The organism is Paenibacillus sp. FSL K6-2862, from assembly GCF_038005125.1.
Classification (GTDB): Bacteria; Bacillota; Bacilli; order Paenibacillales; family Paenibacillaceae; genus Paenibacillus; species Paenibacillus illinoisensis_A.
Window position 1 is genome coordinate 57672 of record NZ_JBBOSN010000002.1, and the last position, 57671, is coordinate 115342.

58 protein-coding genes and 1 pseudogene (2 of these 59 cut by a window edge) are annotated in these 57671 nt (G+C 38.6%); 15 read left to right on the plus strand and 44 right to left on the minus strand.

The window, feature by feature from the left end; translation table 11 throughout:
• The 5 genes from MHB82_RS30145 to MHB82_RS30165 all read right to left on the minus strand — a co-directional run.
• Positions 1-398, minus strand: the 5' portion of a protein-coding gene (locus tag MHB82_RS30145) for a hypothetical protein (protein WP_341176780.1). It extends 322 nt beyond the left edge of the window; only the first 398 of its 720 coding nucleotides appear in the window; its start codon is at positions 396-398; its stop codon lies off the left edge, out of view.
• A 379-nt stretch (positions 399-777) separates the two neighbouring features.
• Positions 778-1023 (minus strand): hypothetical protein, encoded by a 246-nt coding sequence (locus MHB82_RS30150; RefSeq protein ID WP_341176781.1) that lies wholly within the window; start codon positions 1021-1023, stop codon positions 778-780.
• 68 nt (positions 1024-1091) lie between these two features.
• Complete coding sequence (locus tag MHB82_RS30155; protein WP_341176782.1) at positions 1092-1640, minus strand: DJ-1/PfpI family protein; 549 nt, start codon at positions 1638-1640, stop codon at positions 1092-1094.
• Positions 1641-1742: 102 nt separating this feature from the next.
• Positions 1743-2687: a hypothetical protein gene (locus tag MHB82_RS30160; protein ID WP_341176783.1), complete on the minus strand. Its 945-nt coding sequence runs from the start codon at positions 2685-2687 to the stop codon at positions 1743-1745.
• 24 nt (positions 2688-2711) lie between these two features.
• A complete protein-coding gene (locus MHB82_RS30165; protein ID WP_341176784.1) occupies positions 2712-3710 on the minus strand; it encodes a stalk domain-containing protein in 999 nt (332 codons plus the stop codon).
• 198 nt (positions 3711-3908) lie between these two features.
• On the opposite strand from MHB82_RS30165, the gene MHB82_RS30170 reads away from it, so the two are divergent.
• Both MHB82_RS30170 and MHB82_RS30175 read left to right on the plus strand, forming a co-directional pair.
• On the plus strand, positions 3909-4496 hold the full coding sequence (locus tag MHB82_RS30170; protein ID WP_341176785.1) for a hypothetical protein: 588 nt from the start codon (positions 3909-3911) through the stop codon (positions 4494-4496).
• A 1200-nt stretch (positions 4497-5696) separates the two neighbouring features.
• Positions 5697-6440: a phosphodiester glycosidase family protein gene (locus MHB82_RS30175; protein ID WP_341176786.1), complete on the plus strand. Its 744-nt coding sequence runs from the start codon at positions 5697-5699 to the stop codon at positions 6438-6440.
• Between the two features lie 91 nt (positions 6441-6531).
• Here the strand turns inward: MHB82_RS30175 and MHB82_RS30180 are convergent, their stop codons facing one another.
• The 3 genes from MHB82_RS30180 to MHB82_RS30190 form a co-directional block, all read right to left on the minus strand.
• A complete protein-coding gene (locus MHB82_RS30180; protein ID WP_341176787.1) occupies positions 6532-7002 on the minus strand; it encodes a hypothetical protein in 471 nt (156 codons plus the stop codon).
• 897 nt (positions 7003-7899) lie between these two features.
• Positions 7900-8601, minus strand: coding sequence for a phosphodiester glycosidase family protein (locus tag MHB82_RS30185; RefSeq protein WP_341176788.1), 702 nt, complete (start codon positions 8599-8601; stop codon positions 7900-7902).
• Positions 8602-8802: 201 nt separating this feature from the next.
• On the minus strand, positions 8803-9045 hold the full coding sequence (locus tag MHB82_RS30190; RefSeq protein WP_341176789.1) for a hypothetical protein: 243 nt from the start codon (positions 9043-9045) through the stop codon (positions 8803-8805).
• Positions 9046-9489: 444 nt separating this feature from the next.
• On the opposite strand from MHB82_RS30190, the gene MHB82_RS30195 reads away from it, so the two are divergent.
• Together MHB82_RS30195 and MHB82_RS30200 are read left to right on the plus strand one after the other, a co-directional pair.
• Positions 9490-9657, plus strand: coding sequence for a YvrJ family protein (locus MHB82_RS30195; protein ID WP_341176790.1), 168 nt, complete (start codon positions 9490-9492; stop codon positions 9655-9657).
• A gap of 625 nt (positions 9658-10282) precedes the next feature.
• Positions 10283-10468 (plus strand): hypothetical protein, encoded by a 186-nt coding sequence (locus tag MHB82_RS30200; RefSeq protein WP_341176791.1) that lies wholly within the window; start codon positions 10283-10285, stop codon positions 10466-10468.
• 1602 nt (positions 10469-12070) lie between these two features.
• Here MHB82_RS30200 and MHB82_RS30205 read toward each other — a convergent pair.
• From MHB82_RS30205 to MHB82_RS30230, 6 genes are all read right to left on the minus strand, one after another.
• Positions 12071-13147 carry a DUF3298 and DUF4163 domain-containing protein gene (locus MHB82_RS30205; RefSeq protein WP_341176792.1) on the minus strand — a complete coding sequence of 359 codons (1077 nt, stop codon included), beginning with the start codon at positions 13145-13147 and terminating at the stop codon, positions 12071-12073.
• 73 nt (positions 13148-13220) lie between these two features.
• Complete coding sequence (locus MHB82_RS30210) at positions 13221-13859, minus strand: copper amine oxidase N-terminal domain-containing protein (protein WP_445671280.1); 639 nt, start codon at positions 13857-13859, stop codon at positions 13221-13223.
• A 634-nt stretch (positions 13860-14493) separates the two neighbouring features.
• On the minus strand, positions 14494-14739 hold the full coding sequence (locus MHB82_RS30215; RefSeq protein WP_341176794.1) for a hypothetical protein: 246 nt from the start codon (positions 14737-14739) through the stop codon (positions 14494-14496).
• 133 nt (positions 14740-14872) lie between these two features.
• Positions 14873-15223 (minus strand): hypothetical protein, encoded by a 351-nt coding sequence (locus tag MHB82_RS30220; protein WP_341176795.1) that lies wholly within the window; start codon positions 15221-15223, stop codon positions 14873-14875.
• Between the two features lie 82 nt (positions 15224-15305).
• Positions 15306-15539 carry a hypothetical protein gene (locus MHB82_RS30225; protein ID WP_341176796.1) on the minus strand — a complete coding sequence of 78 codons (234 nt, stop codon included), beginning with the start codon at positions 15537-15539 and terminating at the stop codon, positions 15306-15308.
• 119 nt (positions 15540-15658) lie between these two features.
• Positions 15659-16024: a DUF4258 domain-containing protein gene (locus MHB82_RS30230; RefSeq protein ID WP_341177129.1), complete on the minus strand. Its 366-nt coding sequence runs from the start codon at positions 16022-16024 to the stop codon at positions 15659-15661.
• Between the two features lie 527 nt (positions 16025-16551).
• On the opposite strand from MHB82_RS30230, the gene MHB82_RS30235 reads away from it, so the two are divergent.
• Positions 16552-17124: a hypothetical protein gene (locus MHB82_RS30235; protein WP_341176797.1), complete on the plus strand. Its 573-nt coding sequence runs from the start codon at positions 16552-16554 to the stop codon at positions 17122-17124.
• Positions 17125-17409: 285 nt separating this feature from the next.
• On the opposite strand, the gene MHB82_RS32125 is transcribed toward MHB82_RS30235, so the two are convergent.
• On the minus strand, positions 17410-17517 hold the full coding sequence (locus MHB82_RS32125) for a DUF2992 family protein (protein ID WP_445671289.1): 108 nt from the start codon (positions 17515-17517) through the stop codon (positions 17410-17412).
• 213 nt (positions 17518-17730) lie between these two features.
• Between MHB82_RS32125 and MHB82_RS30240 the strand changes: the two genes are divergently transcribed.
• From MHB82_RS30240 to MHB82_RS30250, 3 genes and pseudogenes are all read left to right on the plus strand, one after another.
• On the plus strand, positions 17731-18357 hold the full coding sequence (locus tag MHB82_RS30240) for a hypothetical protein (protein ID WP_341176798.1): 627 nt from the start codon (positions 17731-17733) through the stop codon (positions 18355-18357).
• Positions 18358-18510: 153 nt separating this feature from the next.
• Positions 18511-18726: pseudogene (locus MHB82_RS30245) on the plus strand (YncE family protein); the annotation flags it as partial.
• 9 nt (positions 18727-18735) lie between these two features.
• Complete coding sequence (locus MHB82_RS30250) at positions 18736-19380, plus strand: YncE family protein (protein WP_341176799.1); 645 nt, start codon at positions 18736-18738, stop codon at positions 19378-19380.
• Between the two features lie 106 nt (positions 19381-19486).
• Here the strand turns inward: MHB82_RS30250 and MHB82_RS32130 are convergent, their stop codons facing one another.
• From MHB82_RS32130 to MHB82_RS30370, 27 genes are all read right to left on the minus strand, one after another.
• Complete coding sequence (locus MHB82_RS32130) at positions 19487-19657, minus strand: zinc ribbon domain-containing protein (protein WP_445671290.1); 171 nt, start codon at positions 19655-19657, stop codon at positions 19487-19489.
• A gap of 84 nt (positions 19658-19741) precedes the next feature.
• On the minus strand, positions 19742-20068 hold the full coding sequence (locus MHB82_RS32135; RefSeq protein WP_445671291.1) for an RNA-guided endonuclease InsQ/TnpB family protein: 327 nt from the start codon (positions 20066-20068) through the stop codon (positions 19742-19744).
• 133 nt (positions 20069-20201) lie between these two features.
• Positions 20202-20639: a hypothetical protein gene (locus MHB82_RS30255; RefSeq protein WP_341176800.1), complete on the minus strand. Its 438-nt coding sequence runs from the start codon at positions 20637-20639 to the stop codon at positions 20202-20204.
• Positions 20640-21489: 850 nt separating this feature from the next.
• Complete coding sequence (locus MHB82_RS30260; RefSeq protein ID WP_341176801.1) at positions 21490-21654, minus strand: hypothetical protein; 165 nt, start codon at positions 21652-21654, stop codon at positions 21490-21492.
• A 14-nt stretch (positions 21655-21668) separates the two neighbouring features.
• Positions 21669-21986 (minus strand): hypothetical protein, encoded by a 318-nt coding sequence (locus MHB82_RS30265; protein ID WP_341176802.1) that lies wholly within the window; start codon positions 21984-21986, stop codon positions 21669-21671.
• A gap of 348 nt (positions 21987-22334) precedes the next feature.
• Complete coding sequence (locus MHB82_RS30270; protein ID WP_341176803.1) at positions 22335-22829, minus strand: HXXEE domain-containing protein; 495 nt, start codon at positions 22827-22829, stop codon at positions 22335-22337.
• A 105-nt stretch (positions 22830-22934) separates the two neighbouring features.
• Positions 22935-23600 carry an alpha/beta fold hydrolase gene (locus MHB82_RS30275; protein WP_341176804.1) on the minus strand — a complete coding sequence of 222 codons (666 nt, stop codon included), beginning with the start codon at positions 23598-23600 and terminating at the stop codon, positions 22935-22937.
• A gap of 9 nt (positions 23601-23609) precedes the next feature.
• The gene (locus tag MHB82_RS30280; protein WP_341176805.1) at positions 23610-23810 is read right to left on the minus strand and encodes a hypothetical protein; all 201 of its coding nucleotides are present in this window, start codon (positions 23808-23810) and stop codon (positions 23610-23612) included.
• A gap of 260 nt (positions 23811-24070) precedes the next feature.
• Complete coding sequence (locus tag MHB82_RS30285) at positions 24071-24832, minus strand: AAA family ATPase (protein WP_341176806.1); 762 nt, start codon at positions 24830-24832, stop codon at positions 24071-24073.
• Between the two features lie 146 nt (positions 24833-24978).
• Positions 24979-25698 carry a DUF1361 domain-containing protein gene (locus MHB82_RS32140; protein ID WP_445671281.1) on the minus strand — a complete coding sequence of 240 codons (720 nt, stop codon included), beginning with the start codon at positions 25696-25698 and terminating at the stop codon, positions 24979-24981.
• A gap of 515 nt (positions 25699-26213) precedes the next feature.
• Positions 26214-26576, minus strand: coding sequence for a hypothetical protein (locus MHB82_RS30290; RefSeq protein WP_341176807.1), 363 nt, complete (start codon positions 26574-26576; stop codon positions 26214-26216).
• A 180-nt stretch (positions 26577-26756) separates the two neighbouring features.
• Positions 26757-27188 (minus strand): SMI1/KNR4 family protein, encoded by a 432-nt coding sequence (locus MHB82_RS30295; RefSeq protein ID WP_341176808.1) that lies wholly within the window; start codon positions 27186-27188, stop codon positions 26757-26759.
• 36 nt (positions 27189-27224) lie between these two features.
• Positions 27225-27782, minus strand: a complete 558-nt coding sequence (locus tag MHB82_RS30300; protein WP_341176809.1) for a hypothetical protein — start codon at positions 27780-27782, stop codon at positions 27225-27227.
• 244 nt (positions 27783-28026) lie between these two features.
• Positions 28027-29331 carry an alpha/beta hydrolase family protein gene (locus MHB82_RS30305; protein ID WP_341176810.1) on the minus strand — a complete coding sequence of 435 codons (1305 nt, stop codon included), beginning with the start codon at positions 29329-29331 and terminating at the stop codon, positions 28027-28029.
• A gap of 174 nt (positions 29332-29505) precedes the next feature.
• Entirely contained in the window at positions 29506-29934 is a 429-nt protein-coding gene (locus MHB82_RS30310; protein WP_341176811.1) for a DUF3021 family protein, read from the minus strand.
• 12 nt (positions 29935-29946) lie between these two features.
• Entirely contained in the window at positions 29947-30408 is a 462-nt protein-coding gene (locus MHB82_RS30315; protein WP_341177130.1) for a LytTR family DNA-binding domain-containing protein, read from the minus strand.
• A 1251-nt stretch (positions 30409-31659) separates the two neighbouring features.
• Positions 31660-32415, minus strand: a complete 756-nt coding sequence (locus MHB82_RS30320; protein ID WP_341176812.1) for a hypothetical protein — start codon at positions 32413-32415, stop codon at positions 31660-31662.
• A gap of 124 nt (positions 32416-32539) precedes the next feature.
• A complete protein-coding gene (locus MHB82_RS30325; protein WP_341176813.1) occupies positions 32540-33073 on the minus strand; it encodes a hypothetical protein in 534 nt (177 codons plus the stop codon).
• 592 nt (positions 33074-33665) lie between these two features.
• Positions 33666-34523, minus strand: coding sequence for an ATP-dependent DNA ligase (locus MHB82_RS30330; RefSeq protein ID WP_341176814.1), 858 nt, complete (start codon positions 34521-34523; stop codon positions 33666-33668).
• Positions 34524-34752: 229 nt separating this feature from the next.
• Positions 34753-36519 (minus strand): glucosaminidase domain-containing protein, encoded by a 1767-nt coding sequence (locus MHB82_RS30335; RefSeq protein WP_341176815.1) that lies wholly within the window; start codon positions 36517-36519, stop codon positions 34753-34755.
• A 17-nt stretch (positions 36520-36536) separates the two neighbouring features.
• Positions 36537-39230, minus strand: coding sequence for a CD3337/EF1877 family mobilome membrane protein (locus tag MHB82_RS30340; RefSeq protein WP_341176816.1), 2694 nt, complete (start codon positions 39228-39230; stop codon positions 36537-36539).
• Entirely contained in the window at positions 39208-41850 is a 2643-nt protein-coding gene (locus MHB82_RS30345; protein ID WP_341176817.1) for an ATP-binding protein, read from the minus strand. The genes MHB82_RS30340 and MHB82_RS30345 overlap by 23 nt, the downstream gene beginning before the upstream one ends.
• Positions 41851-41883: 33 nt before the next feature.
• On the minus strand, positions 41884-42288 hold the full coding sequence (locus MHB82_RS30350) for a TcpE family conjugal transfer membrane protein (RefSeq protein WP_341176818.1): 405 nt from the start codon (positions 42286-42288) through the stop codon (positions 41884-41886).
• Positions 42289-42291: 3 nt separating this feature from the next.
• On the minus strand, positions 42292-42603 hold the full coding sequence (locus MHB82_RS30355) for a hypothetical protein (protein ID WP_341176819.1): 312 nt from the start codon (positions 42601-42603) through the stop codon (positions 42292-42294).
• A 21-nt stretch (positions 42604-42624) separates the two neighbouring features.
• Complete coding sequence (locus MHB82_RS30360; RefSeq protein ID WP_341176820.1) at positions 42625-43656, minus strand: conjugal transfer protein; 1032 nt, start codon at positions 43654-43656, stop codon at positions 42625-42627.
• A gap of 107 nt (positions 43657-43763) precedes the next feature.
• Positions 43764-44168 (minus strand): hypothetical protein, encoded by a 405-nt coding sequence (locus MHB82_RS30365; protein ID WP_341176821.1) that lies wholly within the window; start codon positions 44166-44168, stop codon positions 43764-43766.
• Between the two features lie 156 nt (positions 44169-44324).
• The gene (locus tag MHB82_RS30370) at positions 44325-45251 is read right to left on the minus strand and encodes a replication-relaxation family protein (protein ID WP_341176822.1); all 927 of its coding nucleotides are present in this window, start codon (positions 45249-45251) and stop codon (positions 44325-44327) included.
• Positions 45252-45827: 576 nt separating this feature from the next.
• Between MHB82_RS30370 and MHB82_RS30375 the strand changes: the two genes are divergently transcribed.
• From MHB82_RS30375 to MHB82_RS30390, 4 genes are all read left to right on the plus strand, one after another.
• The gene (locus MHB82_RS30375; protein WP_341176823.1) at positions 45828-47156 is read left to right on the plus strand and encodes a ParM/StbA family protein; all 1329 of its coding nucleotides are present in this window, start codon (positions 45828-45830) and stop codon (positions 47154-47156) included.
• 40 nt (positions 47157-47196) lie between these two features.
• On the plus strand, positions 47197-47817 hold the full coding sequence (locus tag MHB82_RS30380) for a hypothetical protein (RefSeq protein WP_341176824.1): 621 nt from the start codon (positions 47197-47199) through the stop codon (positions 47815-47817).
• Between the two features lie 1822 nt (positions 47818-49639).
• The gene (locus tag MHB82_RS30385; protein ID WP_341176825.1) at positions 49640-50629 is read left to right on the plus strand and encodes a hypothetical protein; all 990 of its coding nucleotides are present in this window, start codon (positions 49640-49642) and stop codon (positions 50627-50629) included.
• A gap of 114 nt (positions 50630-50743) precedes the next feature.
• Complete coding sequence (locus tag MHB82_RS30390) at positions 50744-53272, plus strand: type IV secretory system conjugative DNA transfer family protein (RefSeq protein ID WP_341176826.1); 2529 nt, start codon at positions 50744-50746, stop codon at positions 53270-53272.
• A 24-nt stretch (positions 53273-53296) separates the two neighbouring features.
• Here the strand turns inward: MHB82_RS30390 and MHB82_RS30395 are convergent, their stop codons facing one another.
• Positions 53297-53602: a hypothetical protein gene (locus MHB82_RS30395; protein ID WP_183524505.1), complete on the minus strand. Its 306-nt coding sequence runs from the start codon at positions 53600-53602 to the stop codon at positions 53297-53299.
• A 352-nt stretch (positions 53603-53954) separates the two neighbouring features.
• On the minus strand, positions 53955-54596 hold the full coding sequence (locus MHB82_RS30400; protein ID WP_341176827.1) for a helix-turn-helix domain-containing protein: 642 nt from the start codon (positions 54594-54596) through the stop codon (positions 53955-53957).
• Between the two features lie 812 nt (positions 54597-55408).
• Between MHB82_RS30400 and MHB82_RS30405 the strand changes: the two genes are divergently transcribed.
• The 3 genes in view from MHB82_RS30405 to MHB82_RS30415 are tightly spaced (at most 13 nt apart) and all read left to right on the plus strand, a layout consistent with a single transcriptional unit that may run on beyond the window.
• Positions 55409-56254, plus strand: a complete 846-nt coding sequence (locus MHB82_RS30405) for a 30S ribosomal protein S1 (RefSeq protein ID WP_341176828.1) — start codon at positions 55409-55411, stop codon at positions 56252-56254.
• Between the two features lie 11 nt (positions 56255-56265).
• Positions 56266-57174 (plus strand): replication-relaxation family protein, encoded by a 909-nt coding sequence (locus tag MHB82_RS30410; RefSeq protein WP_341176829.1) that lies wholly within the window; start codon positions 56266-56268, stop codon positions 57172-57174.
• A 13-nt stretch (positions 57175-57187) separates the two neighbouring features.
• Positions 57188-57671, plus strand: the 5' portion of a protein-coding gene (locus tag MHB82_RS30415) for a hypothetical protein (protein ID WP_341176830.1). The gene runs 860 nt beyond the window's last position; 484 of the gene's 1344 nt are visible here — the first part of the coding sequence; its start codon is at positions 57188-57190; its stop codon lies off the right edge, out of view.

The window sequence follows — 57671 nt, forward strand, 5'->3', positions numbered from 1 at the left end:
TTTTTTGCTATTTCCAATGCTCTTTCAAAAGGAACGGAATCCCAACCCTTTGCAAGTATGATAGAATAAATGCCTCTTCTCATTAAGTCCAGAGTGGCCTCTTTTTTCTCTTCATCATTTTTGGAGAAAAATGTATCTACATGGAATTGAACTTGTACTCTACAAACACCTGAAAAGTCTTTCACTCCAGGATCGGTTATGACATCAACTACTTCGATCAGCACTTTCCATGAATCAGAGGTCTTATATTGCTCAAATGACCGCTCAACTAATGAAGCGACACAACGGATTTCATCTCTGAATTGAATTCTTTTTTGTTTCCAATTTGCTTCGTAATCCTCTGGTGTTCCACTATTTATATACGGAATGTCCAAATCGAACTCTTTTAAAATGGACATTTTTCACCCCCATACTTCAATATAATATACCGTTTTCAGACAGTTTGGTTCCCTGCCTATTTAAAACAATATGACCGTTAGCTCTTTCGCTTACTTGAGTATCTAGGAACCCTTCCTAATGAATTATGTATTATTTGTAAAACCTCTAATCTGCAGTACAGACACCTTAACCTAACATACAATAGTCCCTTTAGATACGAGCAATTTTTTCCTTCCGTTAGCTGAACAAATGTGTGTAAATTTCGAAGAATAGATCTCACTTTATTAGACCAGTCCAAAAAATGCCTGAATACATATCTTCTAAAAACAAAATCCCACCGCAAAGAATCTTTGGCGGTGGGTCTTGAATGCCCGTATGCCGTTTAGAAGTTGGCAATGTTTACAAAACGGCTGTGATTGTGATCTCACCGTTCTTGAACAGCTCTAAAAATGGTTTCCCGTCTATTCTACTCTCATGTACCATTTGCTCATATTGCTCAAATACACGACCTTGAGTTCTATTTTCGCATACGAGGATAAATCCACTTTTACTTGAAAGGAAAGTATAAGGTTTATTCTTGAAGACAAATTCTATTTCTCTATGTTCCTCCATAAACTCAATGATTTGTTCGTAAGTTTCATTCATATGATCACCTTGTATCCTCTGCTATTCAACTATCTATCTCGATGCCATCCCGGTTAGTATGGACATCATCAAAATTCGGTTGTTTCTGTTCTGAAGAAATGGAACTTCTCTTTGAAAAGCTTAAAATACTGTATCGTCTCTTCTAGGTCCTCTTTATCCCTATAGATGTCCATTACTTTTCCTAACTCAATTGCAAAATCGACGTACTTATTTGCTTTTGCTGTGATCAGGTTTCCTTCTATGGTCACTCCTGCTGGGTTAGTAAGTAGTTGCTTTTTTTGTTCAGCAGATAACCTCTCCATATCTAGAAGCTGACTAGCTGAACAAATCGTGGCTATATATGCATTTCTTTGATCTAGCCTGTTAATTAAAGTGTTAAGGGCCGAGTGAGACTGGATGTCCTGAATATCTCCACCTGGGATTAGTAGAAGCTGAATGTCATCAGCTCTTAATTCAGGGATACTTACGGAAGGTATCAGTTTAAATCCTTCATATGAAGTTACGGGATCCGTAGATAACCCAACAGTAACCATGTCTCCTTTCGTTTTTAGTAAATACGTTGCAAGCATAATCTCAAAACTAACAAATCCATCATAGATGAGGACATGCAACTTCATAATACACTCCTATCGATTTGAATTAATTAAACCTTGAATGTTGAGTTCAGTCGAGCAAAAGGCAAGAACGGGATTGCGATCAGCAATCCCGTTAACAAGTTCTCAATGTTTTACACTTAGCTGTGTAAGAACATATCTATACTCCTTACCTGTCTTTACTTTCTTCACCGTAGCATCGACACGGCTTACAATCATGTCATTAGAATCTTCCGGATCATATAAATGTCCATTCACTCTGTATTGGTTGCTTCCCATATCGTAAAGTTCATCTACCTGAACATATAAGACTCTTTCTCCATCAGCACCATCAAAGACGTACCCTTTTCCATTGTATTTCAGATTGAGTACGGAGCGATGATTTTTAAATGTGATATTGAAATACTTTAATATGGAGGTTTCCACAGATGATCTAGATATATAGAGCTTTCCATTCATCGAACTTATTCTGGAGTTAAAGTTGTTGATGTAGTTATGCCATACCCCGAAGCGAATGAGATCGGAACTACTTACTTTCTTCGCATCAAATTTGTAAAGTTGTAGTTCAGTGAAGTTGCTAAGAAACACCCCTAACTTCTTGGACTCCGTCGATGAAAGATCTACCTTCTTGTTTAGCTTAAATGTTCCCTTAGGGAAAGAGTAATCCGACGTTTCTTTTCCGGACCAAGTCACTGTCACGCTTTCCTTTTTCACGCTTATCGTCATTTTTCCATTGTTATATTCGTCCTTATATGTAAAGCTCGCGGTTCCTTGTGAATTGAACGTAGCCTTTCCGGTGATGAAACTGCTCCGGTATCTCCCCTTCGCATTCAAAAAACTGTTTCTGCTGTCGTTGGTGGGTAGATAGTAATCGTTGGATACCTCTATTTCGACTTGATTTCCTTTGTCCTTCATCCTCAACAACATTTGATTCATCCCGTAAGAGCCAATATCATACTGGTCGCTCCATGTACCTGTATAACGGCTAGCAGCATAGGATGCTTGGCTCATAGCAAGATTTGCAATGAAAAAGATGAGGACTAAACTAAGCATAATAGATTTCTTTAACATGGTAACTCTCCTTTAAATTCTACATTATCCAACGGATCCATCTATTTTAAAGCTTGTTTTCATTAACCGTTTCCACTCTTCTAAAACCTCTTTCTCCTTCCCATAGATGTCTTCGTGGGCAACAATTTCGATTACACCCACCTGATCTTCTTTAAAAAATACGATATAAGATAATATGGCCCCTTGATCTTTCTCAACAATCGTATAAAGCTTGTTTACTACGCCTGGTTGATCTTCTTTAATATTGCCAGACATTAAATTTGCTCGGTGCAAATACTCTTCATACGATTCTTCAAGGACAAGTCCTTCTTGATTTGAATAGGACGATAGCATGTAATCAGAATAAGAAGAGATTTGCAAAAGATTACTTTGATAAAAGATGGTTGAGATGGTTCCATCTTCGTTTTGGATAACGAGTGGATCTCCCCAAGACAAATCATAGTTCACTGTATATCCAATGGTTTGATCGTAATAACTTCCGTAGTGATCCGAAATTTTAGTGGTGTAATTGTCTTCATACCAGCGCTGACCGTTTCCGCCAACGTAAATGACATAGCGTTTATTGGGTTGATCCCATTTACTGACGAGATCAAATCCGTTGGTTAATGTACGAATAGGGATCCAAACCACACCGTCATAGACGAAAGGTTCTTTCTCTACATATTTCATAACCCCATTTAGAAAGATCTTTTTACTTCCAACATACGTGGTCAGTACCTTGTTATCCAAGGATATCGTAATTTTTTGATCATCGTTTTTGTACCTGACGGATCCCCCAAGCTCCCTCACCATATTTCTAGCTGGAACATAAATCGTACCGTTCTCTAAAACGGGCGAAAGCCCCCACATCGCGTCAAGTACGGTTAGCTGACCATTAACCAATATCTGTTGGTTTCCCGCCTGAATAATAATTTGTTTACCTAGGTTTGATTTGTTTTCTAAGGCGTCCATAGGTAGTGCGATCTGAGCGCAGAGTAAGCTAAAAACCAAACACGATAAAACTAGCTTCTTTTTAATATGCAATAGAATCCCCCTTCAAAATTTATATTACTTTGGCATATTTTTCATAAGCCTATTTGATTATAGGTAAGATGGACATGATAATCAATTGTTTTAAACTAGAGCAATACTGTAATTAATGATTCAATATCTAGAAACTAATTTGTTTTTTTAAAATTACTTATGTTAATATTATCCTAAAATGGAGGGGGTATTTACACGTTGAAGAAATTATCTTGGATGCTAGCATTAACATTGATATCAGCTACTTTAGTGACAGGATGTAGTGAATCAGCTACTCCAAATGAGTCTGAGGCACAGACTCCTGTTGAAAATTCCGATATACAAATGCCTAATGAAAGCCCAACTTCTCAAGCAACAGAAGAAGCCATTAAAGCAGCTGAAGTTTACAAGTTGAAAGAATATACAATTAGCGAGGTTCCGGAATCACCTTTGAATATTGATACTGTTACCGAGCGAAATCAAGAGTTGGAATCTTTTTTTGCAGAAAACTTCACAGAAAAACCTGTTAATGCAACTAATGTTGTAATGCCTTTACGCGCAGCTGAAACTCACCAAGCTTCATTGAAGCCAGAAAACATAAAATTTACAGTTTATCAGGAAATTGAGGATTATGTAGATCTTGATTACACACTGGATCTTAAAATAGAAAAGCAAAGCGGGGATAGTGAGAGTGTTCCATTAGAAGGAAGACTATCTTTAGTAAACAAAAATGATAAGTGGCTTATTCAAGCTGACACTTTTGATACTGAAGCTTACGAGATACTTATGCCACAAAATAAAAAGTAATGAACAATTAGTATAGTAAATTTAAAGGTCCATATTAGCAATGCTTGGGCCTATTTGATTTTTATTTCTTAAGAAGGCATAGTAATGATTTATTCATCCGAATCATTAAGTACTCCAATCGCTCTCTTCTTTTAAGCTACTGTTATATAAACGCCTTCACCAAATACGTCGATCCAGTATTGATGACGTGGGAGTAAAGGTACCAGTTTTCTTATGATGATAAATGCATGCTTCGAACCAGTGAAATTCACTCAAAGTTAGCTTGTGATCTACATATTGGGTTATAACCATCTCACTTGTTCCCGTATCACACATTGTTCGAACCGGTTTAGGCGGCAAGGCTTTTTGCCCGCTTGTGTTATCTTTCCTTTCAACAAAGTCATTGAATTTTACACGAAACAGAAATTTCATCGACTTGCGAATGAAGGCAGCAACGTTTGCTACCGAAATTTGTGAATTTATTTCTGTTGGGATGCCTACCCGTTTCTTTGTCCAGCCGGTAAAAAGCTAATCTCTACACCCGACCCGTTATTCTCTAGACGATATATCACCACACCATTTCTTTGCAGACAAAATTATCAAATTCTTATTCAGAATTCAGACAGCTTTGAGTAAAGTTATGGAGAGCCCATGTTAACAGTCTCTTTAAGCCAAAATGAGTTGACAGTTACCCTTTCTGCAGTTTAATTACGTATACTTTCACAAAAGTTCTATTAACCATTTTCGTTTGTCTGTTCAGAGATAATCCACGTGCCATCGGTTTTCTCAAATACAAATAAGGCTAGCCCTAACTCTTGTTTTGTATCATATTTTATGGTAGTTTCATCACTTCCAATGTTCTCCGACATGAAGTTGATTGATTCTAGTTGGATACTTTCGACTTTCTACAGAAGTTAAAGGTTTATATGATTTAAACGTCTTCTGCATACCTCTTAGTTCTCCTATCGTATGTAGTTTTTTTACTAATGACGTAAATGAGTATAACAGTTATTCTCTGTTGCTATATAGACTTTAAGCAATCAAAGATAGGTTCCATTTCTGTAAGTTCAGATGGGACATTTTAAACCGGATTCAACTTTTTTTAATGATTGTTTTTACTCGATGGTTGTTAAATTACTTTGTCATTTACCTATATATGTGAGAGAGAAAATAGCGGCCGCTAAATTCTAATCTTAAACTACTTAATATGGGGGAATTAGAATGACAGTAGCTCAACATATTTCATACAGTCACAATGGTGAGACCGTCCACACGATTAAAGCAGATTTGGCAGCAATTTCTGTGGTTGACGTTGGTGCAAAGTCCGTTAAAGATCAAGCATATTTCGGTGTAAATGGGACCTTTTTCTCGGGTGCAACTTTAGTCGGAATTGCTATGCAAAATGGTAGCGCAGTTCGATCAGGAGGTACACGCACCGGTCAGGCTTGTGGCACGCTAACGAAGCGAGGTACTATGTTTTGTTACAACGGTGGATCTTCAATCACGACTGGTGTAGTGGATTATGCCAGCGAAGCAAGTTTAAGTAATGTAAAATGGGCCATTGGTGGGTATAGTTTGTTTCCGAATGTCTCCTATGCCAACTCTGATGCGTTCTACACAGCAATTCATGGTAAAGATGCTGCAGGTGACTGCAATAAGACCAAAGCAGGAAGCCAAAATGCATTTCGCTTTGGTCCAACGACAAAGAACCAAAGGACTGCAATCGGTTGGGACGGATCAAAAATTTGGCTGGCTGTCTTTGCCAATGAAAATGCTTGGGGAGTTAGACAGTTTATGATCAATCGTGGTTGTAATCTAGCCATCATGTTGGATGGTGGTGGATCTTCTCAAATGAAATACGCTAATGTTCGAAACGGAAACCCTGTTCCAGCCAACTTTGATCCTCGAGGCGAAAATAGACCGATTTATACAATGGTCAGAGTCGCTGCAACGGATTGGGTTTAAAACAACTAAAAAGCGATGTTGCTCAAGCACATCGCTTTTTTTTCATGTGTACATAAATCTAAATCAAATATCATATTAACTCAGTAGTGTATTAATCAATATCATAGATTTTCCACTCTCCGTTAATTTTGTGAAAGACGTACATTGTTGAACCTGGAGAATCACCTTCTGTTGTTACTGTAGCACTGATGGTTCCTTGAGTCTCGGTAACCCCATCAATACTGTCAATTTTCAAATCTGCAATCTTTTTAGAATTCATCTGATTTATAGGTGTGTTTGGTTCGTCGCTAATAAGAGCCATATATGCTGTTTCATCACCTTCATTTCTGTACTTTGTAGATAGATTTAATAATTTGACTAATTCTTGTTCCTCGCCTTCATATTTCGATTCATCAACAAATATCTGTTGATCCTCTTTGGCTTGATCTTCTTCTGTTTGATTGGACTCTTGCCCTGTAGATGGAGCTGGATCTGGCGCCTTGGCCTCATCAGATCCACAAGCTGATATAAGTAACACACTTAAAACGATACTACTCGCTAATAATGCCCTTTTTATATTCATTACTACATCCTCCTAACCTAAGTAACATTCATTACAATAGACGCAAATAAATCCAATAAGTTACATTTATTCCGTGAAGGCCTTGAAAGTGAAATGCTTCTTGTCTGACCTTTTACCCCAGTGCAGCTCTATTTAGTGTGTAAGGCTTGTATACATAATCAAACAGCAGAGTATATTCTGATTAGTTAATACGATAGGAAACCGTTATTTAGATTCAACTCAATATTATGTCTCATTAGACTAAAGATTACGTAGACTATTAAAGATAAGCATCATTTTATGAGATTTTTATGCTCTAAGTGTACTATCTGTTGGTCAACTATCGCTATTGTGGAATAACACGAACATTAGCTTGTTAGATACACATCTTATTCATGTTTGTTTTAGTCTTTCCATATAGATATGCATAAAAGCCAAAACCTACAGTAACCCTCTTGAATCAAAGGGCACTTGTAGGTTTTGTTTTTAGCTAGTCTGTTTATTATGAAAAGCAATTGACAGGACCAACAATCCATTAAAGCATAAATATATCCATATAAAGGCCAGTAAATGAAATTCAACACCAAACGTCGTCAACAGAATAATAAAGAGTACTGCCAATAGTTGAAATAGTAGGAATCCGGCAATTCTATTTTTTATCTTTAAAAGGCTAAAGTAAGAAACCAGACTCAAGATTATATTCATAGGAGTAATAACCAAGAACATAAACAAAAAGTGGAATGAATCTCCAAGGTCAACGAGCTCAACGCGATTGGTTTGGGAAAAAATGAAAGCAGTAACTAATGCTAAAATGGGAGATAAGATCACAACATTCAGCAATAATACCTTTTTTAGATTGTTCATATTCACTCCTAATTAAATATATTTAACCATATTTTAGCAGGATAGCATAGAAAATCAACCATAATAATCGTAACCAAAAACACGGATCATGTTTCCTATATAACGGACATGGTCTTTTTGAGAAGAGTAGAGCTTAACAGCCCCGTTCTCGACTACTCGCATGGTTGAAGAGCCTGAACCATCAAGTACAATGGAATTAACAGGATCAAATCCCATCGCTTCAATGTGGGTTTTCAAGGTACCAATATTCACAGTTTTATTTTGGGTCACGATCATGTAACCATATCGATATGAATTATCCCAAACAAAAGCGGTTCTCCAGGTTGCAAATGTCCCATCAAGCCCCCAATCATTGTAATCATTTCCGCCAATAACCGCTGTAGCCGTAGGATAATTAGCAAGAACCTCATCTAGGTTTTTTGCATACATATGTGTTCCACGTATTAGATTGCTGGAATCACGATACGCCACAAACGTTTTTCTACTCAGTTGGTTGGTAGCAGTACCGTTATAACGGTAAGAGTTACTATCCCCTTTCCACCAACTAATTGCTCGCAGACCAGCTGGGGGACTTTTGTAATCATCAGTACTATGAAAAAAACCACCATTGACCCCAATATGCGGTTTCGTTTTCATCTGTGCATTAATAATCTCTGGTTTTACTCTACTCAGATCTGTTCGTAAAACCGCATACTCATAGTCAGCTCCGAATTGATTAAACTTTCTGATTTGGAATGTATAAGGGACTGTTGACATAAATAATTCCTCCTTCAATTTTTTCGGGTTACTTTCTACCCTCACTAGTAAGGTGAATTAAAAGGCTGTTTAACAACCATCCCGTCATTTATTTTTAGAAAAATAAAAAAGCTCCTTATCATTAAAAGGAGCTTTTTCGGTGTAACGTAACTATGTATAAATTTAAAGCCGTACATTCTCGATGCACAGCTTTATTGTTCTTCATTTCTCATTGTAGTTGACTACCTCTTCTGTTGGTTCGATTATCAATTCTAATAATCCTAACTTTAAACTCTGCATAACATCCTCCCTAGGCATTTTGATGTATTTGGCTAGCTGTATCATGTCTTCTTCAAAAAAATCAACGATCTTCAAGAAAGCATCTTGATCTCCCTCTCTGGCAAGTTCAACCAATGCTATGAAGTCAGCTTCACTGATAACATCTTTAAAGTCTTCTTTTTCCATTTATTCACCGCCTGTTGTGTAATATTTAATTCATCTGCCACTTTTTTTTCAGATTTCCCCTCCAAGTAAATAGAATGAATGACCTTTTTGCCAACTTCATTTGGAATGAGTTGGAATATTTCCTGAACATGAAAATTTGAAACACATTGGTTTTCAAAAGATTCAATAGAGTTAAGGTCAAATACCATACTGTACTCTCTGTTAGACGTAACTTTACATCGGTATTGCAACCTCCAAGCCAACTTTTTTAATTCAGCTCTGTACCTTTCTTGTATAGTTTTCATTAGAATCACCTCTACATATAAAGGTAAATTACGGAATTATTTAACAACCAAACAGGAACATTTGTTCTTATTTATTTTACTATAAAGTACCATAATCATCCAGTTAAAAGTTGTAAGTTTGTATGTTATTTTTCCTTTATTATTGGAAGGGAGGGTAACTATGGATATGGAGAGTATTATACAATTAGTTCCTAATTTCGGTTTCCCCGTAGTGATTACATTCATGTTATTAAAGTATTTAATGGACAATATCAAGGAAAAATTTGAACGATTAGATCAAACTTTAAAGGAGTTAATTGAATTAATTAAAGAGAAGAAATTACCTTGATCAAACGGTTTACTTTTATTGTTTCTCGTGGTGTTACGTCTTTAGTGAACATGACGATAAGCTAGCTGTTATCGTTGTGTTCGCTTTGGAAATCAGAAAGACGCCCTGAGTAATCAGGTGCGTCCTTTTTTGTGGGATTGCTTCCTTAACTATAAAATCGATCATTTGGGCGAACCGGCAATACCTTGAAACAACTTTGCCTTAGCCTGATGGCGTTTCTGCTGATGTTGCCGACTGTTACCGAAATTCTGACCCATGTTCCAGACGGCAACCCCATAGTCACTGAACTGAGTTCACCTATTTTTCTTGGCTCTCCAGGCCACTCTCTAGCCTTTCTTACCGTAGGTTAGACAGCCCAAACCATCCATTTGCGCAGGCAAGTAGGCTCAATACATACGACAACTCATCAACTAAGATATCTGCCTAAAGATGCAGGAAAGAAGGAAGAAAAATTAAGGCTTTGATAACGATGATGGAAGATCAATAGGAGAGTACACCCTCTCTACCCTCGCGAGTTCATGAGATTTTGGCTATCACTCGATAGGTTGAGTCATACTCAAAGCCAATATGCCGCATTGCTATGCTTCGGCAAATTACAATTAGTCATAATAAGGAGGAGCAATACATGTCATTAACTCAAGATTTAGCAATAGCAAATCAGGAATTTATGGCGATTAAACCTTTGGAGATTCAAGCGGGAGATGTTCCGGCAAATCCAGGAGATGCAGAATTCCAGCGTAAGCTACTGGTCAGCAAGAGGGACAAAAAGCTAAGGATTTCACACTCTAAAATGCTTTGGACAAACGGTTAACCTTTATGATGAACTGTCCAAAGGAACTGTTATCTTGACATTCTAACGAGTTGGATGGTGTCCGATCTCTAACAGTCAGCTTAAAAGCTATCAGAAAATACTTCCGGAAATTGAAGCACTGGGGGCCAATTGATCGCAGTGAGCCCGCAAAGTCCGGATAACATGCTGCTTTATCAAAAGGAGAAAGAAGAACTGTCTTCCAGGTTCTTAGTGATACAAATGGCCTCGTAGCTCCATTCAAGAATACTTTTTACGACGTTCCAAACTATATTCAGAACATTATGAAACAAGCAGGCATGGAGTTAATTATCCGTTCCTTATGTTAGGTTTTTCAAAAGTTTTTAAACATGTGATATTCGTATTGCTTGATCCACATAAGTTTGGACTTCATGATTCATTCCTAAGGAATTCACAATTCTTTTAATCCCGTCATTTCCTGATAAATATTGATGAATAGCTTCTATCTTCAAGTCTAAATAAATTTTGACAAAAAAACTGCACCTCCAATTGCTAGTTGGTGTCTAACAATTGGGGTGCAGTTCAGTTTCCATCAGCTGCTTTCTTTTTATAGGCTATCGTTACCTGTTAAATGAATTATTTGAAGATTCTAATTAATCTTGTCTTAAACACAGATACAATACATCATTATGACCTCTTACGTGCTTTTGTAATGTTTTTTTCATATAGAATACCAAAGATCATGAGTGGTAATAGTGCTGTCAGTCCCAATATGACATTAGTTTGAAAGATAGATTGGTGTATGAAATAAAATAAAACACTAAATACGATTGATTGCAACCAACAGATAGAATAGTATCAAACTAAAGGTACTAAATTTATTCTTTAACCGATCTCTTATCCACACGATTAGCGATGTGATTATTATGGATAGGCAGAAAACCGGTAAGATAATCATAAATATATAGAACAGTCCAGTTGAAAATGTATTATCCATCCCGCCGTCAGTTTGCGGTTCAGTAAAAATCAGAATGGTGTACAAGACAGCGCCTATTAATGCAGTAAATACATTGGAAATCATAAATCTTCCTAGTTGTTGTAATCCTGGGTTAGTACTATTCAAATGATGCACCTACCTTATATTATTTGACTTCATTATATATGTTTCTTTGTGGGTATGTATACTTTTACTGGAAAAAACCTCTACATTTTGTAGAGGTTTTTTCACATGTAATTAAGGAATGTGACTTACTCTATAGCGTCATTCCCCTGCATAGATAAGTCTTAATTACATTCTCATATATATAGGTAATTTAAATTTTATTTAACAACCTTTTGCTGTCGAAAATTTTGAATAATACTATGATGCATACCTCTTCTAGGAAACAAGAAGTATTCAAATAGCTGACTGCGTTACAATAATGTTCTTTGACTACATGTAAAAAAAGAAGTGGACCCATCCTTCAAATGGATGTGTCCACTTCTTCTCATCTTCTAGTTCAGCTAAGTAAAATTTATGTTTTTCTACGTGCTCTTTTGGTAGGAGTTCTATATATACAAATGAATTTGCTATATTTTCTCGACCATCATGTATTACCCTTTCAATTAATGCAACTTAGGTACAGCTCCTTGCTCAAAATATGTTTATCGTTTTGATATCATAATCTCACTTACAGTTTCTGTTTCATCATTCGAGTCTGTGCTGAATTCAAGTGAAATATTACCAAGCGTGTAGTGAATCATAGTGTCACCTAAATAAATTGAGCTTTCATACCGCTCAGCTTTCCCTAAAATTTGTTCTACGTCCTTAAATGTTTTCATTGGAAATGCCTTGGAGCTCAAGTATACATTTCTTAGACGGTCTAGGTTATTACTTTCATCGAAATTAAATGATGCATGGTCAATCCCTGTTAAGATCCAAAACAGCCCACCGGTTTCATAATATGACTCTTTTGTAGTCGTATTTAGAATCCGAGTAACTTCTGCTTTGGTTTGTTCGAGTTGAACTCCTTTAAATCCTGGTATCGTTCCTTTGCTCAATGTCGTAACCGTTGTCTTGGTAAGATTGAACATGGGCATGTCGGATGCAACATTAATTTTCTTGAAAGGCACTTTTACTTCGATAAAGCCGGCTGCATATGGCCCCACTTCATAGGGGTTGAATAAGATGACAACACCGTCCTTGTAAAAATAAAAACTTGTTGTTTTAGTTAAAGGAAATCCTTGAAATACATCAGGGTAAGCCTTCTTATTTAATTTAATACCAGCTTCAATTCCATCAAAAAGGTTATATTTTTGTTGATTGGTCTGAGCGACATCATTTAAATAAAGTTGTTTCCCCGTTTTCAGATCAAAGTTGTATGATGTTGATACTTCATTACCATGAGCCCCTCCATCATAATGAGAGTCCTCAAATACGACTGATAACTGTTGATTGGATACATATTTGGTTTTGGCGGTTGTACTATGGTAATAGTATTTTTGGTTCTTTTTCAATTTTGCATTTTCCTTCGCTGCTGTTACAGCATGAAGTTTTAGGGTTTTATTGATTTTTTCTGATACTTTTTTATCCCCACCAATGATCTGAACATATTGTTGGCCTTTGTATGTGTATATTTTGGTTTTTATTGAGATGGAACTAGCTGCTTCGATATTAGGACTTGGTGACAATAAAACAAATAAAAGTACTAGAACAAAACCCGAAATTATCTTACTTTTCATGCTTTCAAACTCCTCGAATTTTTGATTTTAACTGAAGTGGGAAAATTCTTTAATATTTATACATGTACTTGATTTAAATCTCGATGTTTAAAGTGTTTTTACCTGAATCAAATGCCATGGATGCACCCAAGCCTTTTATAGACTGTACGGGAATGTATGTAACACCGTTTATAACTTTTGGAGCAATGCTTAATGTGTTACTAGTTCCATTATAAAAAGCCTTTTTACTTCCTAACGTTAAAGTCACTTTGTGTTTATCTTTGGTAATGCCGATTGTTCCACTCTCAGGAAAATATACAAAAGAGGCTTTAAGTGCTTCACTAATATCACGTAAAGGAACCAAATTATTCCCCTCATATTGTAAAGGTTTATTTGTAAAATCTACTTTCTTTTCATTGATATATACCTTTAGGTTTGAATGCGTATATTGAGGCTTAGTTTCTTTAGGTTTCGTTGTTTTTGTAGTTGGTGAATTGCTAGAGTTACTTGATGAAGAACTACTAGAAGATTTAGTAGAACTGGACGAAGAGCTTCCTCCATTGTGATAGTGGTATTCCCCGTATTCCAGTCCCCATTTTGCACAATTGGTCCAGCAAGTATGACCACCATTTGCATCCGTTCTTCCTGGATGAGCCAGTACAGTGGATGCATTTAAAAGAAGAGACACAGAGACCAAAGTAGTGATAATTGTTTTCTTATTCACTATAAACATCCTCCTAAGGAACTATTTCCCTCATAGTATCATACCAAATGAACTATTGGAACAGTAAAACAGTGGTTATATAGACAAAATAACAGAGCAGATGGCTTATCATCTACTCTGTTATTTCATATAGTATTTATCCAATATGTCAGCCCTTTTGGGAGACCAGTAAAGTAAACATATCGTTTTAGTTAATAGAGAGTCTCTCATAAGCTCCATGATGAATCCCATACAACTAACTTCGAGACAGGATACGGCCAATCACCGTATAAGACCGTAGCTTTTTACGACGTGCAGCCTGGAATTGTAATCTCATCATTTGAATGTTGTTCATGTTCATTGTATATCGCCCAAACCGAGGAGGCATCTGCCTCAAGTACTCGGCAGAAGGGCTCCCTCCTCAGATTTAATATTTTTTAGGCGATGGAACGTGGTGAAATGTGATTAGTTCGTCAAAACCTTCACCAGGGTATCTTCCTGAATCATTACAGAAGTCTCACGTCCAATTTGCGGGTTCAGGACATACAGAGTCTGAGTACTTCTGTTTAAGCGACAACTCTTCCTTTAACTAATTCCGATCCTTTCATTCCCGAAAAAGTGGTTACAACTTGTCCGATGTATTTGCTCATCTAAATCCCTCCTATTAAGTGGTCTGTTGTAGGTAAATCTTCAGAATCATCAGATCCATTGCCTGTTGATCGCTGAGAAAAGGCATCCTGGTTTGTAAAGCCAGCAGATTGCTGCAAACCTGTACGGGATGGATGTATCCATAAGCCTGTTCCCCTTTGGACCATCTATTCATGCATTGAATAATATTGTCTCCGATATCCGAAGGTAAGCTGTTCACATATGTAAGAATATTTTCTTGTTGAACCTCAGACATGGCCATTATGACCCCTCCTCTATGTAGATTTCTCTTTAATCTACGAGTTTAAAGCTAATCTAACGGATAACAGCATTAACGGCTCCTATCGAAGCTCCCACCTGCCACTTGAATGCAATCATTTGAATTCGAATCTGATTCACGCTCCAATTCGCAGGTCATGGTTGATTATGGTTCCGATCGGGAGAATCCCACGGAAAGACTGGCCAACGTAGATGGCCTCCTTTACTGCTGGCGCCCTGAATGTGTATGAGCCGATGGTGCGAGGGACTTTCTTATTCTTGAATAACATGATCAATTGGTTTTCCAATTGAGTGCTTGTGTTCTCCGGAACCTCTTTACGTTTACCGACGATTACGAGCAACTCATTACGAATAACGACATCAAAATCGAAACAAAGCTCCGTGTCCTCTTCCTCAAACTGGACGATGGCTAGACCACCGACGAGATTCTCTACGCTCAGTTTAATATCGATTCTTTTAATGATCACATTGATTCCTCCCGTTTTTAGGCAATGAAAAAAGGACACTGCACCAGGCAGTATCCTTTAATCTCCAGATTCAATTGATGTTCTACAAAGCAGCGTTTCGTGGCAAGAAGTCCTGAAGAGAAAAGTTTTTCGCAATATCCTTCAGGGATACGGTAACGTTACCGACGATGTTATGCGTAGTCAGCATTCTAGCATAACCAGCCATCAGGGCACTATCGGCAAGAGGCACCTCTTCTTCACAATCACATTTTGTTATAGGTACATCCGTAACAATTAAAGTCCCACCGTTAAATGGGCGCTCGCTTGTTGTTGTCATATGTATAATCTCCTTTTTACACCGGTCACATTGAGAGCTCATTTGTGCATCCCTCCAATGACCTTATTTTATCATGAGACTTCATTTTCTCCAAAGGTTTTACCGCGAGTATAGATGTTCTAAGGCTCTAGTATGTACTTCGTGTATCTCGGATTGTTGTTCACAGGATAAACGGTTTTTACGATGAAACGTTTATCTGTCTTCATCAGCATAATGATGACAATCCAATCTCCGGATGTAGCCGGTCCCATCACAGTTCGCTCAGGTTCAGGATTTCTGCCTTTTTCCCCTGAATCAAACCCTTCAACGATTTTTCCGTGGGCAATGGCCCATACAATATCAAGCTCGTCAAAGATCCGGTTAGGATAATCCGGATTGTTTAAACGGTCGTGGATATAGTGTGGAGAAATCGTAGTGATGTACCCATCGATTTTATTAACGCCTTTAAGAATTCGTTCCATTTCATCCAACCAGAATTTCTGCATGTGGTCCAAAGCTGTAGCCCCCTAAGTAGTATTTTTAAACGCAAAAAAGCCCTGGATGTTAAAAAAGGCATGACTAGAATAGTCACACTCTCATTTACTCCAAGGCAATTTTCTATGAGTTGTCTGGTAGACAACATGCTCCATCTACAGCCGATGCTTCAGCCGAGAAAATGAATCGTTAATCGTAATATTCACAGTATAAAGGAATCGAAAACAATGGACAATAGGGAATCAGGACTAGTCTTGCAAGGGAAGTTCTTGAAGAAATTCTGCTTTACTCTCTGCAACGAGGCTGGTTCGTCCAAATTCGAATCGTGTTAGAAACACATTGATTGAGATCCCTACCCTGTAGGAAGATAAAGTAGCCTTTTTCGGAAAATACGGTTCAATATACGGTTCTAAACGATTAATTTAATAACTTTTCCCCCTCCAGGAATATATTTAAGCGTCCGTATTAAATATATATGCGAATTAGTATATAATAAAGTTCGAATTAGTCTATTATTAGTGTTTTGGAGGATTAGAATATGTCCATCGTAGAAGATATGCGCAAAAAGATGAATGATCTTGAAGGAACTATTGAGGATTATAAAAAAATCAGTGAAAATCTCCCCTCAGAAATTAATTATATTGTACAGAGCTTATTAAATCATCAGTTGAATGATTTACGTTTTAGGCTCGAACGGTTTACCTTCTTAAAGACAGAAAAGCAATGTACAGAGTGCAATAATTGGATTAAAGAGTCCGAGGAGCCGGTCCAATTAAACTATCAATATAACAGAACCCGACCTATTCATATGACCCTGTGTACAAATTGTATGTCTGCAATGGACAAGGTCATGGTTACCAATGAAGCGGAGCCGAAGTGGGGATTGCGTCCAGGAACCATTAAACAAGATCGCCATCTAGGAAAATTAAAAGTGTTTGAAGAGATGGGTTTGATAAAAAGCACGGGAAGGTACATCAAAATTCATGAAATTGTTATGCGTGCGTACTATGAGCCCAAATTATTAGAGCGTAGTCGAAAGAGTAAAAAACGTGCCAACAAAGATGTTCAAGATACGCGTTCTGTGCAAGGATTACAGGAAGAAAAAAGCTAACTACAAAACCAAATTAAGAAATCATCGCGGTGAATTTTCATGTATCTCTAACCTACGTCCTCTAATTTTGATCTATCAAACTCAAATCTATTTCCCCTTATAATAAAGACGTCTGCCTCGCTCACAATGAAAAAATTAGATTAAGAAAAAAGGAAGCACTTTTTATATACGTGCTTCCTTCGAGGTACTAGTTTCTTATTTGTCTACTTGCCCCTAGTTTCTCCTAGTATTATGAACTCTGAGTTGATATTTCCGTTCATTTATTTGATATTTTTACACATTTATTCATTTTTCTTTGGAGTTCCTAGGATCCTTTGGTTCGTTACCACTAATATGACGACAAGTTTTTAAATTCCCCTGCTCTTCCCGCTCAACCACACTAATCCAGAACACAGAACTTTTTATCAAACACTACGGTAAGCCTCAAACTTACTTCCTCTTTATAAACTGAAGTGATGGATATTTCGAGGGTAAGAGCATTAAGTTTGCATGCCCAATTTGTTTAGCAGATAAATAAGTAATAAGATAATTGATTTGCATAACGGGTTAAACAAACAAGCATATAAGGCGATTCATTAATACATTACAAAAGAGGTCCTAGTAATTTTGGATCAACTGGAACCCTATACAATCAACTGGATCGGAGTGATTACCCCAATGGCTGTATTGTCAACCGGCCCCATCGCTAACAATCCTGTAAGTGGTATAAGACCCACTCAATTTGTCACAATCAAAATTGATAACCGAAATGTTGCAAGCTCCTCGACCATACTAATTGAAGGGTTTTATTTAAACGGTACCAGAACCCTATACGTACAAGAATTAGTGCTAATAGAACCAAATGTGGTTTTAACCAGAGACTTTACTGCAAATTACAACGCTTTTGAATTCGTTTTTACCACAGGTGGAGTAGCAGAAGGAGAAACCCAAGTTTCCTTATGGGGTAAAAGTTCTTCTGGGACAGTTGTAGCTGCTCATCGAATTGTATCAGATGAGCTTTTAGGTACTGAAATAGGGCCTCAAGGACCTCAGGGAGTAACCGGTGCTACTGGAGCACAGGGACCTCAAGGACTCCAAGGTGCAACGGGTACCACTGGAGCACAGGGACCACAAGGACTTCTAGGAGAAACTGGTGCCACAGGAGCGCAGGGACCACAAGGACTCCAAGGAGAAACTGGTGCCACAGGAGCACAGGGACCACAAGGACTCCAAGGTGCAACTGGTGCCACATGAACGCAGGGGCCACAAGGACTCCAAGGAGAAACTGGTGCCACAGGAACGCAGGGGCCACAAGGACTCCAAGGAGAAACTGGTGCCACGGGAGCCCAGGGACCTCAGGGTGTAACTGGCGCAACGGGTCCTGCTATTCCAACCGCCGTTAACCGGATTTATGTTGCCAATCGTCTTAGTAGTGATGTCTCCGTCATCGACGGATTTACCAGTACGGTTATTGCTACTGTTCCAGTAGGACCACAACTGCAAGGTGTTGGTGTAAACCCAATTACGAATCGAATTTACGTAACGAGTCAGACCAGTAATACCGTTTTTATTATTGACGGGGCTACGAACACAGTAATTGCCTCAATCCTGGTAGGAGGAAGTCCATTCGGTGTGGATATAAATACAGTCACCAATCGAATTTATAATGTTAATGCAAGTAGTAATAACATCTCCGTCATTGACGGATTTACTAACAGTATCATCGCTACAGTTTCAGTAGGAGTTACCCCTCAGTACCTTACTGTGAATCCAATCACAAACCGAATTTACGTATCAAATACAAACAGTGACAATGTCTCAGTCATTAACGGGATCACCAATACAGTCGTGGCTACTGTACCCGTAGGAGTTCAACCATTTTATGTAGCGGTAAACCCTTTAACAAATGCGATTTACGTAGCAAACCGCGGCAGCAATAACGTCTCGGTCATTAACGGAATTACAAATACAGTTGTAGCTACTGTGCCAGTAGGGTCTATTCCAGAAGGCATAGATGTGAATCCTAATACGAACCAAATTTACGTGACAAACTTGGTTAGCAGTAACGTTACGGTCATTAACGGAATCACAAATACGGTGGTCGCTACTGTGCCAGTAGGTTCACCACCAAGAGGCATCGCTGTGAATCCTTTAACAAACGCAGTTTACGTAACAGGGTCAAGCAATAACGTTTCAGTCATTAACGGAATTACCAACACAGTTGTCTCTACTGTACCCGTAGGAACTGATCCTGTTGCTATAGGAGTGAATCCTTAAGTGAACTCCCCCCATCCCAAAGATGTGGGGGGCTTCTTGGTCAATAGAGCAAATGCCCCAAGTTTACCCAAGCTTACGGGCGAGTTCCTCACCCCATGTATGTCATTTAGTTGGCGAGTTGCAGTAGATTGAGGGCCTCATTCTGATTCCGATCATGTACTGTCTGACAGGATGGGCACTTCCATTCGCGCAAAGCCAGACTTTTTACCTGCACATTTTTGTAACCACAGCATGAACATAGCTGACTGCTGGCATAGTTCTTCGGTGCAATAATCAGCGTTCACCCATACCAAGCGGCTTTGTATTCGAGCATCGAGCGAAACATGCTCCACGAGACTTCAGATATGGCTTTCGCCAGCTTCTAATTTTTCATCATATTCTTCACACGCAGGTCCTCCATGACGATCACTTGGTTACTGCGAATCATCCAGGTCGACACGTTGTGGAAAAAGTCCTTTTGCTGGTTTGCTATTTTCTTGTGAAGTCGAGCAACTTTTATGCGTGCTTTGTCCCGATTTCGGCTACCTTTCTGTTTCCTGGACGGTTCTCCTTGTAGCCAAGCTAAACGTTTTTCCGAACGACGAAGGTGTTTAGGATGGGTAATCACGTCACCCGTCGATGGAATGGCAAAGTCTTTGAGTCCCAGATCGACCCCGATTTTGTTTTCGCTTCGTGGCAGGGGGACAATCTCGGTTTTAACTAACTAGGAAGCAAAGTATCTCCCTAACGCTGTTTTGGAAATGGTGCAGGATTTGATTTTTCTGTGGAAGCAACGATGCATCTTCACTTTAATTCGGGTCTTTACTTCTCTGAGTAAGATGTTACTCTTGTACCGCTTCATCGATAATTTCGCGAATATTTTTATAAGAGTTATTTAGTTCAACGAGATCCTGACTAGTAATTGTTTTAGGAAGCACTTCATTAAATCGAGCATATATATCTCTTATCTTTTGGAACTCCTCGGATTTATCCTCTTTTAATGGAAATAGCGACACTTGGTAAGCATAAAAATAATCATCGATTCTCGTTCTCGTCTTATTTAAGTTGACGATGTCCTGCTCACCAAACTCTCCATTGCTAATCCCTTGTCCTAACTCATCTTTCAGCTCCTTCATATTTTGAATATACGAGGAATACATATGATCCTTCATCTGCTCATTTAAAGACACTACTTGTCGGTAGTTATTTGTAGATATTATAGTGTAGAGAATTGCTATAACAAAAACAGCAATACCTATAGCAACAATGATTTTTTTCATTATTTATTAATAACCTCCAAATGATTTTATAGGCGTTGAATTATATCATTAGAATAAAAATGACGCTAATTCCTTTTTACTCCATGAGGTCGTTAGTCAGTTTGAGAGCATAAAACTCGACTTGAAGTAAAACGTAAGTGGCAAAACTTAATCTTTTTCTGGATTCATTATCAAACTGATCACCTTCTGATGTTGTAGATAATTTCAAATACACTACAACCTAAATTTCCTGTTATTCAACTAACTTGTCGATAGTTGAATATAGGCAGCAGAGTATTATGATCTGCGGCCTCCCTCTAGTTTTGGTGAATTTTTTTTCCACGTTAGCTTAATACCAAGGAGCAGTCAGGAAATTGCTGCACTTCTGCAAAAACGATTGTACCGATTCAAGAGGGTTCTCCCACAAGCCATTCTACTAGCGGCTGTTATTATGACATCTTCATGACGTAGTATTAAACTATCCTGCCCGTTAATTGAACAAAAGCAGCCGATCAGAGGGATCAGCTGCTTTATTAGATGTATCAGCTATTGTTCCCCATTAGCTTAATGATTAATTATTTGATTCATCTTTTTTAGGAGTACCGCGGTGCAAACGGATATAGAAATCGTCGTCGAATTAATCATCCCTCGGGGCCGTCGATGTAACTTGATGCGCACCGCCTTCATTTACGGCAGCTTTGAGTATCAATCGTCTACGATCGCAATCGTCTCGTTTTGATTATTTATGGTGTAGGACTGTACCGGATTCTTACGCGAACCTCTTACCATCCAAATAGAAAAGGCTTAGCAATAATATGCTAGGCCTAAGTTTTATATTTAAATTTCCTGAGGGAATAATGTCTTGCTAGGGTTAACCTTTTTGAGAAGCCTTTTCCTTCTTATTTTGAAGGTACTCCTTCACCAGACGGTCACGTTCTTGTTTGTCGAGGTCGTTTTGAGGAGGAACGACAAATGCACCGTTTCCAATGTTTCCGGCCTCTTCAAAAGCCTCAATGTATTTATCTATCTTGTTCATGATGTGCACCTACCTCATTCAAAGTATTTGCTTACCAGTACATGAGCCTGTGGAGTTTCAATTGCCATAAGATGGCCCCCGATAACTACAGCGCCTAACGTTTCCTGATAATGTTTAAGAAGTTTGGTTTTCGCTGTGAACGCAACGACACCATCAAATCCTTGATCGAAACTGTATTTACAGGCGATAGCAAACAAGTGAGCCCCCACCCCTATAAACTGTTTTTCATTACCAATATTCCATGGGGCACTCTCTACCAAGGAAATGCTGACATATCCTTCAGATTTTTCGAAGGAGATCAGCCCCTGGATTTCAGGAGATCCTTGTACCATTAGTTTTATGACGTGCTTATTCTTATCAGAAAACTCTAAGCTCCAGTTAAAATTTGCCCAACCTTGCTTTATCGTAAGATTTTTTAAGTCTTATTTGGTTAAGGCTTCAAATACGGTATCATATTCTCTATGTATTTTTTTGGTACTATGATACCAGCACCCTTTATTTCTTGTTCTTTTAGCAAAGTATATATGCATTTTTCATTGCTAATGAAGACTTCATGGCTGAAGTCATCGGCAATATTGCAATATGGACAATTAATCAAACGGGCACCTCCAGATTAAAAAGTGTTGTTCATTCTTTATTCTTCACTCCACAGGGTTCCCTGTTTTACTTTACTCTGCCCGTTACTTGAACGAAGGCAGCCGAGCTATTTTGCCACCAATTTTAAATAAAAAAGGAATTAGTGCCAATAAAATAATTCCTACTATAAATGTTGATATGATTAATTCTTTCCAAACAATTAAATTATCTGATAACATTCGATAAATAATGAATGAATTTATTGGAAGGTTAAGTACTAAACCAGTTAGAAGTCCAGGTGCATACTTTTTCAAAAATACGTTCGCAATAAGGTGTGGAAAAATAGCATTAATAATCATAGAACCTAAAAATCCTATAAAAATCCACTTCGCAAAATCTGATTCTGGCATAACTAAAAAACAAAATGCAGATAAATAAGCCAGAATAGTTATAAGAATAACAGCAAAATGAAACTCACTTGAAGTTACCGGCTTTTGAAACCTTGAGGATTGCTGTGACCATTTAGGCAACCAAATTGCCTCTTCGATATTATGAAGTGTAATAGCAAAACAAAATAATACTACGAGATAATAGTCCATATACCTTTTCCCCACCCTTAAAGTAATTCGCATCGTTAATTAAATAAGAATTATACCTCAAAGAAGAATATAATCTTTTGATCCCTCTGTCCGGCTGTAGCTCATTCAATGTAAAAAGTGAATAACCTCCATATTGATCAGATCAGCCTGCTCATGATTAATCGCATGGCCTGCATCAGGGATGATTTTGTAGTTCATCTGGTTGTCTTTAAGTCTCCTTATGGCTTTCGGATAGTTCGACAATCTATCGTATTGACCGATCAGGAACAGCACCTTGTTTCTCAACTCAGCTATCTCCTCATCCGTATGTATTTTAATTTTGTGTTGCATCATCGATCTGTTATTAAAGTACTTCAGCAGATAGTACCAATGTTTCATTAGGAGCTCGTTGTTATGAAATGTAGAACGATGAGGCCCGCTCAATTTATTCAGTAGTTTTGTACAATTTTTTTCAGATGGAAATAGAGCCTCTGGCAAAAAGGCTGTCATCATTTTTAGCATCACTTCAAATGAATTGCTTGGGATTCTACCTGCTAGGCAGACTGCCTTATTCACCTTATCAAGTCTTTTCAATGTGTAGTAATAAGCTAAATATGCACCATATGAAACCCCGCAAATGTTGAAGTTTTGTATGTCCAAAGCTGTTACAATATCATTAATCCAGGTTATTTGATTGAATGATCTCCAATATTCATTATTCGGTTCGCTTTTCCCAGATCCACCTATAGCATCTACTGCGATGACATAAAACTCCTTAGACAAGTCCTTCATATTATAAATCTACATCATGGCCGAGTTATCTGCAGTTCCATGAAAAAGCATCAGCGGAGGATTTGAACGGTCACCGGCAATAATGATATGTGTTAATCCATACGTCGTTTCGATATTTCTTTCTTCGAAATCCGTTTCCCACGCGTGTAACAGCTTATTATATGAATCATGGATTAGCATCTTTCCAGACGAGTTCTTATATCGCTCCATCGTTTTGCCCCTTTCATGAAGAGAGATGTATACTCACTCTTAAGAACACTCGTTTAAATCATTCTCGTTAAATGAATTGGCTTTTGACGAATTCATCATCACTTTGAAAATGTGGGGTTCTGCCCGTTAGTTGAACAAAAGCAGCCGATCATCTTGAACAGCTGCTATCTTTGTATTATTGAGCTTTCATCTTGACAATAGAGCGCTTCGTTTAGAACGATCTCTCTTGAGATTTGGGGTTCCATGGAGTAGCAAAGGATTTAATCTTGAGCTTCTTCGAATAACTCTCTGAGCATCCTATTCTTATTATTCACAAACTCTTTCATAATCATAAAATGGTCGGTTTCTTCCAATACTTGGACCTCAATGCCATCCGGCTTTAGATTGTAAATAATCGAATCTGGATATGCCATAAGGATTGGGGAGTGGGTCGCAATAATAAATTGAGAGTTTTGCAAAACAAGTTCATGGATTCGTGTCAGCATCGCCATTTGGCGAAGAGGAGACAATGCAGCCTCAGGCTCATCCAGTATATATAGTCCATTTTCTCCGAACCGATGAATGAAAGTGGAAAAGAACGACTCTCCGTGCGATTGCTCATGCAAGGACTTGCCACCGTACGATTCTATAATCGGGCGAGCGGATGAAGGTTGATTGTCCAATTCGTCGATCGTCGTGGCTAGATTATAATAACTTTCTGCCCGGAAGAAGAAACCATCTCTCGGACGTCGCGGACCTCTAATCAATTGTATATACTCATATAAGCTCGAGTGAGTAGCCTGAGTTGAGAAGGAAAAGTTGATCGTCCCACCTTCTGGGTTAAATCCCCATGCGACAGCAATGGACTCCATCAGTGTTGATTTGCCCATCCCATTTTCACCTACGATGTAGGTTACCTTAGGGTGGAAATCAAGAGTATTTAAGTTTCGAATGACCGCCAAATCAAAGGGGTAACGAGTATAAGTGGGTACTTGTTGCCTCTTGAGTTGAATTTGTCGTAAATAGGGATGCTGTACATTCAATATCGTTCACTCCCTTATATGCCTTTAATCGTTCTCCTTACCTTTGTTGGCAAACACTGACTCATGTCTCATCCTTGAGCTTACTCCATCAAATCAATCCATGTATTGAAACTAACCTGCCCGTTAGATTAAATAACGAGCAATTTTCATTCTTTACTAGACCTTGCAGTCAATAAGGATACAATAACGTATGCAAATATTTGAATTACAAATACAATGGCCACAAATTCAATTACAATGTCGTTCCTTGCAATGAAATCATTCACTATATCCATAACAATTTCCCAAGGCTTGGACAATACATCCCATGAATTCCATCGGTTAAATCTCCCAATGTATACGCCCAAACTACTCAACAGTAAAATAACGCCTACAACCATCATGTTAATGTACTTACTGAACAATTTGTTTAATACATCATGTATTTGAATGATCGAGCACGTCGAGAGAAGTAAGCCTAGTATGGCTACGGCGAATGTTAAGGTGAGGCTATACCAAAAATCAATATTGATCCAGAATTGGGCTTCTCCTTGATTATCGAAATATCTGAATGAATGTAGGATTTCAGTGAAAAGGTAGGCCGAATTGGGCAGGAAAAAAAGCCAACCCGCACTCATCGGCACTATCCAGATCAAGCTTAATTTCGTTACTTTCTTATTGAATGTATATCTAATGCATGATGAAATGATATATGGTACCCAAGCCAGGAATATATCCCAGGTTAAAAATTGATACATATTCGTATCTGATTTGAGACGTAAATACATCGCAACGCCTAAACAACATAATGTAACCATAAGCAAGGTTAGAATAAATCGAAAATCTTGAACAGGATGTTTGTTATCATTCATTTCGTTGCTTTCCATTCCCTTTCCATGGGGATTTACATTTCCCTGTCGTATTCTCCATTATATCCAAGGTTCGTACTAAAGCGGTGTGTCTTATCAGGATGAGCTACTGTTGAGAAACACTTTAAAAGAATCTTTCTATAAGCGTCCATTCTCAATATATATTAAGTTCACACCAATTTCCCTTAGCCTCTGTAGGTAATCCGTAATGCTAACCAGTTCAAACACGTCATATAGTCCGCTTCCAGCAAGGCATCCAGACAGGAATGTAAACGAACAGTCATTAACATTTGAATATCCAGAATTATAATATGTACTTGTTCAATTAACCTGCCCGTTAGCTTAAAGAAAAAGGAGCAGCAACCAATCGTCCAGTTGCCCTTACTGTTTTTGAATTAAAATTCCCGTTAGCTTAATGAGACTTCGTCATTCCCATCAAACATATTTCTAATGCATGGGTAAGATTATTTTTCTTTCTATTCTAGGAATCGCTTTTCACAAAGTAATTGCCGTAATGAAGAATCTGTTTGGTATCAGCGGTGACATCTTCTAAGTACAGTTTCCTTTTCGGAGATAGAGGAGTCCTTCTTGTCTACCTTGATAAAAGTTCCATAAGGATTAACTATAGTGTCGACTTTTTCTTGACCTCTCTTGATGTCCTCTTCTGATAATTCTACTGGAGGATGAAAGTAAGGATTGTTTGGATTATTAACATCAGTGATCTCCATTTCCTTTTCAGTATTTAATTCTTTATGAGGAGCAGGACTCGGCAGGGCATATGTTTTACCTTCATCATCATCGTTGTTACTAGCATAAATACTTAGAGTAGCCCCTGCTAAAACACTCACAGTAATAATCCCAGCAAGTACAAACGGTACTGTTTTTTTTACCTTCATAGATCGAGATTCACTCCTTTTCGATGTTAAATTCTCTAACTATAGAGTTGACAGTACTGATCATCCTTTCTTTAGATCTACTTAATATAACAAGAGTAGATACTGGAAAGTTAGATATAGCTTGGAGTTTTTTAATATCTTCAAAGGCCTACGCCAGAGTTTCTGCTACGATCCATAAAGCTAAATCTGTATGATCCCATTTAACCACCATTCCACGTATTTAGTGACTGAAGGTGCCACCCACATTCGGCTATCATTTTCATGATTCCATACAAACACGTCATCTCTGCAAACTCCATCTTGGGCTACTGGAAACGCGAACAAATCACCAATACCACCCTCTGCAAAGAAGACTAGGTTTTCAAATGGCATATAATACTCTTCTAAAAAACCATCTCTATAATGTCTGTTTTCATTAATAATGCGGTCCAATGGCCAAATTAGTCCAAGATCATAGCTCCCCTTTACCCCATTGGTCTCTAACATGATTTCTCTCAGTTCCTGGGGGAGGGTCGCATTGAGCAAGCTCTCTACCTTGTCAATTTCATCTTTTGTTGTGGGTGTGTTGAACGTGCACTCCGCTGACATTCCCTGAAAGTAATTTTTCCACATAATGGTTCACCTCCAAATATGTTAGTTTGCATCTACTTAACTTTTTGATTCTGTTATATCGTTTTCCATAAAATCGAAATAACCCGATGTCCCAATCGAAACGGTAGTAAAGTAGAAATACCTCTTCTCAATCTCCTGGTTCTCTTCGCTCATTTGCAAAAACAACATATCTTTCATAAGATCATCATTCATAATGCCTTCTCGACAGAAACTCATCTCAAGTTCTTGAATCACAAAAGAAAATCCCGTTCTGGGATCATCATCTCCGAGCATTGGGTACGTTCTTCTAAGCGACTCAATCAAAACCTCTGCCTTGGTTGTAAAGACATCCACACCTTGAAAAAGACAGGGAATGCAGAAATCACTCAAGTAATAGTGAGGATTCATCAATTGAATGAACTTCACTCGGTCATTAGCATCGAATTCGAAATTTTCGCGCATAAACAGTATCTCGATATAGCTAGGATTATTGGAGTTACCATCATCATCTCTCCAATGGTCCAGATTACGAAAAGTTCTTTCCACTTCTTCTTTGCTCATCCCCAAACGAAAAGGGCCGATACCAACTTGCGGTATTATATTGATTACGTCCACCTGTAAACTCCTTTCCATGCCTTAGTATAAAGAGTCCTTAAACCAAAGAGCTTGACCATTAGTTGAACAAGCAAAGCACTGGTTCCACACCTTTGCGTTTTTCTGGATTTTGAATATCCTGCCTATGAGTTGAAATAAAGGCAGCCGATCACATTGATCAGCTGCTTTCTGAGCTATAGTTTCCTGTTAGTTCAAACGGAACAAGAGTACAAGCTCCCTATAGTCCTAACTATAGAACAGATACTCAATACGTTGCTTGCGGAGCAAACTGACCTTTATTCTTTAGAGCATAGTCAAAAAATCGAAGTACAAGTTCATTTTGAGTTTCAATCACATAGTATTTATCAATATTTACCTTTCTGCCTCCCTGCAAGAGGTTTGCCAATACAGGTGAGAATAAAGGTAGATCAGTTAAACTTAAATGTTTTGCACCTTTGAAATGAACGTTGTATGCGTCTTTAAAATTTTCATTCGAAAAACTATTCGCAATATACGAAGAACTGCTCTCGAGCTGTATCCACACATCATCTGAATAAACGTTAAGAAGCGGAGTGGTGAAAGCTTCGGATTTTGCAGTTAATTCATTCGGTTCTTTATTGAACTCAAGCTCGCTAAAGAACGGGGCATCGAGATTTACTACCGCATCAATATCATCGCGCTTCCTGCTGAGTGCTACGCTTGCCGCGCCTCCCATAGAATGACCGAACACTCCTATTTTCTTTGTATCGATGCGATTATATACCAAGTCTTTTTTTTGCTCGGCTTGTTCCAGGATCGTATTCATGACAAAATTCATATCATCCGTTCGCAGTTTCATCCATTTTTGAGTAAGCTCGAAATACTCACCAAGCGAATAAACCCCTTTATTTGCATTGTTGACTTCTTGCATGTACTCGGGATTAATTGTTGTAACCTTCCCATCCTCATTAACGGTATAAAAAGAATGGTAGGGATGATCTATTGAAACGACGACATAACCGTGGCTTGCAAGTTCAGTAAAGGTAGAAGTATTGCTTGCTTTAATCCCGAATGCTCCATGGGAGAACATAAGCAAAGGATAGGTTCCGTGTGCCTGTTCGGGAAACCAAAATTCCACGTTAACAAGCCGATGTTCTTTCTGATCCGTAAATTCTTCGATACGATTCTGGTCCACGTAACTGTAAGTTGCGGTCGCCACTTCATAAGGACCTGTAACTTGCGGTAGTCTAAACTGTGGAAAAAGTAAAACAGGAACAAGGGTAACGACTATGGTCAGTGCTAAGGATAGGAATTTCAATATCGTAGAAAAAGCTTTATAACTCGGAGTACGTGTTTGTTCACGCAGGAGCACAACCATTCCCTTGAACGCTAATAAAAAGAGCAGGCCTGCAAACAGCACCCAAGTGTATTCCCATATGACAACTTTCCCCAAGCTCAGCATGATGAATCCTATAAACATTGCGATCCTGGACCAACTCTTTAACTTGTGCCTGCTTTGCTTAGTTACAATGGAATAAACGGCTAAAGCCAGCTCGACGACCAATGTAACAACAAGTATTAAAATCTCCATAAGACTGTTCTGCTCCTCCTCCAACTTTTTATGAGTTCATCATAATAAATGGAAGAGGAGGTGTATATGCACAAACGATAAGCTGTAGCTGAGAGCCAATAAGTTGTAAAAAAACAACGCAATTATGTGTACTTACGCTGTGAATACAACTTTATTTGGGAGCAGTTTGTGTCTCTATACCTCTTTTTTGAATGTTCTCAGTCTTTCGTTGATCTTTTGAGCTTCCTTCTTGTCATTCATATATGTCAGTAGGCGAACGATTCCGTATACGGCGGCTATTTCCACAGCCAATAAGAGTATGCTAAAGGTGCCGTTTACAAGATTTAATAGGACAGCCACAGAAATTAATAGGGTTTCTAGAATAAAGAAATGCAAAAACACTCGGAAGCGCATTTTACTCTCGCTAATCGCATGCGGCGTATATAAAATGATTCCGGTCAAAGCACCTAAAAATGAGAAAGCCATAATTATAAAAATCATTTTTAATTCGAACCCTGCATCAGGAGCATAGATTTGCCGCAAAGTAGTGATGATTATCATGATGGAGGCGAATATAAGTAAGAAATCTCTAAGTATTTCTTTAATAAGCCCGGAATACTTCATATATGCCTCCTTCTATAATCCAAGTATGTGTTTAAGCATTGGTACATACTGCCGTGAAATGACTACCTTCTCCCCGTTATCCAATAATGCTTGGAAACGGCCGCTGATCGTTGGATGAATACTGGAAATCTTAGCTATATTTAGAATGGTGGATTTAGAAGAGCGAAAGCAATATTTCTCTTTACAAAGTTCCTCTAGTTCATAAAGTTTTTGTTTAACTTCATAAACGCTGTTCTTGCAATACGCAAACACTTTTCCATCAACAGCTTCAAAGTAGTAAATATCACTCATTTTGATACGGCTGATATTCCCCTCCTGATAACCCAGTATAATGAATGTTTCGGTTTTTATTTTATTTACGAGCTCATGTATTTCATCGTCTACCTGGTGACATCTGATGCGGATCTCCTCTTCTTCTGTCCGGTTTATTACTTCGATGGAAATTTTGATAAAATCACCCTCAAAAAATCGAATTAAAACTTGTTAACGTTTATGTGTGCATTATACAACGAAATCACTTTTGACCGCTTTGTGTTCTTCTATTACTATGTGTCACACAGTGATTGATATTCGAGTCTTGCCCGTTAGTTGAATAGCAAATCTCCCTCTAAGAAGTGTATTAACTTATTTCTTAGTACTATTTGAGCCTAGATATTTTTTTCCTGCAGTTGTAAGCCTTTTGTTGTAAAAGTGACTTTGAAAAATATAAGAAATATAATAAATAGACTAATTGGTTTTTCGTATTAAACGAATTGGTATATTTATTATATTTGGAGAGAGATATGATGTCCGGTGTAGGAGAAATACGCAATAAGAAGAGTTTTTAATGTACACTTCGGGCTTCTTCTGTTCTTAAATATACTTGTAGGTTTATTCTTCTCGAGTGCTTGGCGGCTTTTGAGTCGTAAATTTGTCCCAAGAATTTATTTGAGATCATCAATACTGGTGATGGTTCCACAGATGGAACAAAAGAGGCTGGGGTTCAACGTGACATGGCACCGAGAGCTTGAACAAGTGCTGAGTTCCTAAAGAGCTACTGACGTAGCCCTTTTGACAAGAGATGGAAGCGGGAAAGGTATCTACATATGACATATAGCTTAATAACAGGGCGATAGGTTGTGCATTGTAACATCCCGAACCGTAACGTCCTTAGTCTCTGTGCACAGCAAAGTTAAAGCGCGTTAAGGCACATGTTTCCCGCTAGTTTAACGACTTGTTAGTCCTTTTTGGAGTTGGAAATTCTAAATTCAAAATTTTAAATAGATCCAAAACTGTAATTATAGCCACTGCGAAACCACTGTTCAATCCAATTTTCTTTGAAATTCTTCGTACATTCATTAATAAATCCTTGAATGATCATGGTTAAAGATGCTCTGCACTTCAGAGGATAGATGTTTCTGAAGTCCCATTTTATGTATCATCCATCGTAAACCTGCCAGGACTCTCTTTTCGTATTCCCCTGACATCTCCTCATGTGAAGCTATAAATTCAAGCATAGTTTATTTCGATTTTGATCTATTCCAACTTTAACTGTGAACATGAAAATAACCCTTCTATTTCGAATAAAAAATGGATTTCACTCTCTTATCAAACGAAATAAATATGACATAAACGGAGCTAATAAGTGAAAACCAAAAGACTACATCTCAAAGTGATTTAGCGACTCATAAGGTTGTTCATCAACAGATGCCTATAAGATTGTACGTAAAAAGTCAATATTCTTGCTTAAATTAATAGACGAGAAATTAGTGAGTCAGTCTCATGATGATAACCTAATATGCGTAGATCCTTAGCAATTTCGTCAATTAACTCCTTATCACCAGAGAAAGTGTATTGAAGATGCCGAACGAGGGCTAATAATTCTATAGTTTCATTTGATGCTCGTGGCATGAATTGTTTGATACCTATTGAATCAAGAGTATTTACACTTACCTGAAATGACCTTTCAAAGCGAAGATTTTTGATATAAGAAAAAGGCTGTTCTATAGGTAGAATATTGAACTTATTCTTCACTTCATTTAATACTTTTCCTTTTTCAAATTTCCACCGATCATAATCAAACCATTCAGAATTTCTATCCATTGTCTGCTCTTCCTTCAGGTGATCTAAATATTGATCCTCGCTCTGGAATTCGTTCCATGCTAACGATTCATTGTAAAAGTGTAGTGCAAAAAAATCATTGATATTATTTGCAATTATTCGAACGCGTTCGGTATCCATAGGAGACACTCTAATGACTACAGCTTCCTCTAAATCTTTAACCCCTCCAAAATCGGTTAGGAGTGCGAAGTGTATTCCATCCCCACCCGTTCTAGCAAATGGAATGCTGTCTACTGGAGTACAAAAGTAACCATCTTGACTGTAGTCTAACCCGAGAAAAAGACCTGATGGTTCTTCGAGATATTCAACCTCATGTGCAAATGATCTTTCCCATTCCATAAGTTGTTGCAGCAATTTAGGCTTCTTATACTCGGAGTTCATATTAATACCTCACTATCTAAATAATAATAAAATACATCCACAACTGACCTATATTTTTCCTTATACGCGACAGTAGAATTTAACTTGTTCTTGAACAATCGTTTCCCGTTAGTTGATTAATGATCTAACCCTGCACCAAATAAGTCTTTAGAGGTAAATCCATATTGTTGTATGATTTAGAAATTTTCGAACGAAAAATATCCTGTGTTCTAATAGTGAGTATATATCCATTTATTGTGTTAGCAATCATTTCAATTTCAGATGAATTGTATGAAGTCATATCCATTTTCGAAATGATCACTTGCTTACCCAGCACTTTGGATAAAGAAAAGATAATTTGCTTCTTTACATCGTCATTTAAACCTTCAAATAGGAGTACAAGGTTTCCAAGGTCATCTTTGCTACCTCTCATCAAACTGGGGGATTGTATCCCAATATGTCCTGGAGACGAAGATTTGACAGCATAAATCTCAATGATGTCATCCATTTCAAATTTAAAGTTTATGCCTTCTTCTGCTTGAACAAATAGGGAGCCCTCATTTAATTCTTTAGAAACACCACGGAAAAATTCATCTTGATTATTAACTTTAAATACTACTGAACATTGTTCTTTAACTGTCATATCAATAAATTGTCTCATATTCATACTATTATGCAATGTGTTCCCCTCCCTTTTAGAGATAAAGTATTCTATATGAGGTGTTTAATTCCTTGTCATTAAACTAACCTGTCCATTTGTTGAATAGCAAAATACCGCTTCCTATTAAGCGGCTTTTATAGGATATAGTTGAGCCTATATATATATCGTTTACCTAAAGTTATAAGCCTTTTGTTGTCAAAGTGACTTAGATAAACATAAGAAATGCAATAAATATACTAATTGGTTTATAATATTAAACGATTTAGTTTATTTGTTGCATTTGGAGAATGGAATGATGTCCGTGTCAGGAGATATGCTCAGAAAAGAGAACTTTTAATCTAAGAGTATCGGTTTCCTCGACAACCTTAAGGAGTCATAGTCCGTGTGCTCAGCACAGTTCAAGGCGCTTTCTGGCACACATGTTTAAAGCAAATATGTAAATTGATTTTCAGCTAACAGTGCATAGCTAGATGATAATTAAGTTTAGGTTTAAAAGCATATCTATATATACCACTTGAATTAACCTAATTACTTCTCCATGAGCTGTATGCTGCAGCAATTAATTTTTCTATTTTTTAAGAAAAACGTAGACCTCGTGGCCTACGTTTTTTTAATAAATGAAATCTAAAAACACAGGGGTTCTCAACAAGCCGGACTTTGTCCAATTCCTCATCTTGACCTTTGCCTGTATCTTTGGCTGTAAATAAACATGATTCTTGTCTTCTTCCACTACGAGTTGCTTACAAACTCCACGGAATGCCTGTTTATGCTTCGAGGTCGGTCCATGTTCAATCACACCTGCAGGCCTCAATTTCCCAGATACATCAGGAGCTGCAACAAGCCATCCGAACTCAGTCTTTTTGTATCCAGTAATGAATACATCAGCATATGACCAGTTGATGACCTTTTGCCATCCCCTGGACCGCCTGCTGATGTACTGACTGGCCTTATGCTTACCAACTACCCCCTCCATCCCCCTAGCTTCTATCTGGGTGTACAGATCCTCTCCAGCGCCTTCGATATGCGGTACAATCCCAAAACTTGAGGATGGCAATAGGAGACGGTGTAGGATAGCCTTTCGATCCAGGAGTGGCAAGTTACGTAGGTCCTTACTTTTGTACTGCAGGATATCGAATATAGCGAATGTGACTGGTAGTGTCCTGGCGAGCTGTTGGATCTTTGAAGGTTGCCGCGTACTAAAGCGGCTCATTACAGCCTCAAAGTCGTTTAAGCCCGTCTTTTGATCCGTGCAAGCAACCTCACCGTCTAGGATAATATCAGAGTCAAACGGTAAAACCAGTTCTGGGTACTGGCGGGTACAGTCATTGTGATGACGCGTATATAACCGGACAGTTCCGGATTGTTGTGAGTATATTAACCGGTGGCCATCTACCTTTGGTTCAAAGATGAAATCCGAGTGGCTGAACGGTACCGGTGCTGTTTCAAGTAACATAGGACTGATAAACATAAAAACACCTCTACCCCATTATAGCTTTTTACTTTAAGGGATTGAGGCGGTAAGTTATGGATCATTATTGGTTTGATGGATGGACTCATATTCGTTTCGAGACAAAGCTTTAACTCTTCATATGGAAATATAACTAAATCATAAATAAATTATAATTCAATTACTAGTACAGCTACTCAAAGTTCATCAATTAAGAAATTAGGGTTTAAATCAAACGTCTGTGAGCTCATCAGTATTTCCCCTTGATATACTGGACATTAGATACGAGTAAAGCATCTTTATCAGAGGAATTAACCGTGACGCTAATCGCTTCCGGAATGTCCTTCATATAGATTCGGGGAGGATTTAAATCCCCATATCCTAGGTTTACAACCCGATTGTAGTTTTCCAAATTGACAATAGTATTACCGTTATCCGGATCTCTAAAGGGTGTGTCCGAGTTCCCTAGCGTAGCGGGGGTTCCATAGTACTGCCTTACCCCAAAGGTGATCGTAATCGAGTCTACGAGACCAGAGCTAGGCCCACTCCCAAATGGATTACTTACATAAGCTTCCCCAGTGACTGGATTAACTCCTCCGTTCATGTCTAAAGCAATCAGGTTCTGACTGATCATAATAGATTTCAATTTATTTGCGTATTGACTGTCTGTAGCATAGCCGGCACGCTGCAGTTCATTTGCAAAATCGAATGGATTCTCCATCTGTAGCGCTTTTTTATATCGGCTATTCTTCAAGAGGAAACTTGAATGATCGGCAAATGACTCCGCCGGACTACTGTATGCTCTAAACTTTGCTTGAATCTGTACACTGACTCCACCAATTTCCTCATGCGTAGTAGCCATACAGGTAGCCCCTTTCCAGCTACTATTCGTTTTTATGCCAAACATATTATTGCATATGGCCCTTTTCCCGTATCCCGATTCCAAGGCTGCTTGAGCAAGCGTAATACTAGCTGGCACACCACTACGCCGTTCTTCTTCCTGAGCAGCAGCGGCGTAAGAAATGAAGAAGGGGTTGGTCATCCCTCCAATCTCAGCAGGTAATTGAACTGGAGGAGATTCTTCGGGTTCTATGGTACTCCCATCAGGGGCAAGAATCTCGACAACGTTGGTGCCACCGGATACGAGTTCACGAATGTATGTGGTTGCTTGATCGCTAAACTCTGGTGCTGCAGTCGTCATATACACATTACTGATGTACATCATCTGATTAGACATAAAATCCGAACCGCCTGTGTTCGCGTTTGTCCACTTGATTTTCTTAGCGATATTAAAGGCTTCAATACTCGCCGTTTCCATTACTTTGGACATTAACATCACGTAAGGTTTTGGATCAATCGCCTCTTCCCCTTGCGGCATCATCTCAAAATGAAGGTGAGGGCCGGTGGATCTTCCGGTGTTACCTGATAATCCAATAATGTCGCCTGCTCGAACAGATTGTCCTGTGGTGACTAATGCATTACTGAGGTGAAGGTAGCGACTACTCATTCCAATTTCAGGTTGGGTACTTTCCACGGTGACATAGATGCCAGCATTCTGTGTGGAATCTGGATCCGTGCTCCGGGGGTAACTCACCTTAGTCACAATTCCATCGAAGGAGTTGGTTACAGGAGTACCAACCGGGATCCCGATATCGATTCCTTTATGGAATGACTCCACCACTCCAGTTACCGGGTGGATCCGCTTCCCAAAATCACTGGTAATGGATTGTTCCAAGTTTCGTACGTATATGGTTGGTGGGAGAATGCCCTCAAAAATTTGAGTTTCCTCAGCAACCTCTTGAGCGGATGAAATGGCTGCCGCTAGCGTATAAAAGACTAAAAAGAATGCGAGAACACCGAGAATAATCCCCCAAAATACGGGGGATTTAAGCAAGGTTTTACCGATGAGCTCCTTTGCTTTCTTATTGACTCTGTTTTTGACTTGCTGCTTTATTTGCTCTTTAAGCATTTCGCCTGCGCCAGACGAGGGGTTAGTACCAGGTGTCAGGATAATCACGTCCCTTAAACATCAAATTAGCTCTCGTCTCCGGTTGGCTTAGACTTCAAAGATTGTGTGCGGGCTGCTTGAGCTTTTCTTCGAATTTGTTGTGAAAGTTGTTCTACTTCTGCATTAACTGGGGCCGTTTTCGCCTTTTTCATTGTTTTTAAATGCTTCAGTTCACCTTGGAGTCCGTCTGTTACTTCGGTAGAGATCTTTCCTTTAAGCTGGACGGCCACGCGCTGGTTGGTTTCAGCGTCGACATTGATTTGCACATCTTCTGGCCGCATGCCTGCTTTAAGCCTACCTACGGAGTCATCCATCTTCGCTTTCAATTCCTGGTTATTGAACTGGATTGACTTCGGGGCAAACTGTGTCTCTACTGAACGTTTTACATTCAGTAATACGGCGGCCTTCTGTTCCATCCTCTGTGGTGTCGTCTGTATCTGACTATTTGGCATAGGTGGCAATGACTTCAAAATGGTCTTTGGATTGGCTGGAGCAGTCACACGTATTTGTGGTCCAGGAGCAACAATGCCTTCTTGAGGCACGTTGACTTTCCGGAATGCTTCATTCGCTTGTAATAACTGCATTTTGTAGGCTTTGAACTCTTCCATGCCTTCGAATTTCGAAGCAATAGAAACCCTCCCAGACCGGACTAGCATCGTATCGTTGATCCTTTGATTCGTGCTTAAGCCAGATTCTTTGAATCTAGCATTCATTTCTTTCACAAAATTGGTATGTTGGACTGGTTGATCCGTCATATTAGAGGTATCTACCGCTTGTTTGTATTCCACTTTGTACCGATCAAACAGTTGGATCATACAGAAATCATCGACGGCCGTTTGCAATTTGCGATTTCGATTGAGCGATTTCACCTTTTGCATCTGATCCACGGCACGTTGCGGACGCTGAACCATAAATGTGGATGCCTTGCGAATGGCATTCTCATTACCATATACGGTGGCTGCCACCTCTTGATCGTTCATATCTTCTCGAACTCCTTGCGACAAGATGGCTTGTTTGACATCCCCACCATCGTCTTTAATCTCCTTCAGCCGTGTTTTCTCCTCTTTCCATTCCTTGTCCATCCCGCGGAACGGGTTCGTGGTACCATGTCGAAGGTTCTCATTGACTTTGTTCACGTATGGCGTGTATTGAACCGGTTCACCATTTTCTTCAGCAACATCCTCTGCAGCTTGTCTTTCACGTTGGTACCGCAGCATCATACTGGCAGAGGTTGCATCATTAAGGTTGTTGTCTGCCCGGGTAATGGCACTTGGGTTAAAGGATCGGGGCACTCCCTCATGTTCCCTACGCTTAAACATGCCTGTTACTTTGTTTGTGGCCCCGTTATAGATCGAACGGGTAATGTTCCGTTGCACACTATCCAGTACCGTCGATTTTGCTTTTGGCATCTGAGGATTAACCCCAGCTGCTCTACTAAACACACCGTTAATTTCAGAACGGTATTTAAATACCATAAAGATGGCGATGGCCTCCATAAACATGCCAGCGAACCAGCCCTTGTTGCTTTTCACTGCAACAATTTCGTATACCAAATGGCCAAACACTAATGAGAAATGTAAGAAGATCATGGTCATCGCCGTCATCATGAGTGCACCCATCAGTTTAACGAACTGAGTTCGAAGGACGGATATACCTGCCTCTCTACCAGGAAGTAACGAGGCTAGTAGAGTGATCGACATAATGGCGGCATGAATCAGCGTTTTAAGGCGCATAAATATGGTGGATATGGCCCAAAACGAGAAAAGACCTAATATAACGATGGAAAATAGCAAGTTAAACAGAACGATAATAGCTTGCGAAGCCGAACGTTCCTGTTCCACTTTGGGATACTTGGTTACGGCTTCTTTTAGTGCTTCCTCACGTTCATCAGAAAATGCTGGAGTCGTGAGCACTTTATCCAGAAGCTGAGGGTCCTTCTCCCCGATTTTGCTGTCATCAAACTGAAGCATGGTGTATGGACGTAATACGAGTTCCTCCCAAACCTGTTCGGAAATGATAGTAACCCCATCCTGAGCATTCGTTTTTAGTCCCGTGGTTTTGGCAAGAGATACATAAATGGAATCTCCTATAGAAGTCACCAGGCTATTCGAGAATTTCAGAAACGTTGCTGCTTGAGAAAAGAATGCGATGGAAACTAATAGCGCTAAGACAAAGCTGACCGCTTGGGAGAAGCCATCAATGACTCGGCCTCGTGCCATCAGATAAAGTATGTATCCTACCGTGATCATAACGAGCATCCCACCCATGGTGTCCCAGAAGCTTCCCGAAGCAATCATGCCATTCTTTATACCTGTGATGTTTTGAATCATGTCCCCAATTGCATCAATGAGTTCGTCCATAAAGCTAAAGGTGAAAGCTTCTCGGATGACGTAGTTTGTGAATTTAGCAATCATCACGTTGGCTAAGAACACCATGGATAACATGGCATCAAATGCCCGGACAATTCCATCCTGTGCTTTCGCACCGACTTGCCAGAAATGACGGTCTTTCGCAACGGTTTGGAAAGAGTAGTGAGATACACCGTACTTGTTATAATTGGCTTCGGATTGACTATCTTGTGGAATCATTTCATCCAACGAATCTGCCATGACCACATCACTGTTTAGCAAGCTGGTGAACAGGATGATGATCGCCATTCCCAATGAGAGCCATTTCGGGTGATGAAGACACGTAAAGCTACGTTTTATCTTTTTGTTCATCCGGAGTGGCTACCCCCTCCCCACCGTACTCTTCATCATAATAATGTTGGAAACGCTGCAGCACATGGGCGTTTTCTTCCTGGGCTGGTTCTTCCTCTTTGGCATGAGGACGGGTATCGAAGCAGTCAAACAAGTGCTGGAATACAACATCAATGTGAACAAGACCAATACGCCCATACAGGTCCTGCATTAAACACTGGCCATTTTCAAGGTTTCGTATCATATCGATGTTCTGCTGAGTAGCTTCTAAGCCGAAGTAGGCAAGCGTATTTTTGATTTTGTCGCTGTCTTGGTCACGAAAGGCAAACTTAACGCCGATATTCCCCGCTAGATCGCCAGCCACATCTGTTGCATTTTGCGTGATGAACACCGCACCACCATTGAGGCTTCGGCCGGTACGGACAATGGTATCCGCTAATGCTTTACCCGCTTCGGTTCCGAGCAAGGCCCACGCTTCATCCATTAAGACAAATTTGAAGATGGAGGTATCGTGATATATGAACTTATGGGTGAATCGGGCAATTGCAAACATCAATGCCACACTCATTTTTTCTGCTAAAGAGTAGTTCTCTTGGGCTTTTTCTGGAGAGGGCAACTTGAGGTTTTGAATTTGAATAATGTTAATGGAGTAGTCCATTTTGATGGTGGATTCTCCTCCGGTCCCAAACAGCAATTTCGCAAAAGAAAGGGTCTCGAAGCTCTCCAATATTTCAGCTAGAATGGTAGCCTGTGGTTTGGTAGCCCCCATTCCGTAAAGGACAGATATGGTTTTTGCGAGATATGGATCAGGCTCTTTGGCTACGATGTTTACAGCTTGGGAGATATAGCTATACTCCACGGAGTTCGTCTTCGTAGAGGATAGATATGCCAGGATCTCAACCGCTGCCTCTTTTGCCGCTTCAATATCGTTAAGCATGACGAATGGATCAAGTTTCCCCATATCTTCTTTTTCTGTGGATAGGGTGGCCACTTGGATTTGACCGGCAAGCTCCGGTAGATCTTCAGGCCAGTTCGATCTCTCCCCTTTCGGGTCAAAAATGAGCGTTTTGCCTCCCAGAATGGCATTTTGATATCCGAGTAGGTTGGCAGTGACCGATTTACCGCCACCTAACGTACCCGTAACGGTCATACTAGGACTTCGGTTTTCTTGACTGGCGTTAGCTGGGTCCAAATATACGGGGTGTTCCAATGAACCGGTTGTACCGATATATAGTCCTTTACCATCACCCAGTTCCTGTGTAGCTCCCACCATGCCTGCAGCTAAGAATTCAGGGGGGATCCGATGGATATAGTCGGTAACGTATTTAGGAGAACCCGGTATGAAGTCGTTAAACAACAGCCATTGATCACCACTGGGTGTTTCAACCTGTATATTTCCGAAATCACGGTAATGGTCCGTCAATATGGAGACGTTACTCTTTAACATTTCCAGGTCCGTATGATAGAGCCCATAGGTAACTTGGGTGATGAAGGTAGGATTCTTCCGTTTTTTGTATTCATCTTCCAGATACATCGCATTCTCTTGTTTTTCTTGAAGATCTACTGGAACGGTTGCTCGTGCTTCATGGATGTTCTTCACCTGGTTGTCGATGTCCATTCGCTTACGGCTCAATTTCTTAAGCGCGTCTCTTGCTTCCAGTATGTCTACCTTGATACTCATCGACACGGGGAATGGGAGGGTTGCTGCACTATAGAGCCATTCGCTCCCTGGCATATCCATGTTTTCCGGTAAATCTGACAGTGAAAGGTACGCATGGTGAATGGACTGTTCTACTCCCTCATGGAGTTGGGTCATTGTTATACGCCGTGGATGAGAGGTGTCAATGTCTGCCTCAGTAAGGGTGAGTACTTGTCTCGAGTCGTATAAGAAGGATCGTTTCCCCTGCTTCATACCCTTTGTCTTTTTTGGAGACCAGGAATCCTTTTCGGTTGAGCGCATTGGAGGTTCGGCAATTCCCCACCAGAAATTCCGACGGATAAGCCATTCTGTTGTTGCTTCTGTACCTCGCTTGATCTTTAATCGGCGAGATAGTCGTTCGAAAATCTGTCGTTCCTTGGATTGATAACTTACGTATTCATGTTCAAAAATCTCAGGATCGTTTAAGCCTGCAAAGTTCTCAATGGCTCTTATTGGATTTAATACAAACTTTTTAAGTTCAATGGCGAGGGTACCCATTTCTTCGGCTAAATCTCTATTATCGCTGCTAGGAAGGTAGACAACCAGGTATGCTTTGTAGTCGGCGTTGTTTGCTCCATCCACGGCATTGTAATTTCCAAAAAGATAATCTTCCATCATATCAATGATTCCAAGCGCTCGACTTTTTAGTGGACCGGAGACTCGTTTATTCCTAAGGTTTTCATGGTGCTTATGAATATCATGGGTTTTGGGTAGCCAAAGGAGTTGAAATCGGTCTGTGAGCATGTTTAGTGAAGCTGTTTGCGTTAAGAGTCGATCTAGTTTTTGTTGGTCACTGAGATGATCGTAGATATAGGAGTTCAACTCGTAGACGGCCCAGACTTCTTTGTTATGGTTAAAAATGAGGTTTCCCTCGAAGTATGCGATTGGGAACTCGACATTGATTTTATTTGGTTTTTTCTGCACTTTTCCAAGCGTAGACAATGGGTAGCCCCTCCTTATTTAAAGAGAGCGTGGTTACTCGCTCTCTCTTCTAGTTTTGCGGTATGTAATTCTGGTTTTGTATATATACCGGTGATTATGCTCAACTTTACGGTACCTATGTAAATGTTTGGGGCGCATCCAATAGAAAATCATGCCCAATAGCCATTTATGGGGAGCTTTACCGTCGAGCTTTTGTTTAGCGATAATCCAAGCGGACACTCCTGGTAGAAAGGCATAGGTGTAGACTGCGGGTATGAAAAATAGAATGTTACCAACAATAGCCCAAAAGATTAAACATGCAAAAAAGATTCCCACGATTCGAAGATTGGCTGGCAGGGGAAGTTTTTTTCCTTCAATCGCATAAATGACCCAATCCAATGTCCATATTTTTGAATAGTTTGATACAGTGATCCTAGGATTTTCTTTTGTATTGCTCATCGCTTAACCAAAGATGGTAGTCCAGAGGGATTTGGCGAATCCTTTCATGGCTTCCCAGTCAGAGATCACTGCAACTAACAACACCAAACCAAAGAAACTTAATGCTTTCATCCAGTCACGAGTAACTAGGAATATAACAGCGCCAATAATAATGACACCTGGTATAAGAGCACCAATGTTTCGGACAATCCAAGAGTTTGCCTCCACACCTGGATCTTTAGCGGCAAATGCAGGTAAAGCAATCAATAGTCCAGTACAGACCATAAGCGAGATCCGAATTATTAAAGATTTATTTAGAAAATGGTTTGAGCCCATAAAGTAATTTACTCCTCTCGGTTATTCTGTTGTAGTAATGGATGCATCATTATCTTCCGGTGTGGTGATCTCTACTTTTGATTCCTCATCGTTAGATGGTAGTTGATTGTTCATGCCCTTAGATTCTATTGACTCTTGTTTAGGGTTACCGATGGACAAAACATAAAGCCGATCTCCTTTGTTCACGACATTAAGAATCCAACGGTTCGTAAAAACTTCGCCTATGTCGTTTTGAACCAGAACGGAAGTCTCCATACGTATATGCTCAGGACGACCCTCACTACTTGGCATATTAAAAAGTGATACATATTCGACTCTGTCCAATGTGAATTCATTTTGACTCAGGCTTGAAGGCGCGTTACCATTGTCTTCGTAGAAATACTTCAGCTGATTAACATTTCCAGCAAAATAAGCTTGAAGAACGTTTGTTGCTAATTCGGTCGATTGATTAATCAGATCAACATTCGTATTTAAGCCCCCTGCTGTTATGGAGTCGGACTCCCCTTTTAATTGGTTCCCAATGAAACGAGGGTGAGACTGGATCACATATCCGGAGGAGGATACGGTTACTGGAACAACCATGTATGTTTTTTTGACTACACTACCTTTTTTAACTTTGGATGGCTCAGCACCCTGTAGTGAATCCAAATCCACTTCACGTCTAACGTTCAAAGTAACTTCATACAATGAATTACTGATCTGTTCCGTGTCATAAATCTCAACGGAAAGTACACTAGATGAGCCTTTAATTTCATAGCCCTTCAAGCCAGCATCCTGATCGATTCCACTAATAAAGTGTTGGAGGCGTAGAGCGCGATCATTAACATTGTTAACTGACCATGTGAAATATTCAGTTGCAAAATCACTGGCAAAACCCTTCAGGCTATCCTCGACAATGGTATGGTTTGTTCCTATATTGGTGACCTCTTGGATAATTTGAGTTCCCTTAGCATAGGACACTGCACCTTTGATGATGAGGAATATAATGAACGTCCAGAATAGGTAACGGATGATTCGCTTACCTGCAATTCTTTTTGGAGATTTGGGCTTCAACCCTTTTTCAAACTTACGTTGTTTCTTAATTATCTCTTCATTTCCTTGTTCTCCATCTTGTTTCGATGGTCTTTTTGATAGGAATCCCAGAGGAACACCCCACTTTGCTAGTGTTTATTTTTCTTTCTGCTCCCCTCTCCACCAAGTACTGAGAAAATAATGACGGAAACACCTAGAAGAATAAGTGCATACTTGGTATCAAACTCCATAAACCAGTTCCCTGTGTTCTTCACTTTCTCCCAAAAACCAGGTGCTCTTTCAACAACGATATTGGTAGCTTGGTCTATGATGTTCTCAACCTTCTCATGCGATTCATCACGGTCTTTAACTTTATTATCTGTTACAGGTGTAGAGTTGTTCTCCGTTGACGCGTGAACGGTAGGTTCTGCAGTTTGTTGAGGAACCTCCTGTTGCTCTCTGTTCTGAGTTGGCGTACGGATAAACAAAAATAGAGCTGTTAATAGGATGAGTAAGCTGATACTTATCAAAACGACCTTGGTGTTTTTTTTCACTGTGGATACACCTCCTCTCGTTGGGGAAAATCTAAGTAGTATACTAACATAATAGCTAACTAATTAGTATATTAATATATAATATGTTTCTTTTGAGTTCTCTACGAAAATAAGCCTGAGTTAATGAAACTAATTCATAAATGTGTGTTTTATGCATTAGGTTATCTTTAGAATGATGTCTTCTATTACCTTCCCCGTAAGTACTTTGTTATTGGCTCGGAAAATTTCAGCTGCAGCCTTCTCAATATTATCTAAGCGCGTTTTATAGATTGCCTCGGGAATAATGAATGCTATTATCCCTTGCTGAATAATTTCATTTGATGTAAGCCGAAATACGTTACGGTACCTTTCTAGTTTCTTTTCTATGGATACTTGTTCTGTTTGAAAAGGTGAACGTTGAATAGGTTCGGTCGAGCGATCCAACTCCACAAAGAATACTTGCTGGCCTATCCGAAGTATTGCATCAGGCCGTACATAAATGGTTTCGTCATCGCTATAAACCGTCATTGACGGATGCCAATCCCATTCATAATACTGACGAAGTTCTTGATTCGTGTTTAACAAGTTATATCTTAAATCTAAGTATACTTTGCCAAGTTCCCAGAAATGTTCCTTCTTAGCTCGTTCCATGTCTAAGTCATTTTTAGATAAACGATTTTCATCAAGTATCCCTCTTTTCACTTCCACCACTCGAAGACCTCTACTACTCAGGAAGTACCATGTAATCTCTGCTCTCGTATGGGTTCTTTTTTTTGCTGGCAAACTCGACGCGTTAGGATCGAACGAGGAGTATTCAATTAAACCTCTATCTTTTAATCTCTTTACGGTTCTCCTAAGTCGATCTAATGCTCGAATGCGGTTTTTTTCTTCTAGCTCTCTCCTCTTCTCAGGAAGTGCTTCTTCGTATTCTGGATAATGATACGCTGGTGTGTCGATGAAGTAATACTCCATTAGGGCTCTTTGAGGCATGCACCTACACATATATAAGTCAGTGAGCATATTCCAATCTTTGTCGGTAAGTAAATCGATGACTTCACCCAATGAGAACTCGGATGCAGGTTTTCTTTTCTTTTTTGGTTCCATTATGCTCTCCTTTCTTATGCCATGAGTGGCATGGGTTGATTGGAGAGTATTATACGGTGTTGGTCGCGTTTTGTTCAAGTGAATAACTCTTTGATATTCAATTGTTAGCTGCATTATGAAGTGGTTTTCATCGTTGGATGAAAATGTAGATGAAATGGATTAGATAATGGATTACTAATTTATCGATTATTTGGTTGCTCAGAGTGTTACTAAATTGAATTCTAAAAGGGTTACTAAATGTACATATCAAATGTTGTTTTTATCTGAATAAATACAAATTAATTCGGATAAATAGGGCATTATCCGGATATATCCGGATATCCTTATTTATTCGATAGGTAGATACACGTATATATCCGTATTTATTCGCATTAAAACGAGTCAATATGGTTATATCGAGGTATACATGTATTTATAAATAATTTGCATTTAATTATAAATGAAACATAAAACAAATATAAATGATTAAAAATACAATCACTATTATATTAAATTAGTGGTTGACTGTAATTATGAAAAAAGATAGACTCTTTATGTGGTATGTTATGGTAACGTACAAATTTAGGAGGTAAACAAATGACTTTAAAATTACATATGAATATTGGAAATGATATTGGTAACAGTGAGATAGATATGTACATCAACGGTCAATTGATCAGACAACCGAATGTTTATTCCCTGATTGGTCAAATGCCTTGGAAAGATGACGATGTTGAGGTTCAGAAAAACCTGAAGAATATTTATGATAATCTGGTGGTTTCTATCATTTCGTCTGCTGTACCAACAGGAATGTACACAGTTGGGACACATGCCCTCAAAACAAAAGGTGAAAATGTAACAAATTTATATGTTAAAGGAAATGAATCGAAGTCAGATCAACTGGTTCCTTACATAAATACGTTGGCTTTAGTTGCTGCTAGAGCGGTTCAAGAAGCTCACCTTGCTGGAGAAAGCCTTGATGAGATTAAAGTAGTTGCTGATATGGGTACAGCGTTACCGGTTAAACAATGTTCGCCCGAAAACGTGGCAACATATCGGAAAAAGTTTATGAGTGAAACTCATACAGTTACTGTGCACTTGGGGCTCACAAAGAAAGTTAATGTTTCGATTGATTTTGATTATGTCCATGTGCTTCAGGAAGGTACCCCAGTGACTTTTGCTTTACAAATGGACAGTGAGGGTAACTGGAGAACGAACTCTTATGAACCAAGTTCTGATGAGACGAATGATCTGTATACGGAATTTGCTGAGTTATATGATTTAGAGGATGTCGATGGAAGCTACTTCGACGGAAAAAACATCTTGCATGTGGATATGGGAGATGGTACTACTGATACCCCATTCACTCGGGGAGATGCAGTTGATAATGATTTTTGTGATGGTGTGAACAATGGGATTGGACATGCACTTAGGGATGCCATTCCAGATTTAGTATCTTTAGCACCGCATGCATTCAACTCTGTTACTAGACAACAATACAGTGAAATTTTGAAAAGTCAGTATGCTCCAAGGAAGCACAAGTTTTTGAACGAAGCAATCCAGGCTTTCAACCCACACTGTGAGAACCAAACAACTCAAATTGTTCATCATGTAAATGACCAAGTTTTTAAAATTGGACCAAACGAAATTGATGTTGTGGTTGTTTACGGTGGTGGTAGTATCCTTACAAGATCAATTATCTTTGATAAATTGAAAGAGATGTGCGACAAGACTCGTATAGAGTTGTTTTATGTACCAGCTAAATATGCTGTGACTCTTAATGCTGAAGGATTAGACTATTTTGTTCGTAGCGAAATCTACGCACATTTGAAAAAAAATTACATGTCTTCTGCAGAGTACAGTGCCGTTACAGGAAAAAATAATGCGGCTCAGAAGAAGAAAAAGGATGCAACACCAACCGTATAAGAATAATCACTAGACTTGTTTCATGAAAGGAGGATTGAAAATGGCTAGAGCAAAGTCTCCAGAACGCGGAAAGCCGGCTGTGATGAAACTCCGTGATGACGAGGAAGAAGCAATCATTGAGTGGATCTCAGCTCAATCCAACTACTCTGATTCACTTCGTTATCTGATACAAAAAGAAATTGCAATGAACGGCATCCAAAATCTTCAACTTCAGATACCTACAGTTCGCAGTATTGAAACACTAAGAAGTTCAATGAATATTCGAGAAGCGAACCTGCAGACTGAAAATATTAATTCTAACATTCTCGTGAAACGTCCAGTATCTTTAACTCACCAGGAAGTTGCGAGTTCTGAACATGTGACAGTTGTCCCACAAGAACAGCATACGATGTCTTCCCCTATCCAGAATGAGAAAGTGGAAAATGGTGTTTTGAATAATAGTATAGAGCATGAAAGCGAAGTGTTTATCCCGCCGGTAGTTGATACTGAACCAGAGATGAAAGATGTTCCAGTTGTTGAATCTGTACCCACTCCTTCAACAGTGATTGCAGATACTCCTAAGTCTGAGAATAAATCGTCGTCATTATTAGGGACAGGAACAACTACCAAACGGCCAGCTAAGAAGAGTTTTGATCCATCGGTTATAAGCAGTTACCAGTAATACATTCTTTATTCTGGAGTTCACTTGATATTTATCAGGTGAACTTTTTTATTCAGCCCAGTGTACTATTAATGCTTTTATATCTTCTGTAACACTTACATTTGATTGGAGTATGGTCTAGGTGGCTTACATTTAATGCTGTAGACCATCCCCTTCAAAACTCTCTCCGCTTTGAAGGTTCTTTTCGTGGCGTATTAATGGAAATACCAGTTCCTGCTGCGCTAATTCTAAAACTTGTTAGTGACATTTCGGATGATTAGGAATCCCAAAGGTTTGATCGTTTCTGTTTCAATCTTTATAGACGGACATGTTCTATCTAAAGGTAATACTTGTTTCTACTATGATTTTGCTTATTGCTCAATGTAGACAGGAAAACAAAACATTAAATTTTTTGAGACCTGCACATCATTAGTTAAGTATCATCGTTACTCTACTTCGCTTATACATTCAACGACCCAGTGTTGATCTCCTCATCGTTGTTGTTTTCAGTATCGTTTTGTTGATTTGATCCTTTTTTATAGCCAGAATACTTTATTCCTTGCTCTTTCTTCCACATATAAGGGTCTGTATGTTTTGTTCTGTTAAGTAAAGCGCACAACAAAAAGGGTCAAACATAGGCCATCCCCTACTCCATCTACTTCTTCAATACCATTTTGGATCTGCCCTAGCTACAGCGTTGATTATGACCAGGACGATATCGTGAACTCGAATTGTTCGTGCTGAGGAGCTGCACCCAAATAAGACTGACTGCCTCAGTATAACAAGCACCGAACAGTACGATCCGCATATATTGCTTGGCTGATAGCCCTTAATCGTTGTGGGATTGTGCCATCCGGGTAAGAACGGTAGTTCAGCCGGGTATTCATGAATTAGTTTTCCATAGTCTAGATCGCCTTATAGATTATTTTAGTTGCTGACAACTTGACTTAAACAAGTTGATTTCAAATTCGGAATATCGATATATCAGCCGTTGACTGCAACTTCCCCTAAAGCAATTGAAAGCAACTATCTTATCTCGATGTAGCAATGATGGTTTCTTTTACCCGCAATAGTTTCATCAAAGAAGTGTACGCTTCCCCTCACTTCCCTGTTATTTGAATACATACTTTAGTGAACTTGTTAACGCTTTGGTTATACGCCCGTTCTTAGCTTTTGAGGCCCCCTATTTCTATTAAAAGATGATCTGATGAATGTGATGAGACAGGAAGTCGGCAAATAAAACAATTAAGTTGTTGTAGCCTCTCTTTTAAATGAGATTGATTGATAAGAGCCCTCTCTCTTCCGTATATGTACATCAAGCTAATTAGTGAATTATGCCCTGCTATTTTCCTGCCAAAACTGCAAATCTAATCATATGCTTATTTGTTAAATTGTATATACCAATCTTTCATCATAATTGTTATGTATGGTTATACAGGATTTAAGAATAAATCGTAAATGAAAGTGGATTGAATAATTTCATTGGTATGATTGAATTATAATTGAATTTAACTAAAGGAGCACTATGGAGGTGTATTTATCCGAATAACTCGACTTATCCGCTCTTATCCACTTGATTCGCTATCCGGATATATCCGTATAAATACGAATAGATACGTCTATATACGTAGATATCCGTATAAACGCTGAATTAAGGGGATTATCCTTCTTTATTCGGTAGTGAATTTATACGTATTTATACGTATAAGACCGGATAAATCCAGATAAATTCGTATAAATACGGATATAACCGAATAAGAAAATTGGTGTATAAAGCTGTATAAGCTGTTCTTATTCAGTTATAATAGAGTTATATACTGAGAACGAAGCGGGTGTTGAGAGAATGAGTGAATATATATCGAGAGAAGAGATTGAAGAAGCTCAGCAAGAGGAAATGAGAGATCTTTTGCTGGATGCCTTTTCTGGGCATTCAGTTATCTTTGAGATTTACAGTAGAAGAGGTTGGCTAGAACGCTTATTTACACCAAAGATTCTTTCTATGGACAATGAGGCACTATATACTACCCAACAAGTAGCGGACATTTGCGAGACACAAGCCTACGTGATAAAGAATAAAAGACGAGAATTACTAGATTATTTAAACCCAACAATTTTAGGGGAAGGGAGTACAAAAATCTATAAGCACAATTATATATCTGTATTTAAAATGAAAATGATTGTTGGGTTAACTGGAGAGGGATCGGAGTATACCATTCCACAACTGAAGGAGATTATTTCGGGTGGAGTTACTAGAAGTAATCCATCAACTGGAGCAAATGAAAGCTCAAATGAATTGTTACTCAAAGTATTGCAAAAACTCGAGAACTTCGAAAAGTTTGAAAGATTAATAGAATCGGATGAGTTTTTCCAGGATATTGAGAAGCGGGTGAAGCAAACTTCACAGCAATTGCTTATAGAAGACTCGAAAATCGAAGCTGAAGCAAAACAAAGTGCAATTGATCTATATGAAAAAATATTATCAAGCAGTACCACAATTTCAGATAAAGAGTTATTTCTGGTTGAACTTAGTTCCTTAGAATCGAAGTATCCGCAGCACGCATACACAATTAGATTATATAAAACCTCCGCAGAAGATAAGATTTTGCGATATAAACAAGATGAAAAAGAATTGAACATTTTAAACTTAAAACAAGAAGTGAATGAACTTTTTGAAGAGTATGACAGGACCAAGGATGAGGCAGAACGGGATGCCGTAAGGGACAAAATTAAGAAATTAGCAAATGAAAATCCCGACCTTAGTTTTGAAATTAGGTTGTGGCTTTCGACTGCCGGCCAGAAGAAGAAAAGCTTTTTCAAAAGGTTATTCTCATAATGTCTGAAGCAAGCCCCATATAGGAGGCTTGCTTTTTTAATTGACACGAAGTCTTATGACATATAGTAATATATATAGTAATATACTAATTAATAAAGGAGGGTTAATTTGTTTATGAAGTATTTAGGCATGGTTCTTGGTGGAACTATATCAGTAATAGGTCATATCTTTGCGTTTATCTTAAAGAATATTTATATTTCTATTCGTAGATATGCTATGGACCCAGCAAACAAATACTCATTGTGGAATACTCAAGCAGTCACCATCTTGTGCATTCTATTGCTATGTTTTTTTTGGCTAGTAGGGAGATACCAGGATATATGGTTCGGCACCAGTGAACCGATATTCTTAAGAGCCATCCCACTTTTGCTAGCAGCTTTTATGGGACATATTATTTATTCATCACCAATATTTTTCAAGAATCTGTATTCAAAACCGATTATTCAGACCTTTCTGAATACACTAAGTTCCTTGGCACTCGGACAAATTGTTTTATGGTTTAAATTATCGACCGGGACTGTTTTGATAGTTATGTGCGTAGTTGTAGTCACTGTGGTCTTTTCTATAATACATGTCTTAAAAGGGAATACGAGTAATACAATATTTTCAAAACTACACGCTGCGGTAGAAAAGTCTAATAATGAGAGAAGAAATCCAAAATCGAAAATGACTTTGCGGGGAAAAATAGATCCCACTAAACCAGATTATGTCTTCTCCAGACATGATCATGTAAGTGATGAATCTTTAACAACATTAAATGAAGCTAAAGAAGTTGACTTAGTACATATGTTTGATATTGCAGATTCTATTGATATTTCAAAAAAAGGATCACTGGCGCATCTCAGGTACAATTCTGAAGAGTGTAAGATAGTACTTTTCCATACTCAACCTACGAAAAATCGTCAAAGTCAACTTGTCGCTATATCGAGAAGTGATAGAGCACAGCATGGACAGACTTTAGGAGGTACTGGAGCTGGTAAGACACTTTTTGCAACAAATAAAGTCACGCAGGATCTTCTAAACGACTACATAGGAAGCACTATAATTGAACCCAAAGGATCTTTTATAAGGCGATTGGCTAATTTTTTGGACAGGGTAGGTAGACCCTACCATCGATTAGATCCGGAGTACGAGGACACAGCATGCCTAAATCCCATGTATAGCCCCGAAGGTCAAGATTTTGATGATATGATAGAAGCTAATGTTGCTGCGTTTCATAGTTATCTTGGACCAGATTCTGAAAGATACTTTAAAAGCAGGTCAACTCAATTACTTCGAGTTAGTATTAAGGCATTAAAGCTTGCTTATGGTAATGAGTGTGGATTAAATGAATTGGATAGACTCATTCAACCATTAAATGATGATTATCGAGCAGAAGTCTTGTCACGTCTTAAAGGTTGTGACAGTCAGATTACTTTGTTAAAACAATACACTCGTAGTATGGCCGGTAGCCCGCGAATGCAGGAACATGCTATGCAGACCTACTCTAATCTTCATGATTACTTATCAGAGCTGACATCAAATAAACATGTTCAACGAATTTTTTGTGGCCCTTCAACATTTAATATTGATGATGTATTGGCAAATGGAGAAATAGTTTTGGTCAATGGTGCCTATGGGAAGCTCTCAACCTTAACGTATACCGTAGGAAGGTTATTTATCAATCTATTTCGATCTAGTATATTTAGACGGTCATTAATAGAGACTCCAAGAGCACATCAGCTAACAGTGGATGAACTTGAAATGTTTGCGGATGAAGAATTTAGTACGTTTATGGAGATGGCCCGTGAATTTGAGGTCTTTGTTGACGTTATTCATCAAGGTAATGAACAATTAACGGATGAAAGTAAACGTCTTGCCGCAATGGTAAAACAAAATGCTGTGCAAAAATACATTATGGCTGGTTTGGAGAATGAGGATGTTAAATACATTGCCGAGATGATTGGTGAAGATTATGTTATTGGCCAAAGTAGCGGGACAGATGAAATGGCGACAAGCGGATTTAAAACACAAATTAAAGAAGAAAAAAGATACATTGTTGAACCGAGAACGATTGCTTCATTAAAAGGTTATAATGTGGAAACTGGTGCGCCTGCAGAAGTACTCTACAGAGGTGTACATAACAATGAAAGATTAGAACCTGTGATTGGACTAGTATATCCACTTCCAAGAGAACTATTTGCTCCCGTAGTCGAAGGCTCCTTTAGAAATATAATAGAAACAGATGATGTCCAGTATGAAGCTGATATTGAATTAAATAGTGAGAATCTCTTGAATCAGACACACCAAGTTCATGCAGATGAGAAATCTAAAAGAGTGGAAAGAATGAAAGAAAAAGCATTGGGACAGAGAAGTTTTGTAGAGGTGCAACATGAATCATCCAAAGAGGAGTTAGACAGTAAAGAAAATCATGAGGGATCCCAAGTTCTTATGGTAAGAAGTTCGATTTGGGATGATTCTGAGAACAGTAACCACATCAAAGTAAAAGCAGCGCAACTCGTAAGCAATGAAGAGCCGGCACCATCTGAAGAGAGTATAAGTCCCATCAAATTTGTGCCGGCATCAATAGATCCAACTGCTCTCAAATTAGCTGAAAGAATAAAACAAGCTAGTATGGAGAAGCGGAGTATAAAAGGGGGATAGTAAGCCTTAGAATGGCTTACTATCTTATCTTTCTTCATTTAATGTTGTTATAATATCGTTAAACTCTTCATAACAAAGTTTGCCTAATGACGTCAAACTATACACTTTTTGACGACCACTTGTGCTGTAAGAAACTAATCCTAGCGATTCAGCCCAAATTAATGCTGCGTTCAATTCTCCTCTACGAACACGAGCATTTAGTGAGAGATCGTCCTTATTATAATCTGCTTTTTCGAGAGTTTGTAAAATTAATTTTGTTCCATTTGGTAATTGACTGATCATATTTTGAAGATATGTTTTTAAAGGGGTGTTAAAATCATAGGCGCTCATTGAAACAGTCCTTTCAAGGTATTGTATTATATATATTAGCACATTATTTAATCAAGCAATATATATATTATAATCCGTCTGTACTAGTATGGCCTAGTGTTAGTAAATTATGTATAGGTAGAATTGGAACATAGATTTCAATGAATTTAGTCATTGGTAGACACGAAGTCAAATTCTCAATTTATTGAGCAGTGAATTAGCTAACTATAGAAAAAATATATTACTGGTTAGGTGTCACTGCCCCTTACACCATTAAATTTATGCAAAAGTATAAAGAGTTCATCGAAAGATTGTCGCGATGTACTGCATTGTATTTACAATGTATTTAGCTATGCCATTAGAATTCACAAATTTATTGATCAGGCAGAATATTTCGAATAAGGCGTTTAGAATTCTTCGTAGGAATAGAAACAAAGGAAGAGTTTTTTATAACAGCATCTTCTATAATTGATGCAAGTTTTGATGCACGAATCCAACTAATGGATAGTGATTTGCCTTCAAGCTTATGATGGAAGTATATCAAGCCGTTTTTTTTATCAAAAAATTTGATCTTATTCAAATTCGCATAGACCCCGCTTCGAATTCTTAAGAACTCCTCGTTTTCCAATTGCTCTTCAAATTCAATAAAGTCATGAAGTGCTAGTTTCTCCGAAAGAAACGTTTTATCTTCTAGGTGATAAATCATGGTGTTATTACAATCCACCTCAAGATACAATACCCTCTCTAAGTAAAGCTCAACAAATTCAATATCAAAATCACTTGGCAAATGTCCTGCGATCTCCATTAACTCATTAAATGGTACTGAGTATGCAGCGGCGAATTTTTGTAGTGTTTTTGGCCTCGGTACAATCGCATTTCCACTGACACGATTATCTCCCAATTCTACATCTCGTATATATCCGTGGCTTAACTTTGTTCGTTTAGCTGCCTCGCGTAGGGAGTACCCACAAGCCAGACGTAAGTATTCTAAATACTTTCCAATGGAGTGCTTCATGGCCTTTCTCCTTCACTATCTAAGTATGTAGTTTGCCACATTATGATCATTATAATATATTTCTCCCATTAATAAACAAGATAGGAACATACGTTAAGTACTGAGAATGATGATCAAGAGAGAGGTAGAATAAATTATAATTATATACAAAATTAATAATAAATTATTTCATATATAATTATGATTCATTTAATATACTGTTTGAAAGAGAGTATAAAAACACTTAAGAAGAGTAAAATAATTTATTCTTCTATTTTTTAATTTAGTCTGGTATATTTCTTATATACTAATTAGAATACTATATAGCTAATGTACAAGAAATGAGAACTCGATTGAAACATGATGGACTTATGGAAGAATTAGAATTTGTCATAAGTCACCCAAATTGTGACATCCGTAATTTAGAAACGTTCTATAACAATTGTCTTTTCTCTTATGAGACAGTTCCTTTATTTTCAATAGTGACTCACATCCGGTTCAAAAGGCCCGACTTATTAAATAAATGGACAAAAGAAAAAGAAAACGATTTTATACATAAGTTTAGTCAGGAACTGGATTCAATTAACAAAGAAAAAACGTCAGCAAAACAAGAAATTAATAATTAATGTTGATCTTACAAATGAGAAACCAATAAACGGCTACTACAAAGTTGCATGGGAGCCCGGTATGGATTATGAATTAATTAATGCAATGTTCCGAAAGAAACAAGTGAATGTATTATGTGTCAGGTATGGGAAAGTGAATTTAACTGGTTTAGTCCAGATCGATGAGCATAAATACCATTTATACCTAAAAGTAAAGGGGTAATAGGAATGACTTTCACAGAACTGGATCCAATGAAAAAATATGAAACGTCTCTTCGTAGAAAACATATACATCAGGGCGTGGTGACATCCATTGAAACGCATACTCCTTTCGGTATAAGCATGCAGTGTGCAATTATCGACTTGGGGGAAGACATCAAAGGAATGATTCATGAGGATCATTTCGATAAACAGCAGTTCAGATCTTTGGTAGGATTTATTGATCACACCGTGGATTTTATGGTGCTTGATTCCAAAAAGCTTGGAGCTGATACTGACGATATTCAAGTGTTTGACCGAGAGAAAGGTATCGTGCTCCTATCGAGAGTACAAGCTTTAGAGGAACTGCAAGAAGAATTCTGGGACACTGCCGAAGAAGATCATATCTGCACCGGCACAGTATCAGGTTTTGAGGAGGAGCGGATATATCTTTTGGTAAAAGGTGTGGTATGTATCCTACCCATTTCAGATTATGAATATGATTGGACTCCATCAGGTAAAAATTTGCTTCCATTGGGTACGCAAGTGACTGTGAAAGTCAAAAAAATCGATAGAGAAAAGAAGCGAGTCACGGTGACAAGAAAAGAACTGCTAGAAGATCCTTGGAACAGGGTGAGAGAACGATTTAAACAAGGTGACTTTCACCGAGGAATTATTACGAGTGTTGTGGAGAATACCGGCATATTCATTAAATTATGTCCAGGCGTCGAGTCATTGGCTTGGTTTCCGAATAGAGTGCCTTCCCATGGTGAACTAGTTGGTAAAACCGTTTCTGTGAAAATAGGAAAAGTTGATCTGGAAGCAAGAAAAATTAAGTCCAAAATCGTACATTTTCCGCATGAAATCGTGGGTTAGGAGGCATCTAGATGGAGCATATGGTATCTCCGTTAATCAACCCAGAAGAAGCGAAGGTGCCTACATATCCACTCCTTGATGATCCATACAGTTATGTGACTGAGATTGATGCACTAACTAAACATCAATACTTTTACATTGAACGAAAGATTGAACAAGGGTGGATTACAAGTAGGGATATAGATATAGTTCGTTTTGTTTTTGTACACCGTTGGGTGACCTTATCACAAATAGATCGAATCTTTTTTCCCGAAGCGGAAAGAGAGAATACAGCAAGAACCCGTATGAAAAAAATACTTAAATATGGTTTGCTCCGAAAAATAAAATGGACGAGTTACTCAACAGGAAAAGAAACTAGACCAGCCCTTTATGAAGTTGGTGCCAGCGGTGCAGATATACTAAAATTTCGATTCGCGACGTTTTTAGGACAAAGAGATCCGAGACATCCCAAACCAACAACAATGTTATTTCGAATGAAATATGTTGCCGTTAATGAGTTATACCTACAGATGAGAGAAGAATTCAATTTGGTTCATTTCGAATTCCATCCTATCTTGAAAATCAACGACGAGCAGCAGGTTCCCACTGCCCGTTTTTCATTAAGAAGCCCATCTGGTAAAGAAATAGACTTTGTTCTCATCTGTCATAGAGAAGATGAAAATTGGCTGAAAACGATTCGCTATCAAGCAATGTTTTATGCGGCGTATAAGAATGTAAACCGCTCTTTAACTTTGTTGATTCATGTATCGACTGATGAAAAAGTAAAAAAGGCAAACCATGTGCTTTGTCAAGAAGGCTTGGAAGGAGTTTGGTTTATTACGGACGATGATCTTTTTGACAAGAATAAACACATAACCCAAAGTTTTAGCTTTATAGATGCTGAGGACAAACGAATTTACTATGATCTGGGAAGACGTTAAGGTGGTGAATTAAATGAATCGGATACTTATTTGCTCATCGGAACGAGATGAATGTGAATTTCTGAAAGAAGAATTGGAGGATTTCGGGAAAGTCGTGAAAATTGTTGAGTCGTTAGATTTTTTTATTTCTCAGTGGGAATCCACCAGTTCAATTAACACGATTGTTTTTACAGAGTATATTGTAAAGAATACAAGTTCTTTTGAAAAACTAATCAAACAAGTCGAAGCTTCAAATCCAGAAGTACAAATTGTATTTTTACATTTTAGAGAGATAGACGAATTCATGAGGTCTCTTTCTGATTTAGGGATAATTTGCATCTCATATATAGATCTAACGCCTGGATTAATTCTCACGAAACTTCAAACAGAAGCAAAAAAAGATACGGATTCAAAGATTTCACTAATCACAACAGAAGAACCTCAGTGTGCTGTTAATGACAGTTCTGAGGAGGCAATCTTACATACAAGGAATGAACCAGAACCAAGTAATATATATA

Bases quoted from the DNA above. Each gene is read 5' to 3' on its own strand.
- MHB82_RS30275 (WP_341176804.1), bottom strand. From the start codon at position 23,600: ATGAAGGACTTGTCTAAGGAGTTTTATGTCATCGCAGTAGATGCTATA.
- MHB82_RS30385 (WP_341176825.1), top strand. From the start codon at position 49,640: ATGAGTGAATATATATCGAGAGAAGAGATTGAAGAAGCTCAGCAAGAG.
- MHB82_RS30310 (WP_341176811.1), bottom strand. From the start codon at position 29,934: ATGAAGTATTCCGGGCTTATTAAAGAAATACTTAGAGATTTCTTACTT.
- MHB82_RS30405 (WP_341176828.1), top strand. From the start codon at position 55,409: ATGACTTTCACAGAACTGGATCCAATGAAAAAATATGAAACGTCTCTT.
- MHB82_RS30290 (WP_341176807.1), bottom strand. From the start codon at position 26,576: ATGAAGGTAAAAAAAACAGTACCGTTTGTACTTGCTGGGATTATTACT.
- MHB82_RS30270 (WP_341176803.1), bottom strand. From the start codon at position 22,829: ATGGACTATTATCTCGTAGTATTATTTTGTTTTGCTATTACACTTCAT.
- MHB82_RS30380 (WP_341176824.1), top strand. From the start codon at position 47,197: ATGGCTAGAGCAAAGTCTCCAGAACGCGGAAAGCCGGCTGTGATGAAA.
- MHB82_RS30400 (WP_341176827.1), bottom strand. From the start codon at position 54,596: ATGAAGCACTCCATTGGAAAGTATTTAGAATACTTACGTCTGGCTTGT.
- MHB82_RS30375 (WP_341176823.1), top strand. From the start codon at position 45,828: ATGACTTTAAAATTACATATGAATATTGGAAATGATATTGGTAACAGT.
- MHB82_RS30320 (WP_341176812.1), bottom strand. From the start codon at position 32,415: ATGAACTCCGAGTATAAGAAGCCTAAATTGCTGCAACAACTTATGGAA.
- MHB82_RS30340 (WP_341176816.1), bottom strand. From the start codon at position 39,230: ATGAACAAAAAGATAAAACGTAGCTTTACGTGTCTTCATCACCCGAAA.
- MHB82_RS30305 (WP_341176810.1), bottom strand. From the start codon at position 29,331: ATGGAGATTTTAATACTTGTTGTTACATTGGTCGTCGAGCTGGCTTTA.
- MHB82_RS30225 (WP_341176796.1), bottom strand. From the start codon at position 15,539: ATGACAACAACAAGCGAGCGCCCATTTAACGGTGGGACTTTAATTGTT.
- MHB82_RS30330 (WP_341176814.1), bottom strand. From the start codon at position 34,523: ATGTTTATCAGTCCTATGTTACTTGAAACAGCACCGGTACCGTTCAGC.
- MHB82_RS30230 (WP_341177129.1), bottom strand. From the start codon at position 16,024: ATGCAGAAATTCTGGTTGGATGAAATGGAACGAATTCTTAAAGGCGTT.
- MHB82_RS30370 (WP_341176822.1), bottom strand. From the start codon at position 45,251: ATGGAACCAAAAAAGAAAAGAAAACCTGCATCCGAGTTCTCATTGGGT.
- MHB82_RS30215 (WP_341176794.1), bottom strand. From the start codon at position 14,739: ATGGCCATGTCTGAGGTTCAACAAGAAAATATTCTTACATATGTGAAC.
- MHB82_RS32140 (WP_445671281.1), bottom strand. From the start codon at position 25,698: ATGGAAAGCAACGAAATGAATGATAACAAACATCCTGTTCAAGATTTT.
- MHB82_RS30355 (WP_341176819.1), bottom strand. From the start codon at position 42,603: ATGGGCTCAAACCATTTTCTAAATAAATCTTTAATAATTCGGATCTCG.
- MHB82_RS30395 (WP_183524505.1), bottom strand. From the start codon at position 53,602: ATGAGCGCCTATGATTTTAACACCCCTTTAAAAACATATCTTCAAAAT.
- MHB82_RS30410 (WP_341176829.1), top strand. From the start codon at position 56,266: ATGGAGCATATGGTATCTCCGTTAATCAACCCAGAAGAAGCGAAGGTG.
- MHB82_RS30255 (WP_341176800.1), bottom strand. From the start codon at position 20,639: ATGAAAAAAATCATTGTTGCTATAGGTATTGCTGTTTTTGTTATAGCA.
- MHB82_RS30260 (WP_341176801.1), bottom strand. From the start codon at position 21,654: ATGAACAAGATAGATAAATACATTGAGGCTTTTGAAGAGGCCGGAAAC.
- MHB82_RS30190 (WP_341176789.1), bottom strand. From the start codon at position 9,045: ATGGAAAAAGAAGACTTTAAAGATGTTATCAGTGAAGCTGACTTCATA.
- MHB82_RS30265 (WP_341176802.1), bottom strand. From the start codon at position 21,986: ATGGTACAAGGATCTCCTGAAATCCAGGGGCTGATCTCCTTCGAAAAA.
- MHB82_RS30155 (WP_341176782.1), bottom strand. From the start codon at position 1,640: ATGAAGTTGCATGTCCTCATCTATGATGGATTTGTTAGTTTTGAGATT.
- MHB82_RS30280 (WP_341176805.1), bottom strand. From the start codon at position 23,810: ATGGAGCGATATAAGAACTCGTCTGGAAAGATGCTAATCCATGATTCA.
- MHB82_RS30185 (WP_341176788.1), bottom strand. From the start codon at position 8,601: ATGTCAACAGTCCCTTATACATTCCAAATCAGAAAGTTTAATCAATTC.
- MHB82_RS30195 (WP_341176790.1), top strand. From the start codon at position 9,490: ATGGATATGGAGAGTATTATACAATTAGTTCCTAATTTCGGTTTCCCC.
- MHB82_RS30350 (WP_341176818.1), bottom strand. From the start codon at position 42,288: ATGAGCAATACAAAAGAAAATCCTAGGATCACTGTATCAAACTATTCA.
- MHB82_RS30390 (WP_341176826.1), top strand. From the start codon at position 50,744: ATGAAGTATTTAGGCATGGTTCTTGGTGGAACTATATCAGTAATAGGT.
- MHB82_RS30175 (WP_341176786.1), top strand. From the start codon at position 5,697: ATGACAGTAGCTCAACATATTTCATACAGTCACAATGGTGAGACCGTC.
- MHB82_RS30210 (WP_445671280.1), bottom strand. From the start codon at position 13,859: ATGTTTATAGTGAATAAGAAAACAATTATCACTACTTTGGTCTCTGTG.
- MHB82_RS30235 (WP_341176797.1), top strand. From the start codon at position 16,552: ATGTCCATCGTAGAAGATATGCGCAAAAAGATGAATGATCTTGAAGGA.
- MHB82_RS30150 (WP_341176781.1), bottom strand. From the start codon at position 1,023: ATGAATGAAACTTACGAACAAATCATTGAGTTTATGGAGGAACATAGA.
- MHB82_RS30180 (WP_341176787.1), bottom strand. From the start codon at position 7,002: ATGAATATAAAAAGGGCATTATTAGCGAGTAGTATCGTTTTAAGTGTG.
- MHB82_RS30200 (WP_341176791.1), top strand. From the start codon at position 10,283: ATGTCATTAACTCAAGATTTAGCAATAGCAAATCAGGAATTTATGGCG.
- MHB82_RS30205 (WP_341176792.1), bottom strand. From the start codon at position 13,147: ATGAAAAGTAAGATAATTTCGGGTTTTGTTCTAGTACTTTTATTTGTT.
- MHB82_RS30295 (WP_341176808.1), bottom strand. From the start codon at position 27,188: ATGTGGAAAAATTACTTTCAGGGAATGTCAGCGGAGTGCACGTTCAAC.
- MHB82_RS30160 (WP_341176783.1), bottom strand. From the start codon at position 2,687: ATGTTAAAGAAATCTATTATGCTTAGTTTAGTCCTCATCTTTTTCATT.